54 protein-coding genes and 1 pseudogene (1 of these 55 only partly in view) are annotated in these 56,511 nt (G+C 63.2%); 16 read left to right on the plus strand and 39 right to left on the minus strand.

Translation table 11 applies throughout. The features are described from left to right. The 3 genes and pseudogenes from G6N73_RS16920 to G6N73_RS16930 all read right to left on the minus strand — a co-directional run. A pseudogene (locus G6N73_RS16920) lies at positions 1-195 on the minus strand (NAD(P) transhydrogenase subunit alpha); the annotation flags it as partial. Then, complete coding sequence (locus G6N73_RS16925; protein ID WP_165029627.1) at positions 195-1,538, minus strand: Re/Si-specific NAD(P)(+) transhydrogenase subunit alpha; 1,344 nt, start codon at positions 1,536-1,538, stop codon at positions 195-197. The gene G6N73_RS16925 and the pseudogene G6N73_RS16920, both read right to left, overlap by 1 nt. Positions 1,539-1,600: 62 nt before the next feature. Further along, entirely contained in the window at positions 1,601-1,849 is a 249-nt protein-coding gene (locus G6N73_RS16930; protein ID WP_165029629.1) for an aa3-type cytochrome c oxidase subunit IV, read from the minus strand. A 218-nt stretch (positions 1,850-2,067) separates the two neighbouring features. Between G6N73_RS16930 and G6N73_RS16935 the strand changes: the two genes are divergently transcribed. Further along, positions 2,068-2,790 carry a DUF2270 domain-containing protein gene (locus G6N73_RS16935; protein ID WP_165029631.1) on the plus strand — a complete coding sequence of 241 codons (723 nt, stop codon included), beginning with the start codon at positions 2,068-2,070 and terminating at the stop codon, positions 2,788-2,790. Positions 2,791-2,804: 14 nt separating this feature from the next. Here G6N73_RS16935 and G6N73_RS16940 read toward each other — a convergent pair whose 3' ends face one another. The 14 genes from G6N73_RS16940 to G6N73_RS17005 form a co-directional block, all read right to left on the minus strand. Continuing rightward, the gene (locus tag G6N73_RS16940) at positions 2,805-3,638 is read right to left on the minus strand and encodes an ABC transporter ATP-binding protein (protein ID WP_165029633.1); all 834 of its coding nucleotides are present in this window, start codon (positions 3,636-3,638) and stop codon (positions 2,805-2,807) included. A gap of 179 nt (positions 3,639-3,817) precedes the next feature. Further along, complete coding sequence (locus G6N73_RS16945; RefSeq protein ID WP_165029634.1) at positions 3,818-5,134, minus strand: ABC transporter substrate-binding protein; 1,317 nt, start codon at positions 5,132-5,134, stop codon at positions 3,818-3,820. 125 nt (positions 5,135-5,259) lie between these two features. Next, a complete protein-coding gene (locus G6N73_RS16950) occupies positions 5,260-6,336 on the minus strand; it encodes a branched-chain amino acid ABC transporter permease (protein ID WP_165029636.1) in 1,077 nt (358 codons plus the stop codon). Between the two features lie 87 nt (positions 6,337-6,423). After that, a complete protein-coding gene (locus tag G6N73_RS16955) occupies positions 6,424-7,383 on the minus strand; it encodes a branched-chain amino acid ABC transporter permease (RefSeq protein WP_206078906.1) in 960 nt (319 codons plus the stop codon). Next, positions 7,380-7,940 carry an NUDIX domain-containing protein gene (locus G6N73_RS16960; RefSeq protein ID WP_165029756.1) on the minus strand — a complete coding sequence of 187 codons (561 nt, stop codon included), beginning with the start codon at positions 7,938-7,940 and terminating at the stop codon, positions 7,380-7,382. The genes G6N73_RS16955 and G6N73_RS16960 overlap by 4 nt, the downstream gene beginning before the upstream one ends. A gap of 97 nt (positions 7,941-8,037) precedes the next feature. Beyond that, positions 8,038-8,187 carry a DUF3096 domain-containing protein gene (locus G6N73_RS16965; protein ID WP_165029638.1) on the minus strand — a complete coding sequence of 50 codons (150 nt, stop codon included), beginning with the start codon at positions 8,185-8,187 and terminating at the stop codon, positions 8,038-8,040. A gap of 12 nt (positions 8,188-8,199) precedes the next feature. Beyond that, the gene (locus tag G6N73_RS16970; RefSeq protein ID WP_246252141.1) at positions 8,200-8,955 is read right to left on the minus strand and encodes an ABC transporter ATP-binding protein; all 756 of its coding nucleotides are present in this window, start codon (positions 8,953-8,955) and stop codon (positions 8,200-8,202) included. Positions 8,956-9,023: 68 nt separating this feature from the next. After that, positions 9,024-11,012, minus strand: coding sequence for an AMP-binding protein (locus G6N73_RS16975; RefSeq protein ID WP_165029642.1), 1,989 nt, complete (start codon positions 11,010-11,012; stop codon positions 9,024-9,026). A gap of 352 nt (positions 11,013-11,364) precedes the next feature. Further along, a complete protein-coding gene (locus G6N73_RS16980; protein WP_165029644.1) occupies positions 11,365-12,039 on the minus strand; it encodes a Crp/Fnr family transcriptional regulator in 675 nt (224 codons plus the stop codon). 93 nt (positions 12,040-12,132) lie between these two features. After that, complete coding sequence (locus tag G6N73_RS16985; RefSeq protein WP_165029646.1) at positions 12,133-12,909, minus strand: N-acyl amino acid synthase FeeM domain-containing protein; 777 nt, start codon at positions 12,907-12,909, stop codon at positions 12,133-12,135. Positions 12,910-13,061: 152 nt separating this feature from the next. After that, positions 13,062-15,374 carry an EAL domain-containing protein gene (locus tag G6N73_RS16990; RefSeq protein ID WP_165029648.1) on the minus strand — a complete coding sequence of 771 codons (2,313 nt, stop codon included), beginning with the start codon at positions 15,372-15,374 and terminating at the stop codon, positions 13,062-13,064. A gap of 137 nt (positions 15,375-15,511) precedes the next feature. Continuing rightward, the gene (locus G6N73_RS16995) at positions 15,512-18,997 is read right to left on the minus strand and encodes an indolepyruvate ferredoxin oxidoreductase family protein (RefSeq protein WP_343044650.1); all 3,486 of its coding nucleotides are present in this window, start codon (positions 18,995-18,997) and stop codon (positions 15,512-15,514) included. A gap of 106 nt (positions 18,998-19,103) precedes the next feature. Next, positions 19,104-19,637, minus strand: a complete 534-nt coding sequence (locus G6N73_RS17000) for a hypothetical protein (protein WP_165029652.1) — start codon at positions 19,635-19,637, stop codon at positions 19,104-19,106. Then, positions 19,630-20,241, minus strand: coding sequence for a CGNR zinc finger domain-containing protein (locus G6N73_RS17005; RefSeq protein ID WP_165029654.1), 612 nt, complete (start codon positions 20,239-20,241; stop codon positions 19,630-19,632). The genes G6N73_RS17000 and G6N73_RS17005 overlap by 8 nt, the downstream gene beginning before the upstream one ends. Before the next feature lie 93 nt (positions 20,242-20,334). Between G6N73_RS17005 and G6N73_RS17010 the strand changes: the two genes are divergently transcribed. From G6N73_RS17010 to G6N73_RS17020, 3 genes are all read left to right on the plus strand, one after another. Continuing rightward, a complete protein-coding gene (locus G6N73_RS17010; protein WP_165029656.1) occupies positions 20,335-21,240 on the plus strand; it encodes a branched-chain amino acid ABC transporter permease in 906 nt (301 codons plus the stop codon). Between the two features lie 175 nt (positions 21,241-21,415). After that, positions 21,416-22,000, plus strand: a complete 585-nt coding sequence (locus tag G6N73_RS17015) for a TRAP transporter small permease subunit (protein WP_165029658.1) — start codon at positions 21,416-21,418, stop codon at positions 21,998-22,000. After that, a complete protein-coding gene (locus G6N73_RS17020; RefSeq protein WP_206078907.1) occupies positions 21,997-23,814 on the plus strand; it encodes a TRAP transporter large permease in 1,818 nt (605 codons plus the stop codon). The genes G6N73_RS17015 and G6N73_RS17020 overlap by 4 nt, the downstream gene beginning before the upstream one ends. A gap of 60 nt (positions 23,815-23,874) precedes the next feature. Here G6N73_RS17020 and G6N73_RS17025 read toward each other — a convergent pair whose 3' ends face one another. Next, positions 23,875-24,981 carry a TRAP transporter substrate-binding protein gene (locus G6N73_RS17025; RefSeq protein WP_165029660.1) on the minus strand — a complete coding sequence of 369 codons (1,107 nt, stop codon included), beginning with the start codon at positions 24,979-24,981 and terminating at the stop codon, positions 23,875-23,877. Between the two features lie 188 nt (positions 24,982-25,169). Beyond that, a complete protein-coding gene (locus G6N73_RS17030; RefSeq protein WP_165029662.1) occupies positions 25,170-26,279 on the minus strand; it encodes a TRAP transporter substrate-binding protein in 1,110 nt (369 codons plus the stop codon). A 270-nt stretch (positions 26,280-26,549) separates the two neighbouring features. Between G6N73_RS17030 and G6N73_RS17035 the strand changes: the two genes are divergently transcribed. After that, on the plus strand, positions 26,550-27,323 hold the full coding sequence (locus G6N73_RS17035) for a gamma-glutamyl-gamma-aminobutyrate hydrolase family protein (protein ID WP_165029664.1): 774 nt from the start codon (positions 26,550-26,552) through the stop codon (positions 27,321-27,323). A 13-nt stretch (positions 27,324-27,336) separates the two neighbouring features. On the opposite strand, the gene G6N73_RS17040 is transcribed toward G6N73_RS17035, so the two are convergent. The 6 genes from G6N73_RS17040 to G6N73_RS17065 form a co-directional block, all read right to left on the minus strand. Then, positions 27,337-27,753: a hypothetical protein gene (locus G6N73_RS17040; RefSeq protein WP_165029666.1), complete on the minus strand. Its 417-nt coding sequence runs from the start codon at positions 27,751-27,753 to the stop codon at positions 27,337-27,339. Positions 27,754-27,896: 143 nt separating this feature from the next. After that, complete coding sequence (locus G6N73_RS17045) at positions 27,897-28,874, minus strand: 2-hydroxyacid dehydrogenase (protein WP_165029668.1); 978 nt, start codon at positions 28,872-28,874, stop codon at positions 27,897-27,899. Positions 28,875-29,230: 356 nt separating this feature from the next. Next, on the minus strand, positions 29,231-30,286 hold the full coding sequence (locus tag G6N73_RS17050) for a LacI family DNA-binding transcriptional regulator (RefSeq protein WP_206078908.1): 1,056 nt from the start codon (positions 30,284-30,286) through the stop codon (positions 29,231-29,233). Positions 30,287-30,329: 43 nt separating this feature from the next. Continuing rightward, positions 30,330-31,271, minus strand: coding sequence for a DMT family transporter (locus tag G6N73_RS17055; RefSeq protein ID WP_206078909.1), 942 nt, complete (start codon positions 31,269-31,271; stop codon positions 30,330-30,332). Positions 31,272-31,365: 94 nt separating this feature from the next. Then, positions 31,366-31,836 carry a MarR family winged helix-turn-helix transcriptional regulator gene (locus G6N73_RS17060; protein WP_165029670.1) on the minus strand — a complete coding sequence of 157 codons (471 nt, stop codon included), beginning with the start codon at positions 31,834-31,836 and terminating at the stop codon, positions 31,366-31,368. Positions 31,837-32,028: 192 nt separating this feature from the next. Continuing rightward, entirely contained in the window at positions 32,029-32,763 is a 735-nt protein-coding gene (locus G6N73_RS17065; RefSeq protein ID WP_165029672.1) for an intradiol ring-cleavage dioxygenase, read from the minus strand. A gap of 175 nt (positions 32,764-32,938) precedes the next feature. On the opposite strand from G6N73_RS17065, the gene G6N73_RS17070 reads away from it, so the two are divergent. After that, positions 32,939-34,000 (plus strand): CobW family GTP-binding protein, encoded by a 1,062-nt coding sequence (locus G6N73_RS17070; protein WP_165029674.1) that lies wholly within the window; start codon positions 32,939-32,941, stop codon positions 33,998-34,000. Between the two features lie 51 nt (positions 34,001-34,051). Further along, on the plus strand, positions 34,052-35,026 hold the full coding sequence (locus G6N73_RS17075) for a WD40 repeat domain-containing protein (protein ID WP_165029676.1): 975 nt from the start codon (positions 34,052-34,054) through the stop codon (positions 35,024-35,026). 36 nt (positions 35,027-35,062) lie between these two features. On the opposite strand, the gene G6N73_RS17080 is transcribed toward G6N73_RS17075, so the two are convergent. Beyond that, complete coding sequence (locus G6N73_RS17080; RefSeq protein ID WP_165029678.1) at positions 35,063-35,512, minus strand: hypothetical protein; 450 nt, start codon at positions 35,510-35,512, stop codon at positions 35,063-35,065. A gap of 15 nt (positions 35,513-35,527) precedes the next feature. After that, the gene (locus tag G6N73_RS17085; protein ID WP_165029680.1) at positions 35,528-35,974 is read right to left on the minus strand and encodes a hypothetical protein; all 447 of its coding nucleotides are present in this window, start codon (positions 35,972-35,974) and stop codon (positions 35,528-35,530) included. A 203-nt stretch (positions 35,975-36,177) separates the two neighbouring features. Between G6N73_RS17085 and G6N73_RS17090 the strand changes: the two genes are divergently transcribed. Together G6N73_RS17090 and G6N73_RS17095 are read left to right on the plus strand one after the other, a co-directional pair. Continuing rightward, positions 36,178-37,563: a glutamine synthetase family protein gene (locus G6N73_RS17090; protein ID WP_165029682.1), complete on the plus strand. Its 1,386-nt coding sequence runs from the start codon at positions 36,178-36,180 to the stop codon at positions 37,561-37,563. Positions 37,564-37,699: 136 nt separating this feature from the next. Continuing rightward, positions 37,700-38,407, plus strand: a complete 708-nt coding sequence (locus G6N73_RS17095; protein WP_343044651.1) for a UdgX family uracil-DNA binding protein — start codon at positions 37,700-37,702, stop codon at positions 38,405-38,407. Between the two features lie 183 nt (positions 38,408-38,590). On the opposite strand, the gene G6N73_RS17100 is transcribed toward G6N73_RS17095, so the two are convergent. The 4 genes from G6N73_RS17100 to G6N73_RS17115 all read right to left on the minus strand — a co-directional run bounded on the left by G6N73_RS17100 (position 38,591) and on the right by G6N73_RS17115 (position 43,427). Continuing rightward, positions 38,591-39,853, minus strand: coding sequence for a glycerate kinase type-2 family protein (locus tag G6N73_RS17100; RefSeq protein ID WP_206078910.1), 1,263 nt, complete (start codon positions 39,851-39,853; stop codon positions 38,591-38,593). A gap of 238 nt (positions 39,854-40,091) precedes the next feature. After that, positions 40,092-40,592, minus strand: a complete 501-nt coding sequence (locus tag G6N73_RS17105) for a heme-degrading domain-containing protein (protein WP_165029686.1) — start codon at positions 40,590-40,592, stop codon at positions 40,092-40,094. Between the two features lie 257 nt (positions 40,593-40,849). Continuing rightward, the gene (gene guaD / locus G6N73_RS17110; RefSeq protein ID WP_165029688.1) at positions 40,850-42,163 is read right to left on the minus strand and encodes a guanine deaminase; all 1,314 of its coding nucleotides are present in this window, start codon (positions 42,161-42,163) and stop codon (positions 40,850-40,852) included. A gap of 46 nt (positions 42,164-42,209) precedes the next feature. Then, a complete protein-coding gene (locus G6N73_RS17115; RefSeq protein ID WP_165029690.1) occupies positions 42,210-43,427 on the minus strand; it encodes a urate hydroxylase PuuD in 1,218 nt (405 codons plus the stop codon). Positions 43,428-43,558: 131 nt separating this feature from the next. On the opposite strand from G6N73_RS17115, the gene G6N73_RS17120 reads away from it, so the two are divergent. Beyond that, entirely contained in the window at positions 43,559-44,479 is a 921-nt protein-coding gene (locus G6N73_RS17120; RefSeq protein ID WP_165029692.1) for a LysR family transcriptional regulator, read from the plus strand. Between the two features lie 10 nt (positions 44,480-44,489). Here G6N73_RS17120 and G6N73_RS17125 read toward each other — a convergent pair whose 3' ends face one another. The 6 genes from G6N73_RS17125 to uraH form a co-directional block, all read right to left on the minus strand. Continuing rightward, positions 44,490-44,726, minus strand: a complete 237-nt coding sequence (locus G6N73_RS17125; protein WP_246252139.1) for a CopG family antitoxin — start codon at positions 44,724-44,726, stop codon at positions 44,490-44,492. Continuing rightward, on the minus strand, positions 44,713-45,057 hold the full coding sequence (locus G6N73_RS17130; RefSeq protein WP_165029696.1) for a BrnT family toxin: 345 nt from the start codon (positions 45,055-45,057) through the stop codon (positions 44,713-44,715). Before G6N73_RS17130 ends, G6N73_RS17125 begins: the two co-directional genes overlap by 14 nt. Before the next feature lies 1 nt (position 45,058). Continuing rightward, positions 45,059-46,024, minus strand: a complete 966-nt coding sequence (gene xdhC / locus G6N73_RS17135; RefSeq protein WP_165029698.1) for a xanthine dehydrogenase accessory protein XdhC — start codon at positions 46,022-46,024, stop codon at positions 45,059-45,061. Continuing rightward, positions 46,021-48,369, minus strand: coding sequence for a xanthine dehydrogenase molybdopterin binding subunit (gene xdhB / locus G6N73_RS17140; protein ID WP_165029700.1), 2,349 nt, complete (start codon positions 48,367-48,369; stop codon positions 46,021-46,023). Before xdhB ends, xdhC begins: the two co-directional genes overlap by 4 nt. Positions 48,370-48,581: 212 nt before the next feature. Next, positions 48,582-50,063, minus strand: coding sequence for a xanthine dehydrogenase small subunit (xdhA, locus tag G6N73_RS17150; protein WP_165029702.1), 1,482 nt, complete (start codon positions 50,061-50,063; stop codon positions 48,582-48,584). A gap of 3 nt (positions 50,064-50,066) precedes the next feature. After that, the gene (gene uraH, locus G6N73_RS17155; RefSeq protein WP_165029704.1) at positions 50,067-50,432 is read right to left on the minus strand and encodes a hydroxyisourate hydrolase; all 366 of its coding nucleotides are present in this window, start codon (positions 50,430-50,432) and stop codon (positions 50,067-50,069) included. Between the two features lie 183 nt (positions 50,433-50,615). Between uraH and puuE the strand changes: the two genes are divergently transcribed. From puuE to G6N73_RS17180, 5 genes are read left to right on the plus strand one after another with little or no spacing between them, the layout of a single operon-like run. Then, positions 50,616-52,049, plus strand: coding sequence for an allantoinase PuuE (puuE, locus tag G6N73_RS17160; RefSeq protein WP_165029707.1), 1,434 nt, complete (start codon positions 50,616-50,618; stop codon positions 52,047-52,049). Between the two features lie 17 nt (positions 52,050-52,066). Beyond that, positions 52,067-52,759, plus strand: a complete 693-nt coding sequence (locus G6N73_RS17165) for a glutathione S-transferase family protein (protein WP_165029710.1) — start codon at positions 52,067-52,069, stop codon at positions 52,757-52,759. A gap of 10 nt (positions 52,760-52,769) precedes the next feature. Next, entirely contained in the window at positions 52,770-53,618 is an 849-nt protein-coding gene (locus G6N73_RS17170) for a bifunctional allantoicase/(S)-ureidoglycine aminohydrolase (protein WP_165029712.1), read from the plus strand. A 10-nt stretch (positions 53,619-53,628) separates the two neighbouring features. Then, on the plus strand, positions 53,629-54,132 hold the full coding sequence (locus tag G6N73_RS17175) for an ureidoglycolate lyase (protein ID WP_165029714.1): 504 nt from the start codon (positions 53,629-53,631) through the stop codon (positions 54,130-54,132). Continuing rightward, complete coding sequence (locus G6N73_RS17180; RefSeq protein WP_165029716.1) at positions 54,129-54,722, plus strand: nucleoside deaminase; 594 nt, start codon at positions 54,129-54,131, stop codon at positions 54,720-54,722. The genes G6N73_RS17175 and G6N73_RS17180 overlap by 4 nt, the downstream gene beginning before the upstream one ends. A 14-nt stretch (positions 54,723-54,736) precedes the next feature. Here the strand turns inward: G6N73_RS17180 and G6N73_RS17185 are convergent, their stop codons facing one another. Both G6N73_RS17185 and G6N73_RS17190 read right to left on the minus strand, forming a co-directional pair. Further along, positions 54,737-55,045: a BrnA antitoxin family protein gene (locus G6N73_RS17185; RefSeq protein WP_165029718.1), complete on the minus strand. Its 309-nt coding sequence runs from the start codon at positions 55,043-55,045 to the stop codon at positions 54,737-54,739. After that, complete coding sequence (locus tag G6N73_RS17190) at positions 55,032-55,286, minus strand: BrnT family toxin (protein ID WP_165029768.1); 255 nt, start codon at positions 55,284-55,286, stop codon at positions 55,032-55,034. The genes G6N73_RS17185 and G6N73_RS17190 overlap by 14 nt, the downstream gene beginning before the upstream one ends. A 206-nt stretch (positions 55,287-55,492) precedes the next feature. On the opposite strand from G6N73_RS17190, the gene G6N73_RS17195 reads away from it, so the two are divergent. After that, positions 55,493-56,511 carry the 5' portion of a CocE/NonD family hydrolase gene (locus G6N73_RS17195; RefSeq protein WP_165029720.1) on the plus strand. 988 nt of this gene lie beyond the right edge of the window, so 1,019 of the gene's 2,007 nt are visible here — the first part of the coding sequence; its start codon is at positions 55,493-55,495; its stop codon lies off the right edge, out of view.

Here is a 56,511-nt window from a genome sequence, read left to right on the forward strand (position 1 = left end):
GTAGTAGCCGACGAAGATGGCGAGCACGAAGATCGCGAAGCGGAACACGAAGGGATCGATCACGCCGCCGGAGACGACATGGGCGGCGGCTGCGGCCGCATCACCCGCCGCCTCGGTGCTTTCAAGCGCCGCGCGCGCGGTGGCGACGGCCTGCTCGAGCTGGTCGAGCGCCTGTTCGAGAGCGGTCTTTTCCATCACGCGTCTCCCCTGTTCTTGCCGGGCACGATCGGCTTGGGCTTAGCCACCGCCGGTTTCCTGGGCGCCGTCGGCTTCTTCGCGACAGCCTTTTTCGGCGCGACATCGAGGCCGGACTCGGCGCCCTTGGCAGCCTTCTTGACCGCAGGGTCGTCGCCGCGATTCTGGCCGGGAACGATAGGCTTGGATGCGGCCGGCGCCGCAGCTTCCTTGCCAGCGAAGTTCGGATGCACGACCTTGCCACCATCCGTCAGCATGGTCGCCTTGACCAGTTCGTCGTCGCGATTGATCGCGAGCTGCTTCGTGCCCTTGTCGACCATGGTTTCAAGGAAGGCGAACAGGTTGCGCGCATAAAGCAGCGAGGCGGACGCCGCGACGCGGCCGGGCACGTTCAGATGTCCGACGATCTTGACGCTGTTGTCGAGCGTGATCACCGCGCCGGGGACAGCGCCTTCGACATTGCCGCCGCGCTCGACCGCGAGATCGACGATGACCGAGCCGGGCTTCATCGATTGCACCATGGCGGCCGAGACCAGCTTCGGCGCCGGCCGGCCGGGAATGAGCGCGGTGGTGATGACGATGTCCTGCTTGGCGATGTGCTCGGCTGTCAGCGCCGCCTGCTTGGCCTGGTATTCCTTCGACATTTCCTTGGCGTAGCCGCCAGCAGTTTCGGCTGCCTTGAACTCCTCGTCCTCGACCGCCAGGAACTTCGCGCCGAGCGAGGCGACCTGCTCCTTGACGGCGGGGCGCACGTCGGTGGCGGTGACGATCGCGCCCATGCGGCGTGCCGTGGCGATCGCCTGCAGCCCGGCGACGCCGACGCCCATGACGAAGACCTTCGCCGCCGGCACCGTGCCGGCCGCGGTCATCATCATCGGCAATGCGCGGTCATACTCGGCCGCGCCGTCGATGACGGCCTGATAGCCGGCGAGATTGGCCTGCGAGGAAAGCACGTCCATGACCTGCGCGCGGGTGATGCGCGGCATGAACTCCATCGAGAAGGCGGTCACGCCGGCCTTGGCAATTGCAGCGACCGCCGCGTCGTTGCCGTAGGGATCCATGATGGCGATAACGGCCGCGCCCGATTTGTAGCTTTTCAGCTCGGCTTCGCTCGGGCGGCGCACCTTGAGCACCACGTCCGCCTTCGCCGCGTCCGACGCCTTGCCGATCGCGGCTCCCGCCTTGGCGAACTCCTCGTCGGTGATGCGCGAAGCCAAGCCGGCGCCCGCCTCGACGATCACATCGAGGCCAAGCCCGCAAATCCGCTTCACCGTATCCGGCGAAGCCGCGACCCGCGGCTCGTTCGAATCCACTTCCTTCGGAACGAAGACAATCTGCCCCACCGCGTGTCCCTCTTCGGCTGGATTTCAATCGGACGCGGAGAACCCGCGGCCGGGAAGGATCGTCAGGCGACGTGCCTCGGCGCGCGGCGGATCAGATAGATGCCTATGGCGCAGATGATCAGGAAAAGGAACAAGGCGGAAAAGAAGCCGGCATTGGTGAAGAAGCCGAACGCCATCGCCACAAGCAGCGCCAGGCAGACGAGCGAACCGTATTTGGCGAGCAGCAGAAATCCCAGATAGGTTTTCTCGTGCTCGGAATAGTCCATGTCGGCGCCCATTTCGAGCGGGCCGTTCGGCGCGTGGTCAGCCATCAATAAACCCCTTGAAAATCCTGTCCTGCGCACATAGCGAAAACGGCGCGCAAGGGCAATGCCGCGATTGCCGTTCTGGATGCGACAAGAGATCAGCAAAAACGTGGTAGGTGCGACGCCTACCACGTCCAAACTCCCGTAATGAATCGATTTTGGCGGAGCGTTTCCGCCCGAACGCGCGTTAAATAGGTGCGGAGGTTTCTGGTTGGGAGGCAGACATGGACGAGACCCGCGAACCACCGAGCGTGGACAACATCGCAAGATGGGAGGCGCCACCATTTCCCGCGAGTTCCAGCGAATACATCACCGTGCTGGCGCATTACCATCGCGCAGAAATGGGCCGGATGGCGGGCTGGCGCGACCGCATCGACCGCACCACCAATTGGGCGATCACCGGCGTGGCGGCGATGCTCTCGCTGTCGCTGTCGTCGCCCACCTCGCATCACGGCGTGCTTCTGTTCGCCATGGTTCTGGTGCAGTTGCTGCTCCTGATAGAAGCGCGGCGCTACCGCTTCTTCGACGTTTATCGAGGCCGGGTGCGCCGGCTGGAAAAGCACTATTTCGCCCAGATCCTCGCGCCATTGCCGGATCCAAGCGCGGGCTGGGCAGAACTCCTTGGCCAGGATTTGCGCCGGCCGCGATTCCTGATCCCGCTACACGTGGCGATGTCGCGGCGGCTGAAGCGAAATTACATGTGGATGTTTCTTATCCTTCTGCTCGCATGGGTGCTCAAGATCTCGACGCCCAAGCTGCAGGAGGAAGGGACCGCGCGCGAACTGGCCTGGTCTTTCAACGAGGTCATCGGCAGCGCAGCATTCGGGCCGATATCCGGCTGGGTCATCCTGCTCGGCGTGGCGGCCTTCTATTGCTGGCTTGCCTATACCGCGCTCAGGCCCGATGTGGAGACCGTCGAAGCGACCTACGGAGAAGTTCACGTTTGAGGGGTTGAGCCGCCTCAAGCCAGCCAACGCTTGCGCCGCTTGTAGTGCTTCACGTCCTTGAACGATTTGCGGCCCTCGCCGGCTACGCCGAGATAAAATTCCTTCACATCCTCGTTTTCGCGCAGCGCCGAGGCCTCGCCGTCAAGCACGATGCGGCCCGATTCGAGGATGTAGCCGTATTTGGCGAAGCGCAGCGCCACGTTGGTGTTCTGCTCGGCAAGCAGGAAGGACACGCCCTGCCCCTCGTTCAGCTTCTTCACGATCTCGAAGATTTCTTCCACGAGCTGCGGCGCCAGGCCCATGGAGGGCTCGTCGAGCAGGATCATCTTGGGACGGCTCATCAGCGCCCGGCCGATCGCCGTCATCTGCTGCTCGCCGCCCGACGTGTACCCGGCGAGGCTGGAACGGCGCACCTTCAGGCGCGGGAAATATTCGTAGACGAGGTCGAGGTCGGCACGGATCGCGGCCTTGCCGTCGCGGCGCGTGAATGCGCCGGTCATCAGATTGTCTTCGACGGTGAGATGGCCGAAGCAGTGGCGTCCTTCCATCACCTGGATGCAGCCGCGCCTGACCAGATCGTTGGGCGACAGCGCCTGGACTTCATTGCCCTCGAACACGATCGAGCCCTTGGTGACTTCGCCGCGCTCGGCGTGGAGCAGATTGGAGATCGCCTTCAGCGTCGTCGTCTTGCCCGCGCCATTGGCCCCGAGCAGCGCGGTGATGCCGCCCTGCGGCACGGTCAGCGAAACGCCCTTCAGGACGAGGATGACGTGATCGTAGATCACCTCGATATTGTTGACCGAGAGGATCGGGGTGGCGGGGTCGATGGCAGGTTCGGTGCCGTGCATCTTGTTGCTTCCCTGATGGATAGACGCCGCATCGCGGCAGCGATCCTTCTCCCCGTTTACGGGGAGAAGATGCCGGCAGGCAGATGAGGGGCGGCGTTAACTTTGCAAATGTTGTCGCTGCCCCTCATCCGGCCCTTCGGGCCACCTTCTCCCGTGAACGGGGAGAAGGGAGAAAAGTGCTACATCTTGCACTCTTCGCTGACCGGCCACGGCGCGTTGGCGGCGGCGTAGTCCTTGGCCGCGGTTTCAACCAGCGGGTCGATCGCCGCGCGGTCGGCAGTCAGCAGTTCCGACACCTTGTTGAACTTCGTGCCGTCCCATTCGATCATCCACGCCCCGGAATGGCCGGTGTGGTCGGCGCAGCTCGTCGAGAAGGGCGGGATCATGCCCTCAAGGCCGAGTTCGGCGATGCGCGCCTCGTCGAATTTGAGGTTTTCCAGGCCCCAGCGCAGCTGCTCGGCGTTGACGACCTTAGTGTCGAAATGCTCCTGCGCGACCTTCACGCCCTCGGCGAGCATCGCCGAGATCAGGACGCCGCGCTGGTAGAACACCCAGTCGAACTCGCCGCCGGCCTGGTCGATCATCGACTTGCCGGTATCGACGATATGCTTCTTGATGTCCTGCATGGCCGGCGCTTGCGAATTGGGCAGGCTCCACGAGATCGCCCGATAGCCCTTGGCGGCCTCGCCCGAGACCTTCATGTCGCCGTCATGGCCGGACCACCAGATGCCGACGAACTGGTTCATCGGATATTTGGTCTTGACCGCTTCGGTGATGGCGCCGGCGTTCATCGCGCCCCAGCCCCACATCAGCACGAAATCGGGCCGCTCGCGCCGAATCTGCAGCCATTGGGCCGACTGGTTCTGCATCTCCTTCAGACCGACCGGGATCGGCAGGAGAGTGAAGCCGTGCTTCTCGGCGGCCTGCTCGAACAGCGGGATCGGCTCCTTGCCGTAGGGATGGTCGAGATGCAGAAGCGCGATCTTCTTGCCGCTGAGGCTGGCGAGATCGCCTCCCGAGATCGCCTGCAGGACCATGTTGGCGCCGTCCCAATAGGAGGCCGGCGGGTTGAACGCCCACTGGAAGGTCTTGCCGTCCTGCATGGCCGAGAAGCCGTAGCCCGGCGCGAGAATCGGGATCTTGTCGACATTGGATTTCGGCAGCACCTGGAGTGTGATGCCGGTCGACCAGGGCTGGGTGACGATGCCTGTCGCCTTGGTCTTTTCGTAGCACTCGACGCCCTTTTCGGTGTTGTAGCCGGTCTCGCATTCCTCATAGCCGAGCGTCACGCCGTTCACGCCGCCGTCGCGTTCGTTGAGCATCATCATGTAATCGCGCTGGCCGTTCATCAGCGGGATGCCGGTGGACGCGAACGGACCCGTCCGGTAGCTGAGGTTGGGCAGGCTGACGCTGTCCTGGGCAATGGCCGGGGCGGCGAGCACCGTACCCGCGGCGAGCGCCGCGCAAAGCAGGGTGGTCTTCAGCAGTCTTTTCATTTCATTTCCTCCACTTGTTCGTTTCTCCGTTACGGATCGGGCGAACCAACCCCGTATTCCCTGGCCGATCTTGATCGACCATGACCTTTTCCGAAAACCGGGTACCACTTTTCGGGATCATGGTCCTAATGCGGGAACGGCCACATGATCAGTTTCTCCCTGATGATTTCCCAGAAGCGAGCCAACCCGTGCGGCTCCACGATCAGGAACATTATGATCAGCCCGCCGATGATCATGGTGTTGAGATGTTCCGCCATCGATGAACTGATCGGAATGCCGAAGGTGGCCGGCAGCGTGCCGATGATGACCGGCAGCGCCACGATCAGGATCGCGCCGAGATAATTGCCGAGGATCGAGCCGAGCCCGCCGATGATGGCGATGAACAGCACGCGGAACGACAGCGGAATGTCGAACAGGTTCGGCTCGGCCGCACCCCGCCACAGGAACACGAACAGCGCGCCCGAAATGCCGACGATATAGGACGACACGGCGAAGGCCGACAGCTTGGCCTTCATGAGATTGATGCCGACAAGTTCTGCGGCGATGTCCATATCGCGCACCGACTTCCAGATGCGGCCGATGCGGCCGCGCGTGATGTTGATGGCGAAGCAGGTTACTAGGGCGACTACGCAGAGCACGAAATAATATTGCACGATGGCCCGGGCGTTGGGGCCGGCGACCGCGACGCCGAACATTTCTATCGTCGGCACCTGGATCGCGCCGGAGGCATTGTAATTGTAGAGCCATGCCCACTTCTCGAACAGCCACACCAGGAAGAACTGGGCGGCGAGCGTCGCGATCGCGAGATAGAAGCCTTTGATGCGCAGCGACGGCAGGCCGAAGGCAACGCCGACGGCGGCCGAGAAGAAGCCGGACAGGCCGATGGCGATGAGGATATTGAGCTCCGGGAAAATGGTGAGGAGCTTGTAACAGGCATAGGCGCCGACGCCCATGAACGCGCCGGTGCCGAGCGAGAGCTGCCCAGCATAGCCGGTCAGTATGTTGAGCCCGAGTGCCGCGAGCGCATAGATCAGCACCGGCGTCAGCAGCGCCTTGAATGCGAACTCGTTGGCCGTCATCGGAAACACGACGAAGGCGAGCACCAGGATAAAACCGAGCAGCCACGCATCCTGCTTGACCGGGAACAGCGCGTGATCGGCCTCGTAGCTGGTTTTGAACTGGCCTGCGGTGCGGTAGAGCATGGTTATGACCTCCCGCCATTGAAAATGCCTGCGGCGATGCTGCTACGGGGGGTGGGAAGGAACGCGGCGGTCATTGTCATCATCACCTCACACCCGCTCGATGATCTTTTCGCCGAACAGGCCCTGCGGCCGGAACAGAAGCACGATCAGCGCGAAGACGAAAGCGAACCAGGTTTCGGTGTTGCCGCCGAGCAGCGGCTGGCCCCAGTAGATCTCGAACAGCTTTTCCAGAATGCCGATGGCGAGGCCGCCGATGATCGCGCCTGGCACCGATTCAAGACCGCCCAGCATCAAGACCGGCAGCGCCTTGAAGGCGATCACCTCCAGCGCGAAGGAGACACCCGCGCGGGCTCCCCAGACGATGCCGGTGGCGAGCGCGATGACGCCGGCGATGAACCAGACCAGCACCCAGATCGTCGACAGTGAGATGCCGACCGATAGCGCCGCCTGGTGGTCATCGCCGAGCGCGCGAATGGCGCGGCCCATCTTCGACTTGTTGAGGAAGAGGATAAGCCCCGCGACCAGAAGCACCGCACCGACGACGGCGGTCAGATCCTTCTGCTCGATCGAAACGAAGCCGCCAAACGGTTCGAAAGTGAAGCTGCCGGTCGGGATGAACAACTGCTCGGTGATCATCACCTTGTTTTCGCCGCCGAAGATGATCTCGCCGAAGCCGATCAGGAACAGCGTAATGCCGATCGTGGCCATGAACAGGATGATGTCCGGCTGGTTGACCAGCGGGCGCAGCACCACGCGCTCGATGGCCACGGCGAGCAGGAACATGACGACCAGCGTCAAAGGCAGAGCGAGCAGCGCCGGCACACCCTTTTCATAGAGGCCGACCAGCGTGAGCGCAGCGAACACCACCATGATGCCTTGCGCGAAATTGAAGATGCGCGAGGACTTGTAGATGAGCACGAAGCCGAGCGCGATCAGCGCATAGAGCACGCCGGCGACCAGCCCCTCCCACAGCACCTGGATCAGAAAATCAGGCGCGCCGAACATGTCCTGGAACGGTTTGACGAAAATGCCTTCGACCAGGTTCATAGGATACCCCGCAGGCGAACGTGATAAAGCAGCAGAATAGTCTTGGCGTCGCGGATTTCGCCGCTCGCCACCATCGCGAGCGCGCGCTCGAAGCCGATTTCCAGGACCTCGATGTTTTCGTTTTCGCCGTCGGCGCCACCGCCATTGGTCGGACGGTCAGAGGGATTGTACTCGGCCATGAAGAAATGCAGCCGCTCGGTAACCGAACCGGGACTCATGAAGATGTCGAAGACGGGCTCGACATCGCCGATGCGATAGCCGGTTTCCTCGGCCACTTCGCGGCGGATCGCATCGCCCGGACTGTCGTCGTCGAGCAGGCCGGCCGGCGCCTCGATCATCTGACCGCTCGTAATGCCGTTCAGGAAAGCAGGGAGCCGGAACTGCCGCGTCAGCACGACGCTGCGGCGCGCGCGGTTGTAAAGCAGGATCGTCGCCCCGTTGCCGCGATCGTAGGCCTCGCGGGTCTGCCGCTGCCAGGAGCCGTCAGCAAGGCGGAGATCGAAATCGTAGCGGCTCAGATGATACCAGTTGGCCGACAACGGCGTCACTTCATGCATGCGAACGCCGCTCTGTTCCGGCGGCGGAAAGCTCGACGCGGCTGTCGGTTTCGGTCGCTGGCTCACCTTGATTCTCCCCCCGCCACTTCCATGCGCTTCAGCCAGCCAGTTGCGGGAACAGCCCGAGCAGGCCGACGATGATCAGATAGATGGCGACGATGTAATTCAGAAGCCGCGGTACGATCAGGATCAAGACCCCGGCAATCAGGGCGATCAGCGGCGACAGCGGCAGGGTTCCGATATCCATGTCGATTTCCTTTCAATGCGCGACGCCGAGATAGGCGTCAATCACGTCCTGGTTGGATTTCACGGCATCGGGCGTGCCGTCGGCGATCTTTTTGCCATAGTCGAGAACGACGACGCGATCGGAAAGGTCCATGACCACGCCCATATCGTGCTCGATCAGCGCGATCGTCGTGCCGCGCTGCCGGTTCACGTCTATGATGAACCGGCTCATATCCTCCTTCTCCTCGAGGTTCATGCCGGCCATCGGCTCGTCAAGCAGAAGCAGCGACGGCTCCATGGCGAGCGCGCGGCCAAGCTCCACGCGCTTCTGCAGCCCGTAGGGCAGCTTGCCGACGGGAGTGCGGCGGATGTGCTGGATTTCGAGAAAGTCGATGATCTCCTCGACTTTTTCGCGGTGCTCGATCTCTTCGCGGAGCGCCGGGCCGTGCCACAGCATCTGCCAGAACAGCGTGCGGTGCATCATAACCGAACGGCCGGCCATGATGTTGTCGAGCGTCGACATCCCCTTGAACAGAGCGACGTTCTGGAAGGTGCGGGCTATGCCCTGGCGGACGGCGTGATGCGGCTTCATCGCCCGCCGCTCCTGGCCCCTGAAGACGATGGTGCCCTCCTGCGGCGTGTAGAAGCCGTTGATGACGTTGAGCATCGACGTCTTGCCGGCGCCGTTGGGGCCGATGATGGCGCGGATCTCGCCCTTCTTCACGTCGAAGGAGATGTCGGTGATCGCCTTCACCCCGCCGAACCGCAGCGAGACGTTCTTCACCTCCATGAGCAACTCGCCCGGCGCCAGTCCGTCATCCGGCGCCGCGACGATCTCCACCGCATCCGGGTGCACGTTCACTCCACCGCCTCCCTGGCCGCTCGCTGCGCGACCGGATAGGTCTTCGCATCCACGATCTTCACCGTGGCGCGGACCACGCCCTTGCGTCCGTCCTCATAGGTCATCTCGGTTTCTACGTATTTTTCGGTCGAACCGTCATATAGCGCCTCGATCAGCGGGGCATAGCGTTCGGCGACGAAGGCGCGGCGGACCTTCAGCGTGCGCGTCAGTTCGCCGTCGTCGGCGTCGAGCTCCTTGTGCAGCACCAGGAACCGCTTGATCTGCGCGCCCGCCATGACCGGCTCCTTCGACAGGCGCAGATTGGTTTCATCGACATTCCTGGCGATCATCTCGTAGACGCGGGGATGGCCGGCCAGTTCCTGGTAGGAGGCATAGGCGATGTTGTTGCGTTCCGCCCAGTTGCCGACCGCCTGCAGGTCGATATTGATGAACGCTGCTGCGAAATCGCGGCCGTGCCCGAACGCCACCGCCTCCTTGATGTTGGGAAAGAATTTCAGCGTGTTCTCGATGTATTTCGGCGCAAACAGCGCGCCTGAGGTGAGCTTGCCGACATCCTTGGCCCGGTCGATGATCTTGAGCTGTCTGTCGGTGTCGAAGAAGCCGGCGTCGCCGGTTTTGACGTAGCCGTCCTCCGTCAGTGTTTCGGCTGTGGTGTCTTCCTGCTTGAAATAGCCGGCGAACATGCCGGGCGAGCGGAACAGCACCTCGCCTGTGTCGGAGATGCGGATGTCGACATTGGGCGCGGCCGGCCCGACCGTGTCGGCCCGCACCTCGCCATCCTTCTGCACGGTGACATAGAGGAAGGCTTCGGTCTGCCCGTAAAGCTGCTTCAGATTGATGCCCAGCGAACGGAAGAAGGAAAACAGATCCTGCCCTATGGCCTCACCCGCCGTATAGGCGACGCGGATGTTGGAAAGCCCGAGCACATTGCGCAGCGGCGCGTAGATCAGAATTTTTCCAAGCGCATATGAGATGCGGCCGGACAGCGGCACCGGCCGGCCCTCCAGGATAGCCTCGCCATACCGCCTCGCTACGCCGATGAAATGCTCGAACAGCTTGCGCTTCACCCATCCCGCGTCTTCCATACGGATGGTGACGCTGGTGAGCAGCCCCTCAAAAATGCGCGGCGGCGCGAAATAGAAGGTCGGCCCGATCTCGCGCAGGTCCTGCGCGACGGTCTCGGCGCTTTCCGGGCAGTTCATGCAAAGCCCCGAGACGTAGCCTTGCGCGTAGTTCAGATAGTGGTCGCCGACCCAGGCAAGCGGCAGATAGGCGAGCACGCTGTCATTCTCGGAAAGCCGGTCGAATTCGGCGGTGTCTCGCGCGGCATTGACCGCGCCGGCGGCCGTGATCATGACGCCCTTGGAGCGCCCGGTGGTGCCGGACGTATAGAGCATCACGGAGATGTCGTCACCGCTCGCCTCGCGGATGCCCTGCTCCCAGCGCTCGGCAAGCCCAGGGTCGGCGGCAAGCAGCGCCTCGCCCCTTTTCTGGATGGCGGTAAAGGCGGTGAGCCCGGAGTGGTCGTAGCCGTCGAGGCCGCGCGGCTCGTCATAGATGATCTCGCGAAGCATGGGGATGCGGTCGGAGAAGGACTGGATCTTGTCCACCTGTTCCTGATCCTGGACCACGGCGAAGCGCACCCCGGCATGATTGAGGACGTAAGCCATCTCCTCGGCCACCGCGTCGGCATAGACCGGCACCGGCACGGCGCCCAGCGACTGCGCGGCGGCGAAGGTCCAGTAGAGGCGCGGACGGTTGGCGCCGACGACGGCGATCTTGTCGCCATGGCCGAGGCCGAGCGCCTGGAGCCCCAGCGCCAATGCGCGGATTTGCGCGAGCTGCTCCGCCCAGGTCCAGCTCTGCCAGATGCCGTAATCCTTGTGGCGCATGGCAGGGCGATCGCCGAACCGCTGCGCATTGAGCTGCAGGTATTTCGGAAACGTGTCGAGGGCGCCCGCATGGGCGGCCACCGTCGCTACCATGGCAATGCTTCTCCCGGCCCGATGTCAGCAGTGAGCGCGCCCATGATGTCAGCGCCGGGCTTCGGCGCAAATGCGTCATTAGGCCAATTGCCGCCCGGAGCATCCAGCAGCGGCCGCATGCGCGGCCATTCCGACCCGGCTCGACGCCAAGGTTTCGCCACTCCATTTCCTCCCGTTGTCGCGCCGGGTCCCATCCCGCCGCGGCGCCTGTCCGTGAATCCGGCAGGCTTTGAACTTAAGCTATTATGGAAATGCATGGCGGACAACGCGCCCCTTGACAGACAGGGCCGCAGATTGTCTTTTGAATGCGCGGCACATGCGCCGCTATTCCCTCAAAATTCTGCAACGCTCTTCAAGCGCCGTAGTTCGCCAGGCGCTCGACGTCGAACACGTTGATACGGCCGTGCTCCACACGCAGCAGCCCTTCCTCCTCAAGCGCGCGCAGACTTCTGTTGACCACCTGTCGTGATACCCCGGCAAGAAGCGCGAGTTCATCCTGCGTGATCTCGATGTGATCGCGCATATCCGGGTAGAGCACGGGATTGAAGAACCATGACAGGTTGCGGGCAACCCGCGCCTTGGGATCGAGGATCCGGTCATACTCGGTCGTGGCGATGAACTGCCCCAGGCGCTCGTTGAGCTGGCGAACGAGGAAGCGATTGAAAGCGGCGCTGTTCTCGCAGAGCCAGAAGAAAGTCGCCTTGTTGAGCATCGCCAGCCGGGTGTCGCGAATCGCGACGAGGTCGTATTTGCGCGGCTCGTCCTTCAGCACGGAGCCTTCGCCGAACCACCCGCCGGGACCCACGCCTGCGAACGTCATGGCCTTGCCGTCGCGCGAGATCGCACTGATCTTGACCAGACCGCTGACGACGCCGGTCCAGTAGTCGAGCCTGTCGCCGCGGTGGCAGACATAGCCGCCCTTGGCGAAGGTCTTTTCGCTGATGCCGCGGCTTGCCCGCTCGATTTCATTGTCGGCGAGTTCGGCGGCCCAGATCGCCGCGCGGACAAGGTCGCTTCTGCTGTTCATCTAGCCTCGGCGAAAGTACGGCCCCGGCCGCCCTTCGTGCCAAGTTTATGAACGCTCGGCTCCGGCAAGGCAATGCGCCCCGCCTCGCCGGGATCAGGCGGCGTCGCGAAAATATTTCGCCGTCGGCAGGATGGTCAGCGGCGCGAGTTCGCCGCGGAGAGGTTTGCCGAACATCAAACGCTGCTCCATCGCCGTCGATTTGAAGAAGGGAAAGCGTAAGAAGGAGCGCTCGCGAATGGCGCTGACGTCTGCGCGGTAGAGAACGACCGGATAGTTCAAGCCGGGATAGTTGCGCAGTTCGCCGATCTGCTCGGAGCAGTAGATGCGCTTGTAGAAGCCGGCATGCTCTTCTCGGATGGTGGACAGGCAGTAGGGCGCCCCGAAGTGGAAGCAAGCCATTCCGGCGAGCCGCAGCGTGAGATAGGGAATCTGCGGATAGACGCGCGACCAGTCGGGGTCGGCTGCAAAGCGGCTCGGATCCACGAAAGTAAGGCCGCCGGCCATCATCGGGCGCAAGATGTCGCCATAGACCGTCGTCGACGGCGATTGCGGCGTAGCCAGCGACGCATGATGGATGCGCAAGGTGCTGACGAGAGCCCCGTCGACATAGATACCGAATTTGTAGCAGTTCGGCGCTTCGTCGAGATCGTCATGGACGATGTGGGCGGGATTTTCCGGGACCATATCGCTCAGACGGTACGACTTGTAGCGAAGGCGGTAGATGTCCTCGAGGTCTTCGCCCTTATCGCAGCGGCGATACTCCGTGCGTTCCAGCAGCGCCAGAATATTCCTGGCGAAACTCGATACTTCAGACGTGTCGGCGCTATCCGCCCCGGCGCTCTTGCCGGACGCCATCTGCTGCACAACCATAGATACCCCTCGTACTGCGCCGTGACGCAAACGTACGCCAAGGTCGGCATATGTAAAGTTGAAAATACCGCAGGAGCTGTTTACCGAAGGTTAAGGTTAACCTCGTGAGGTTGCCCGACTGGCAAAAAAGTTTCGCCGGATTTTCCGGGAACTCAGCCCGCAGCGCCGCGTTCGGCGGATTTGATGTCCTTGGCGAAGGGCCAGATCGTGTTCGACATCGTCTCGATGCCGGAGGCCGAAAGGGCCGATCCGAACAGGAAGCCCTGCACCAGATCGGGTTTCACGGAGAGCGCCAGAATCTTCAACTGTTCGAAGGTTTCAACACCCTCGACCGTGATGATGAGCCCGAGCGGGCGCGAGAGATTGACGATGCCCTTCAACAGCTCGAGGGAACGCGGATTCTGGCCCATATCGACCAGGAAACTGCGGTCGATCTTGATCTTGTCGAGCGGCAGCTTGTGCAGATAGCTCAGGCTCGAATAGCCGGTGCCGAAATCGTCGAGCGCGATCCGCACGCCGAGCCCCTTCAACTCCTCGATGTACCGCCCGGTCAGCGACTTGTCGTCGAGCAGCGCCGTTTCCGTCACCTCGATCTCCAGCCGATGGGCGGCGAGTCCCGACTGGGCGAGCGCGTCGCGCACCTTGTCGACAACGTTGCGGTGACGGAAATCCTTGGCCGAAAGGTTGACCGAAACGCTGATCTGTTCGGGCCAGCGGGCGCATTCGGCGCAGGCGGCCTGGAGCACGAAGCTGCTGATCTCGGAGATGATGCCCATTTCCTCGGCGAGCGGAATAAAGATGGCCGGCGAGATGGAGCCGAGTTCCGGATGGTCCCAGCGGCACAGCGCCTCGCAACTCGCGATGCGCATCGTGTCCATGGCCACGATCGGCTGGTAGACGACGCGCAGGCCCTTGGCCTCGACAGTGCTGCGTAGATCCGCCTTCATGATCTGGCGGTCGCGGAACGCTGCGTCCATCGCCGATTCGAAGAGCTGCCAGTCGTTCTTGCCGAGTTCCTTGGCCTTGTAGAGCGCCAGGTCGGCCTTCACGATCATCGCATCGACTTCGGTGTCCCTGACGCGGCAGAGCACCGCGCCGCCGCTGGCCTGGATGCGCAGCACATGGCCGGCAATGTCGACATCGCCCTGCAGGCCGGCGAAAATGCCGTCCAGCATCTCGGCAAGATGGCTGTCGTCGTCGAGGCGGTCGAAATAGATCATGAACTCATCGCCTCCGAAGCGGCCGACGCGGACGCCTTCGTCGGCGAAGGCGGCTAGCCGTTCGGCGACTGCGTAGATCAGCCCGTCGCCGACCGGGTGGCCGAGCGTATCGTTGACGCTTTTGAAATCGTCGAGGTCGAGAACCGCCAGGCCGCAGAGACGGTCCCGGTCACCGGCCTGCATAAACTCGCCGACGAGTTCATGAAAATAGGCGCGGTTCGGCAGGCCTGTCAGATTGTCGTAGCGCGCCATCGAGCGAATCTTTTCTTCCGCCTCGACCCGCTGCGACACATCCTCGAAGGTGATGACGCCGAGATCCTGGCTGCCTTCCCGCGCCGAAAATTCGTAATGCTGGCCGTTGGAGAACGAGACCAGCACCTTGCGGTCGCGCCCCTCGCGCAGCGCGCGCGTGAGCTGCGCCTCGATGTAGCGGCAGTCCTTCAGCGCCAGCATGCCGCCGGCCACGCCGCGCATGAGCAGCGAATGGATCGAGCGCCCGAGCAGCGCGTCGGGCGATTTCAGCGACATCAGGTGAGCGGCTTCCGCGTTGGCGACCACGACCTTGCCGTTGGGGCCAAGCATGACCAGGCCGTGCGACATTGTGTTGAGCGCCCGGTTGAACCGCTGGGCGAGCCGGTTCGCCTTCTTCTCCTCCGAAATCGCAGTGAACAACACGTCACGAACCGTGTCGGCAAAGCGCTTGATAGCGAAGAGAAACGGCGCCGACAGCAAGCCAAGGATGATGTGATAGGGGTCGCCGCGCAGGATGAAGCCGAGCGAGATCGGCCATGTCAACGCCATGATGAAGATCATCACCATGCGCGGCGAGCCATAATTGCGGCCGGCGATGGAGGTGGCGGACGCGAGCGTGACTGCGACCGAGGCGATCTCGGCGAAACCGTCATACGCCAGGTAGATGCCGAGGAAACAGAACGTTCCAAGCATGAACCCATGCATGGAACCGTAGAGGATATAGTCGTTTTCGCGGTGACGGGCCTCCTGCCTGTCTTTCGGCGGCGGCGCGTTGCGGTACTTGCGCATGTTGCGCATGCGCAGGATCGCCACGGCGATCATGCCAAACGCCAGTAGGAGATAGAGCGGGTTCGCGGTCTTCCAATAGACTAGGATCACGAGCAGGGTTTGCGCCGCGAATCCGATCGTCAACGTCAGCCCGTCGCGGAACAACGTCTCCACGAACGGAATATAGACGTCGACGGGAATCTCGTTTTTTCGTCTCGTGGGCACGCTGGAATCCCGCTTTCGGGAGCCAAGCTTTGCCACAATCGCCTTAAAAAAGGCTTATACAGCGTATCGGCGCAATCTTTACGTCAAGGTAAGACTTGTACAATTGGCGGATACTTGGCCGCACGGAGAAAGCGGCTCTATTCGGCCGCTTCCAGCTCCGGTTTTGCCTCTGCGCTTTCAAGGCGCGCCACAAGCCGGGTCCGCTCGCCCGCAGCCTTTTCCACACTGGCCTGCTTGACGTGGCCGTAGCCGCGAATGAGAGCCGGGACTGACGCCAAGGCAGCCGCTGCCCCCATCTTCGCCGGCGTCAGGATGCGAGCGATGCGATCGACATCGGCCTCGTATCGCGCCAGCAGATCGCGCTCCATCCGCCGCTCGGCGGTGTAGCCGAACACATCGAGCGCCGATCCGCGCAGGCCCTTCAGCGACGAAAGCAGGCGGAACGCCTTCATCATCCACGGCCCGAAACTTGATTTCCTTGGCCTTCCGTCCGCGCCGCGCCGGCCCATGATCGGAGGTGCGAGGTGGAATTCCAGCCTGTCATAGTCCTGGAACTGCGCGGCCAGCTGGCGTTGGAACGAGCCGTCGGTGTAGAGACGGGCGACTTCGTACTCGTCTTTGATCGCCATCAGCTTGAAGAGGTTTTTCGCCACGGCCTCGGCGACCGCAGTGGAGCCCGGCACGGCCGCCTGCTCGGCCTTGCGGACGGCCGTGACGCGATCGGCGTAGCGCTTCGCATAGGCGGCGTTCTGGTAGGCGGTCAGGAATTCCACGCGGCGCGCGACGATCTCGTCGAGCGACTGCGCGATACCGGGCTCCCTTGGCTGGCCCGACTGGGCGATTATCGCCTTGACGAAATCCGGCCGGTGCGCGGCGCGCCGCCCCCAACGGAACGCCGCAATGTTCATGGCGACCGCCTCGCCGTTGAGTTCGATGGCGCGCTCGATCGCCTCGGCCGACAGCGGCAGGCCGCCATGCTGGTAGGCGAAGCCCAGCATAAACATGTTTGCCCCGAGCGAGTTGCCGAACAGCGCCGAGGCAGTGCGCGTGGCGTCGAAGAAGTGCGCCTTGTGTTCGCCTGCAGCCTCGCGAATGGCCTTCTTCAGCCGCTCGACGGGCAGGGAAAAATCGGCCGAGCGCGCGAAATCGCCAGGCATGATCTCGGCGGTATTGGCGACGAAGATCGTGTGGCCCTCGCGCACCGCCGCCAGCACCTTCTTGTTGCCTGAGACGACGAGGTCGCAGCCAAGAACGAGGTCCGCCTTGCCCGCAGAGACGCGGATTGCGTGTATGTCCTCCGGGGTCCTTGCGATCCGGACGTGGGAGAACACCGCCCCGCCCTTCTGAGCCAGGCCCGCCATGTCGATCATGCCGCAGCCCTTGCCCTCCAGGTGCGCGGCCATGCCGAGGACGGCGCCGATCGTGACGACGCCTGTGCCGCCGACACCGTCGATGATGGACGACCAGCCGTCACGGTCGAGCGCGAACTGTTCAGGTTCCGGCACGCCCTCGAGCGGATCGGATTTCCCGGCCATGCCTTCGGCCTTGCGGACCTTCGCGCCGTGCACGGTGACGAAGGACGGACAGAAACCGTTGACGCAGGAGAAATCCTTGTTGCAGCTCGACTGGTCGATGCGGCGCTTACGCCCGAACTCGGTTTCGACCGGCTGGATCGACACGCAGTTCGACTGGACGCCGCAATCGCCGCAGCCTTCGCAGACGAGCTCGTTGATGATGACGCGCTTGTCGGGGTCCGGAAAGGTTCCGCGCTTCCTGCGGCGGCGCTTTTCTGCCGCGCAGGTCTGGTCGTAAAGCAGAACGGACACGCCCTTCACCTCGCGCAGCCGGCGCTGCACCAGGTCGAGCTCGTCGCGGTGGTGGATGGTGGAGCCGGCCGGAAACACTATACCGGCGGCGGCATACTTGCCCGGTTCGTCGGTGACGACAGCGATGCGCTCGACGCCCTCGGCGCGCACCTGGCTTGCGATCATATCGACGGTGAGGTTGCCTTCGTGCGGCTGGCCGCCGGTCATGGCGACGGCGTCGTTGTAGAGGATCTTGTAGGTGATGTTCGCGCCCGAGGCGAGCGCGAAGCGCAATGCCAACGAGCCCGAATGGTTATAGGTGCCATCGCCGAGATTCTGGAAAATATGCTCGCGCGTCGAGAACGGCGCCTGGCCGACCCATTGCGCTCCCTCCCCGCCCATGGCGGTGAAGCCGATCGTGGAGCGGTCCATCCACAGCGCCATGAAGTGACAGCCGATGCCGGCGGCGGCGATCGAGCCTTCCGGCACCTTGGTGGAGGAATTGTGCGGGCAGCCGGAGCAGAAGAACGGCGTTCGCGCACCGATATCCTTCGTGTCCGCCAGCATCGCCTGGAACTGCTTGAGCCGGGCGACCCGCGCTGAAATCTCCTCCGACGGGCCGATCGTTTTGACGATCCGCTCGCCGAGCGCGATCGCGATGTCATTCGGATCGAGCGAGCCCTTGGCCGGGAACAGCCAGCCGCCGCGCTCGTCCTTCTTGCCGATTATCACCGGCTGCGTGGCGGTATTGTAGAGGCTTTCGCGCAGCTGGACCTCGATCAGAGAGCGCTTCTCCTCGACGACGATCACCGTCTCCAGGCCGCGCACAAAATCCGCGATGTGCTCGAAGTCGAGCGGCCAAGGGCAGCCGACCTTGAACAGCCGCACGCCGAGCTGGTTGGCGCGGGCCTCGTCGACGCCAATGTCCTCGAGCGCCTGGCGTACGTCGAGATAGCTCTTGCCGATCGTGATGATGCCGATCTTCGGATTGCGGCCGCCCGAATAGACGATCCGGTTGAGGTCGTTGGCCTTGATGAAGGCCGCCGCCGCTGCGCGCTTGTGTTCGTGCAGGCGCGCTTCCTGGCCGAGTTGGTCGAGCTCGTGGCGGATGTTCAAGCCGCCGGGCGGCATGTCGAACTCCGGAATGACGATGTTCAGCCGATCAAGCGAGGCATCCACCGAAGCCGTCGATTCGATGTTGTCCTTGACGCATTTGATCGCCGCCCACGTGCCGGCGAAGCGCGACATGGCGTAGCCGTAGAGGCCGTAGTCGATCAGTTCCTGCACACCCGCCGGATTGAGGATAGGGATCATCGTATCGACGAACAGGAATTCGGTGGCGTGCGCGTTGGTGGAGGATTCCGCCATGTGGTCGTCGCCCATCAGGGCGAGCACGCCGCCACGCTTCGACGATCCGGCGAGATTGCCATGGCGGAAGACGTCGCCGGAGCGATCGACGCCCGGTCCCTTGCCGTACCAGACCGAAAACACGCCGTCATATTTGCCTTCGCCCAGCAGTTCGGTCTGCTGCGTGCCCCAGCAGGCAGTGGCGGCAAGTTCCTCGTTCAGCCCCGGCTGGAAAACGATATTGGCGTCGGCAAGCTGCCGCTTGGCTTTCCAGAGCTGGAGGTCGAGACCGCCGAGCGGCGAGCCGCGATAGCCCGAGACGAAGCCGGCGGTACTCAGCCCCGCGCGGCGATCGCGCTCGCGCTGCATGAGGAGCATGCGCACGACCGCCTGCGCCCCCGACAGGAAGATGCGCTCCTTGGAAAGGTCGAACTTGTCGTCAAGCGCAACGTCGTGAAGCGTCATCTGCAATTCCTTCGACGTGGCAGCTCAAATCCGGCCGTCCGCGCCAGGCAAGTTTTGGCCGGAGTGTTTCGCTCATTGCCGAGAAGGTCAAACGAAATCGGGCGGGTCCGTCTCAAGCCGGAGGCGGGCATGGCTCGCCGTCGCCGCCGGACAGCTTGCCATCGGGATGGCCGACAAGATCGGGATTTGGTGTATAAGCCGGACCGACGACGAGCGGCAAATCCGGCAGCACGGACTGATCTTCAGATGAGGTCATGGTCGTCTCAATGGTCTGCATGACACGGCCGTCCGCCCCCTCGATGCGGATCGAAACCTTGTAGGGCCGATCCTTGACGACGCAGCGCAACGGCGGGCTTTCGATCGTCGTCTTTTCGAGCTTCGGCCAGATCTTCTGGCGTACGACGATCGGGGCGCCTCCTGCCGGGTCCTCAAAGCTGGCGACCGCAGTCTCGCCTTCGCGCATCGGCTGGAGCGGCCGTAGATTGACGAGATAGGTCGCGGTCGCGACCCGATAGTTGAAGACGAAAAGCTTGCCGGCGATTTCGAAATACTCGCCCTCCCCGCCGGTGTCGCGGCAGGCGCCCAGCGCCAGCATGGCGAAGAGAAGCGGCGCGAGCGTTAGACTGGCGCGTTTGACGTTACGCATGTTCGTGTTCCTCGGTGGCGGGCTTGCGGCGGCGGTAATGGCGCCTGGCTTTCTGGCGGTTTCCGCAAACCGCCATGTCGCACCACAGGCGGCTGCCGTTGCGGCTGCGGTCGAGAAACAGCCAGTTGCAGTTCCTGCAAATTCTAAGCCTGCGCAGGCTGTCCTGCGTCATCAGCGAAAGCGCCGAGACGGCCAGCGCCGCCTCCAGGGCGATCGGTGTCGCCGGGTCGCCGAACGGCTTTCCCGGCGCAGCGACAGATGAATGATCGCCGCGCAGCCCGGCGGCGCAGGCTTCCAGGAAATCAGGCAAAGCCGTGGTCGCGACCAAACCTTCGGACGCAACGCCTCGAAACAGCCGATCCGTGGTCTCGCGAATGGCGATCACTGTGGGCGCGATTCTGTGCGGATCGGCGACGGCCAGCGCACGGCCGCCAAGCTCCTCGGCGCGGAAGTCGCTGGCTGCTTCGGCGAAGCGGGCAATTTCTACCGGGTCGTCGAAACGGTCGAATGTTCGCGCCACATCGTCGCGCAGCACGACCGTGTTGGCCGCGTCAAGCGCCAGTGCGCCACCGGAGAACCGATGCTGTGTCCAGGTAACCGCCATGCGGCAAATCTAACTGGCAAATCACATTTGACAAGTTAGATTCTGCAGCGCAGTTTCGGCTCCGCCACGGAGGTCCGCGGCGGACGGACGCGCATGCTCTACTTCCTGCAGCAATTGCTCAATGGACTGCATATCGGCGCGATCTACGCGCTGCTGGCCTTCGGTTATGCGGTGAGCAACGGCGTGCTTCACCGCACCAACCTTGCGCATGGCGCCCTGTTTGCGTTTGCCGGGCAGACCATGATCCTTGTCGCGGTATTTGGCTGGCAGGTTCTGTGGCTAACGCTGCCGGCCACCCTGGCGCTCGGCATCGCCGCCGCGTTCGCCTATTCGGCGCTGACCGCCTGGATATTGTCGCGCGGCGTGTTCCAGAAGCTCGCCGGACGCTCTCCCAACACCATCGTCGCGGCGACGCTCGGCGTGTCGCTGGTGCTGCTGGAGCTTGGCCGTATCGCCGCCGAGACCCGCGACTTCTGGCTGCCGCCGCTTCTGGCTGGCCCGGTAATCTTTGCGGCGAACGACGGGTTCCAGGTGACGCTGACGGCGATGCAGATCGTCAACTGCGGCATCGCCCTCGCGGCGATTGTAGCGGCAAGCGCTATGCTGGCGCGCTCCCGCTTTGGGCGCGAATGGCGCGCCGTCACCGACGATCCCGCGGCGGCGGCGCTTTGCGGAGTTGACACCGGCCTGGTCTTCCACCGCTCGATACTGTTCGGGGCGATGGCGGCGGCGCTGGCAGGCATTCTGGCGGGGCTCTATTTCGGCAACATCAGCTTCGACACCGGCCTGGTCTTCGGGCTGAAGGTCCTGTTCGTGACCGCCGTCGGCGGCTACCTCGCGCCGGCGCGCGCCGCGCTCGGCGCGATGACGTTCGGCATCGCCGAATCGCTATGGTCGGGCTATTTTCCGATCGAATGGCGCGACGCCTGGATGTTCCTGTTCCTGGTCGCGCTGCTGGTGCTTCGGCCGGCCCGGCAGGAGCCCGGAACATCCGCGTAGTCTCACTCGCCGCAGCCGGCGCTGCATTCCCCATTTGGCACAATGACCTTGGGTACCTGCACCATCGCGTGTTGACGCGCCGCCAAACACTCGGCATATCCGATGGCATCGCGGCGCGCGAAAAAAATCCGGGGAAACGCTAAAGGCTCGCCTCGTACAAATCTGGGAGGATCGCATGGCAGGGCTGCTCGCTCTATCGAGAGCCATTGACCGTATGAACGAGTTCATCGGGAAATGGGTTTCCTGGCTGATATTGCTGGCCGTGCTGGTCAGCGCGGCGAACGCCGTCATCCGCAAGACGCTCAACATGTCGTCGAACGCGTGGCTCGAGCTCCAGTGGTACCTGTTCGGCGCCGCCTTCCTGCTCGCCGCCGCCTACACTTTGAGGCAGAACGAGCACATCCGCATCGACATCGTGTACGGCATGTTTTCCAGGCGCGTTCAGCACTGGATCGACCTCTTCGGGCACGTTTTCTTCCTGATGCCCTTCGTCCTTTTGATGATCTACTACTTCGTGCCTTACGTATCGCTCTCTTACCGCAGCGGCGAAGTTTCGACCAACGCCGGAGGCCTCATCATCTGGCCGGCGAAATCCTTGCTGCTGATCGGTTTCTCTCTGCTAGCGCTGCAGGGGATTTCGGAGATCATCAAGAAGATCGCCATCATGCGCGGCGACATGGATGATCCGACGCCCTTCATCTCGGCCCATGAACACGCTGAACTGGAAGCCAAGGCGCTGGCCGAGGAGATCCGCTCATGATCCATTTCATTGCGGAGAACATGGCGCCGATCATGTTCTTCTCGCTTATCGTCTTCATGCTTTTGGGCTATCCCGTCGCCTTCTCGCTCGCCGCCAACGGCCTGCTGTTCTTCTTCATCGGCGTCGAACTGGCGCCCTATTCGAGCAACGAGATCACGCTGTCGTGGCCGCTGCTTTATGCGCTTCCCGAGCGGTTCTGGGGCATCATGTCCAACGACACGCTGCTCGCCATCCCGTTCTTCACCTTCATGGGCATCGTGCTCGAGCGGTCGGGCATGGCCGAGGACCTGCTCGACACGATCGGCCAACTGTTCGGCCCGATCCGCGGCGGTCTCGCCTATGCCGTCATCCTGGTCGGCGCGCTGCTTGCCGCAACGACCGGCGTCGTCGCCGCCTCGGTCATCGCCATGGGCCTGATCTCGCTGCCGATCATGCTGCGCTACGGCTACGACAGGCGCGCCGCCACAGGCGTCATCGCCGCTTCGGGCACGCTGGCCCAGATCATCCCGCCCTCGCTGGTGCTGATCGTGCTTGCAGACCAGCTCGGCCGCTCGGTCGGCGACATGTATGCGGGCGCGCTTATCCCCGGCCTGGTGCTGACCTCGCTCTACCTCGGTTATGTGCTTCTCATGACGTTCGTCCGTAGGAACTCGATGCCGGCTTTGCCGCTCGAGGCGCGGACGCTCGGCCATGGCGTCGTATCGCTGCTGGTTGCGCTCATATCAGCGGTCGCGGTCGCCTATGCAGCCTCGATCTATCTCGCGTCTTCCGCCGGCGCCAACGCCGGCATCTGGGGCGCGACGATCGGCTTTGCGGCAATCTATGCCGTAGCCATCGCCGACAGGGCGCTCAAATTCAATATGATGTCTCGGCTGGCGCAGCAGGTGGTCATCGTGCTGATCCCGCCGCTGGCGCTGATCTTCCTGGTTTTGGGAACCATCTTCCTTGGCATCGCGACGCCAACGGAAGGCGGCGCGATGGGCGCGGTCGGCGCGTTGACCATGGCTGCCGCTAAAGGACGGCTGAGCCTCGATGTCGTGCGCCAGGCACTAGCTTCGACGACCCGGCTTTCATCTTTCGTGCTGTTCATTCTGATCGGCGCTCGCGTCTTCTCGCTGACATTCTACGGCGTCAACGGCCATCTCTGGGTCGAGCACCTGCTGACCTCATTGCCCGGCGGCGAGATGGGCTTCCTGATCGTCGTGAATATTCTCGTATTCTTCCTGGCCTTCTTCCTCGACTTCTTCGAACTGGCCTTCATCATCGTGCCGCTTCTGGCGCCTGCGGCCAGCGCGCTCGGTATCGACCTGATCTGGTTCGGCGTGCTCCTGGGCGTTAACATGCAGACGAGCTTCATGCATCCGCCCTTCGGTTTCGCGCTGTTTTACCTCCGCTCAGTCGCCGCCCGCGAGCCTTACCTCGACAGGGTGACCGGGAAGACGATTCAGCCCATTACGACCGGGCAGATCTACTGGGGCGCGGTTCCCTTCGTCTGCATCCAGGTGATCATGATCGGCCTGGTCATCGGCTTCCCGCAAATGGTCATGCACTACAAGGGCCCGGTCATCGACCCGAGCGACGTCGAAATCGTGGTGCCGGGCTTTGGCGGCGGGCAGCAGCAGGGGTTGCCGGGCCTGGGCCTGCCGCCGCTCGGCGCGCCGGCTCCCGCCAATGGCGGCGGCGCTCCAGCGCAGCCGGCCCAGCCCGCGCCCCCCGCCACCGATCTGTCGCAGCCGCCCAGTTTCGGTAACTCGGCGCCGGCGCAGCCGGCCCCGCCCGCCACAGACCTGTCGCAGCCGCCGAAATTCAATTGAGCGCTGCCGAAAACAGAAAGGCCCCGGGATCTCTCCCGGGGCCTTTTGCAGGCGGATGGCTCAGATATTGCCTGAGCGCTGCTGGATCATCATGAAGGTGTCGAACGTGTATTCCGACACCTGCGCCCACAGATAGGCATCCTTGCGGAACGCCATCTGGCTGTCGTAGATTTTCTTGAACGCGGCGTTCGAGGCGTTGATATCCTTGTAAGTGGAGTTGGCCGCTTCGAAACAGGCGGCGAGCACATCCTGGCTGAACGGCCGCAATTGCGCGCCGCCGGCCACCAGCCTTTTCAACGCCTCGGGGTTCTTGTGGTCGTAGCTCGCCATCATGTCGCAATTCGCGGCCTGACAGGCAGAGGTCAGAGCCGCCTGATAGCTTTTAGGCAATTCGTTCCACTTGGCCTGGTTGATCAGCGTGTGCAGCACGGGGCCGCCTTCCCACCAACCCGGATAGTAGTAGTATTTGGCGACCTTGTAGAAGCCGAGCTTCTCGTCGTCATAAGGGCCGACCCATTCGGCGGCGTCGATCGTGCCTTTTTCCAACGACGGGTAGATGTCGCCACCCGCGATCTGCTGCGGCACGACTCCCAACTTCTCGACGACCTTGCCGGCGAAGCCGCCGATGCGCATCTTCAGACCCTTGAGGTCCTCGACGGTGTTGATCTCCTTGCGATACCAACCGCCCATCTGCGCCCCGGTATTGCCGCAGGCCAGCCCGTAAAGGCCTTGCGTCGCGTAGAATTCGTTGAGCAGGTCGTTGCCGCCGCCGTAGTACATCCAGGCGTTCATCTGACGCACATTCATGCCGAAGGGAACGGCGGTCGCCAGCGCGAACGTAGGATCCTTGCCCCAGTAATAGTACGAGGCGGTGTGGGCGCATTCGACCGTTCCCGCCGCCGCCGCATCCATCGCCTGCAATCCGGGCACCAGTTCGCCAGCCGCGAAAACCTGGATGTCGAAATTGCCGTCGGTCGATTCGCGGACGTACTTCGCCATAGTCTCGGCCGCGCCGAAGATGGTGTCGAGCGCCTTCGGAAACGACGAGGTGCAGCGCCATGTGACCTTTGGCGCGGTCTGCGCGATGGCAGGCGCGGCCAGCGTTGTGGCGGCTGCCGCGCCGGCGCCGGCGAACCCGGCCCTTCTGATGAAACTACGACGATCCATTCCATTTCCTCCCAGATTGATGATGCGCCGGATCGGTCTTTGCCGAGCGCCCGGGCAGCACAATCAATGCACGGCGCGACCATTTAGTCCAGCGGGAGGGCTCCGCTGTTCCATGCATAAATCGCGCCATGAAAAAAGCCCCGGAACCTTGCGGCTCCGGGGCTTTTCTCAGGCAAGCAACTGGCGTTTCAAATCTTGCCGGCGCGCTGCTGGATCATCATGAAGGTATCGTAATTGTATTCGGCTACCTGCGCCCACAGGAAATGCTCCTTGCGGAACGCCGTCAGCGAATCCCAGATCTTCTTGAAGCCGGCATTCGATGCCGTGATCTCGGCATAGACCTCGTTAGAGGCGTTGAAGCAGGCTTCAAGGATTTCCGGGCTGAACGGGCGAAGCTGTGCGCCGTTGGCGACCAGCGTCTTGACCGCCGTCGGGTTCAGGAAGTCGTATTTCTGCAGCATGTTCGCGTCGGTAGCCTGTGCGGCGGTGCGGATCAGCGACTGATAGTTTGCCGGCAGCGCCTCGAACTTTTCCTTGTTGAACATCAAGTGGACGGTCGGCCCGCCTTCCCACCAGCCGGGATAGTAGTAGTATGGCGCGACCTTCTGGAAGCCGAGCTTTTCGTCGTCGTAGGGACCGACCCATTCGGCGGCGTCGATCGTGCCTTTTTCCAGGGCGGGATAAACGTCGCCGCCTGCAAGTTGCTGCGGCACGACGCCGAGCTTCTCGACGATCTTGCCGGCAAAGCCGCCGATGCGCATCTTAAGACCCTGAAGATCGGCAACGGTGTTGATTTCCTTGCGGAACCAGCCACCCATCTGGACGCCGGTATTGCCGCCGGGGAACCCGACCAGGCCTTGCGTGGCAAAGAACTCGTTGACGAGATCGTTGCCGCCGCCATGGTAGAGCCAGGCATTCTGGCCGCGGGCATTGAGCGCGAAGGGCACGGCCGAGGCGAGCGCCCATGTGGGATCCTTGCCCCAGTAGTAATATGCCACCGTGTGGCAGGCCTCGACCGTGCCGGCCGCGGTTGCATCCGCAGCCTGCAGGCCTGGAACAATTTCGCCAGCGGCAAAGGGCTGAATGGTGAAATTGCCATCGGTCGCTTCCGAGATCATCTTGGAAAAGACGTCCGCACCGCCATAGATTGTGTCGAGCGACTTCGGGAAGGACGAGGTGAGCCGCCAGGTAACCTTGGGATTGCTCTGGGCGACGGCCGGAGCAGCAAGCGTCGTTGCCGCCGCCGCTGCGCCGACGCCGGCGACGCCGGCCTTTGTGATGAATGAACGTCGATCCATGAATTATCCTCCACGCTTGGATCAGTACAGAACGCCGTCCAGCAGACTGGAGTCTGAATTGGGATTTCGGCGAAGGCCGCACAATACACACAGGCGGAGTCGAGTCCAGCACGCGGACGGCTTCCCGCAGGTCAAACGGCGCTGGCCCAAAACTATTGTCTAACAGTGCTTGTCGAGACCGCACGGCGCAGCGCAATCTCCCATGGAAAACCCCCGGCAGATCGCCTATTTTGCAAGCATAATGCCATTAATGCCGTAACGGAATCCGCAATGCAACAGCCGCTCGTCGCCGTCTCGACCGATGTCCGTCAATTCGAGAACTACACATGGCATGCGGCGCCCCAGCAATATCTGGAGGCGGCGATCGCAGGTGCGGGTGTCTTTCCCGTGCTCGTGCCATCCTTCGGCGATCGGCTCGATTTCGACCGGCTGTTGCTGTCGGTCGACGGCATCATGGTCACCGGCTCCAAATCCAACGTCCACCCGAGCCTCTATGGCGGCGAGGCCAGCGAGGCGAACGGCCCCTACGATCCGGCGCGCGACGCGACCACGCTGCCGCTGATCCGCAAGGCGATCGAGCACGGCGTGCCGCTGCTCGCCATCTGCCGCGGCATCCAAGAGTTGAACGTGGCGCTGGGCGGCACGCTGGCCACCGAAATCCAGGAGCGCGAGGGCTCACTCGATCATCGCGCGCCGGTGAGCGACAGCCAGGATGAACGCTTCGCCATCCGGCAGAATGTGTCGATCAAGCCGGGCAGCTGCCTCGCAGGTGTTTTCGGAGCCGGCGATATCATGGTCAATTCGGTCCACCGCCAGGGGATCGGCCGGCTCGGCTCGAGGCTGCAGGTCGAAGCTGTAGCGGCCGACGGCACCGTAGAAGCCGTATCGGTCAAGGATTCGCGCGGCTTCGCCGTCGGCGTGCAATGGCATCCCGAATACTGGGTGAATTCGGACAGCGCCTCGGCAAAGATATTCCGCGCATTTGGCGATGCAGTGCGACTGCACGCGGCAGCGAAAGCCGGCGTCAGGACCGCCGCCGAATAAGCTAATCGTAAACTCAGTCCGCCTCGTCAAGCGAGATGAGCGGCGTCGACGGCTCGAACGATTCATAAGCTACGCCGTCGCCGACCGAGAAGCTGACGATTGCATCGACGCCGTTCTCGGTGAACGCGACCGAGCCGTCCTCATGTTCCTGCCAGAATTTCGCGCGCTCGATGCCGGGAAGAAGTGTCGCGCAGGCGGGCTCGATTTCGAGTTCCGACCGGTCCTCGGCAACCCGATCGCCGCGCGTAACCGCACAGGAAACGTTTGCGCTCGAACGCAGACGGAACATATCGCCGTCCGACGCCTGAGTTCGCGGCATGGCGATAGAAGATGCGGCAATGGCCTGGCGGTCGCCGTCCGGCCCGGAGGAAAGCACGCCGGCTGCCACGAGCAGTCCGGCGGCTACGACAGTCGAAATCGCTAAATTCATATCAAGAGGCCCCTCACATCGGCGCAGTGCCCGGATTAAAGTGCTGAAGCGCCCTTATGTCCCGACGGCGGCGCTCCAATGATTCGCAAACATGAATCGCCGAGCGTTTAACCTTCGTTAACAAATGCGGCAAAGCCGCGGCGTCACGCCGACTTGGCGACGCCCGCCGTCTCCGGTACCGGCGTCAGCGGCTTTCCCTCGGAAAACCAGGCGACGAGATTATCCACGACCAGATCCGCCATGGCGTTGCGCGTGTGGACAGAAGCCGAGCCGACATGCGGCAGAAGCGTCGCGTTGGGCAGGTCGATGAGCGCCTGCGGAACGCGCGGTTCGTCGGCAAAGACATCGAGGCCCGCCGCCCGGATCACGCCGCCGGAAAGCGCCGCGATCAGCGCCTCCTCGTCGACCGTGCTGCCGCGGCCGATATTAACGAACACGCCGTCCGGCCCGAGCGCCCTCAGGACCTCGGCATTGACCGCCTTTTCGGTCGAAGCCGTGCCGGGCGCGACGGATATCAGCGTATCAACGGCGGCTGCAAGGCCTGCCAGGGTCGGATGGTATTCGTAGGAAAGCCCCTCGACGCGGCGCCGGTTGTGATAGGCGATCGACAGGCCGAACGCCTCCAGCCGCTTTGCAATGGCCATGCCGATGCGGCCCATGCCGAAAATGCCGGCATGCCGCCCGCGCAGCGTCGCCTTGGTCAAGGGATAAGGCCCCTCCTTGACCCAGCGGCCCTGCCGCAGCCAGTTTTCGGCGCGCGCCAATTCGCGCACCGTGTTGATGAGCAGGCCGAGCGCTGTATCGGCCACTTCCTCGGTCAGCACATCGGGCGTATTGGTCACCATCACGCCCTTGGCGGCGGCGTGGCGGGCGTCGACCGCGTCGTAGCCGACGCCGAAACTGGCAATGATTTCGAGATTGGGCAGGGCGTCGATGAAGGCTGCGTCGATCGCCGTCATCGCGGCGACGCCGCGCACCGTGCCTGCCAGTCCGTCGGAGATGAGCGACTTATCGGCCCTGTCCAGGCGGACCATTTTGAAAGCCTTGTCGACACGCGCCAAGGCGCGCTCGTGCAGCCGGCCTGGAACGAGGATGGTCACGGCGGAGCGGTCGCTGGTCATGTCGGATTTCTTTCAGGAAGCCTTCGAGGGACGATGGCCCTGCGGCCGAGGACGTACGCCAGACCGGCGTCGCCGTGATTTGCCAGAACAGCAAATTCCGACCGCAGGGGCGCCGAGCGCGAGAGCGCCTGCTGGCCGATCACCACTCGAGCACGAAAAAACTTTAGCATAGGAGCGCGCCGCCGGGCAATTACGGATGCGGAATGTTGCCTTAGGGTGTGTTGAGATTCAGGTCAGGCCGAGGCGAAAATGGTGGATTTCGAGAACCGGAACACAGCGTACGTTCAGGTACGCGAGTACCGGAAGCGGAGAAAGCTGCCATTTGCAGGCCGGCCTCACCTGAATATCGACACGCCCTAGCCGCGCTCCCGCGGCTTGCCCGTCGACTGGCGCACATGAAGTTCGGGCCGGATCAATTCCTGCGATGGCCGCACGGCCTGGCCGTTCAGCTTGTCGAGCAACGCGCTGGCCGCACGGCGGCCGACTTCGCGCTGGCCGTTCCACACTGTGGTCAGCGCCGGCGTGGCGATAGCCGCCTCCTCGAGATCGTCGTAGCCGGTGACCGAAATGTCGACGCCCGGCACCAGCCCGGCGCGCGCTATGCCGTTCATCAGCCCGATCGCCACCAGATCGTTCCAGCAGACCGCCGCCGTCGGCTTGTCCTTCAGCGCAAGGAACTGGCCGGCCGCCTCGAAGCCGGCCTGCTTGGTGCGCGGACCGGGAATGCGCCAGGAAGGCTTGACCTCCAGCCCGGCATTTTCCATCGCCGTCACATATCCCTGGAAACGGTCGCGGCCGGTCGAGGTCTGGTCGGTGCCGCCGATCATCGAGATGCGGCGATGGCCGAGCGAAATCAGATGGTTGGTGGCGAGCCCGGTGCCATAAGCGTCGTCGCCACGAAACACCGGCACTTCCGCGCCTTCAACAGTACGGGCGATCAGCACCGCCGGCAGGCCGTTCTCCTCGGCCATCAGAATGTCTTCCGGCGGCGTGCCGATAGCCGGCGACATGATGACGCCATCGGCGCCAAGCTGCAGCAGCGTATCGATGAAGGTGCGCTGCTTTTCGAGCTGATCGTAATGGTTGGACAGGATGAAGGTTTGCCGGCTGCGGTCGAGCTCGCTTTCGATCGAGCGCAGGATCTCGGCGAAGAACGGGTTCATGATGTCGTGGACGACGACACCGACGATGCCCGAGCGCGAGGTGCGCAGGCTGGCCGCCCGGCGATTGTAGATATAGCCGATGGCGCGCGCATGTTCCTTGATGCGTTCGCGCGTCATGCCGGCAACGAGCGGACTGTCGCGCAGGGCGAGCGACACGGTGGCGGTCGAGACGCCGAGCGCGTCGGCAATCGTCGAAAGCTTGATCTTTTGCGCCAGTTCGCCCTCCCCGGCTGCGCCTTCAGCCAGCATTTAAACTGTTTAAATTTGGCTTACGGCACGGCCCGATGCGGAGTCAAAGCTTTTTTGCCAGCTCGGCATTTTCCGTATTGGGCGCGGTACGGCTGGCGAGGCGCAGCCTGTGCTCGCGATGGACGATATAGAGGCCGCTCGCCACGATGATGGCGGCGCCGCCGAGCGTCCAGCTGTCGGGCAGCTGTCCGAAAACCAGGTAGCCGAGACCGATCATCCAGACCATCTGCAGGTAGGGATAAGGCGCCAGCGCCGTCGCCGTTGCCTGCCGGTAGGCCTTGATCAGCAGCCAGTGGCCGAAACCGCCGAAGAAGCCGAGCGAAATCAGGATGACCCAGTGGAAGGGTTCCGCCGGCAGCGACGCCGTGTAGGGCACCACTGGCGCCATCAGGACGACCGGCGCCAGCGCGGAATAGAAGATCAGGCTTTCGGCGGTCTCCGACGCGGCCATGTGCCTGGTCATGATCACGTAAGAGCAATAGCAGAGCGTCGAGCAGATGGCGTAGACATGGCCGATCTCGAATACGCCGACGCCCGGACGCGTGATGACGAGAACCCCGACGAAGCCGGCGATGACCGCCATCCAGCGACGCCAGCCTGCCCATTCCCCGAGCAGCGGCCCGGCCAGCGCCGTGATTACCATCGGCGCGAAGAAATAGATCGACATGGTCTCGGCGAGTTGCAGCGATCTCAGCGCCGCGAAGTTGAAAATGGTCGAGCCAAACAGGAACAGGCCGCGCAGGATCTGGCGCGGCAGGCTCCCGACCTTGAACATCGCCGGGTTGTTCCAGGAGCGGAACAGGATCAGCACCAGCACGACATGGACGGCGAAGCGCATCCACGAGACGAACGGCGCCGCCATGCCCGACAGAACCAGATATTTCGCGCTGGTGTCGAGGAAGGAAAACAGCAGGCCCGCGCCGAATACGAGCAGGATCGCCGACACTGGCGTGGCGGCTTCGGGTCTGTTTTCAGGTGCGTTCAATGTCGGCAGTCGGCTGAGAGTGTATGTTCAGAAGGCTTTTGGGCGCGCGGACTGTCCTGCACAACCCCAAAACGTCTGGTCCAGCGGACGGAGTTCAGTCTTCGAGCTCGACGTCCTCGTCGACCTCGGCCGCCACCGCGCCATTGAGATTGGCTTCGATGCGGGACAAGAGCTTCGACAGCGCCTTCTGCTCCTTTTTGTCGAGCCCGCGAAATGCCTGCTTCTCGGTCTTGCGCACCGATTTCTCGATGCCGCGGATCGTTTCCCGGCCGGCTTCCGTCAGGAAGATATGCGCCTGCCTAGCATCGGAATCGGAAGCGCGCTTTTCGAGGAAGCCCTGCACCTGCAGCCGGTTTATGGTCTTGGTGATGGTGGGCGGGCGCACGCCGAGCCGTGTCGCCAGCTGGCCCGGCGTCTGGCCGTCCTGCTGGTCGAGCGCCAGCATGATCTGGTCTTGCCCGGCATAGAACCCTTGAGACAGGAGCCGCGCCGCAAGCGCTGTCCGCGACAGGCGCGCCGCCGAATGCAGCCGGCTCATCGTTGCGCTTTTATCCGCCTTGGCCATTTGACACCCCTAGGCTTCGCACCGCCTCCGACAGGATAGTCGCGGCGGCCTCGTTGACAATCGCGATCTGACGGCTGGGCCGGCATTTCCGGACCTTTGCCGGCAAGCAAACCCATCGCCGACCGTGCTAATGCCAGAGCTGTATTTCAGTTAGATGACAAAGGAAAATTTTCGACGGAAAATCGGGCGATCTCACGCTCCCGCGTTGACCGCGATGATCATCAGCGCCTCGTAAGCCGATTGCGTTTCGCGCAGCGCCGCCTGCGACAACGGCCCCGCCCGCCTGGCGATCCCGTCCTGGCTGTTCCACACGTCGCGCTTTTCGGGACGCTCGTTGTAGGGCGCGACATTGGAGAACAGGTGCTCGCTGAGATCGTCGGGAAAGAATATCTGCCCGGTCATCACCGAGCTTTCGTCGGGAAAAACCTTGAAGTGAATATGCGTGGTGCGTCCGCGATACCAGCCGGGATAGATGGTCTTGAAGGAGACGAGCCCCTGTTCGTCCGTATGTTGGACACCGCGCAGGAATTTCTCGCCCGTCGTGTCGATGTCGCGGCCGTCGCCCTGCCCCGGATAGCCGGAGTAGTGGCCCCTGGCATCGCAATGCCAGACATCGACGCGCGCCTTCGAAAGCGGCCGGCAGTTCTCATCGACCACCTGCAGGCGCAACATCAGTTCCACGCCTTCGCGGCCTTCGGTGATGTCCTGCCGTTCTAGCTCGGGGTCGAAATAGAACGGCCCCTCGGTGGTCTCCGGCGTGATCGCGCACAGGCCTGCGCCCGGCATCAGCAGCGAAGCGCCCGCAAACGGAGAATCGCTTGCCGCCAGCGCTTCGGCGGGCAGGAACGCACCGCCGCCGGCGGTCACGGCGATCAGGCCCAAGGCCCGCCGGCGGGTGAGTTGGATGGTCTGCGGCTCAGCTTTCATGGAACGCACCCTTGCTGCAAAGCGATCGCCCAAAAAATCGAATCTAACGCCGGACCCGAACCTGTCCCAATGAATTTTCTGTAATGCGCCGGCCGGAAATCTGGCCTCGATTGCGACGTGCAAAACCGGTTTCGCCGTCCTATATGGGAGCGACCAATCCCTATCGAGGACCATCATGAGCGACGCACAGACGCAGATTCCCGTTACGGTGCTCACCGGCTATCTCGGCTCCGGCAAGACGACGCTGCTGAACCGCATCCTTTCGGAAAACCACGGCAAGCGCTACGCCGTCATTGTCAACGAATTCGGCGAGATCGGCATCGACAACGATTTGATCGTGGAATCCGACGAGGAAATCTACGAGATGAACAATGGCTGCGTGTGCTGCACGGTGCGCGGCGACCTTATCCGCGTGGTCGAGGGCCTGATGCGGCGGCCTGGACGCTTCGACGCCATCATCGTCGAGACCACCGGCCTCGCCGACCCGGTGCCGGTTGCGCAGACCTTCTTCATGGACGAGGACGTGCGCTCCAAGACCAGCCTTGACGCGGTCGTTGCCCTGGTCGACGCCAAGCACCTTCCGCTCCGGCTGAAGGACAGCCGCGAGGCCGAGGACCAGATCGCCTTCGCCGACGTAGTGGTGCTGAACAAGACCGATCTTGTGACTCCGGAGGAACTGCGCGATGTCGAAGCGGCGGTCCGCGCCATCAATCCGGCCGCGAAGATCCATCGCACGACGCGCGCCGGCGTGAAGCTGGACGAAGTGCTCGACCGCGGCGCCTTCGACCTGAAGCGGGCGCTCGAAAACGATCCGCATTTTCTCGATGGCGACTACGATCATGAACATGATCATGATCACGACCATCATGACCACGATCACGGGCACCATCATCATCATCACGACGGCCACGACCACGGCGCGGTCTCGCCGATCCACGACGTGACCGTCCAGTCGGTCTCGCTGCGCGGCGGAGAGATGGATTCGAAGAAATTCTTCCCCTGGATCGAGAAGGTCACGCAGATGGAAGGCCCGAACATCCTGAGGCTGAAGGGCATCATCGCGTTCAAGGACGACCCGGAGCGCTATGTCGTCCAAGGCGTCCACATGATCGTCGAAGGCGACCACCAGCGTGCCTGGAAGGACGGCGAGAAGCACGAGAGCCGGCTGGTGTTCATCGGCCGCGAACTCGACGCCGAACGGCTGAAGAAGAGCTTCGACGCGTGTCAGGCAGCTTGAGGGCTTTCGGCAATGTCCTCGCTCTCCCCATCCTGCAGCGACGCCTGATCCATGCCCACAGTCGCACCGCTCGATCTTTCCGGCCATTGCATTGCCGCCGCCTTCCTGAAAGGTGTGCCGCATTTCGCGCTCGCCGACGGAACCATCCATCGCCTCGACCACGGCCACAAGACATCGCAGGCCAATGACGGGCTGCTCTGCGCCACGCTCGACCTGGCCGACGCGAAGCTGATCACCGGCGGCGAGGACGGCAAGGTTTTCGCCACCGGCCCGGACGGCGAGGCGGCGGTCGTCGCCGAGGCCGGCCGGAAATGGATCACCAGCGTCGCCGCCGGCCCGCAAGGCGCAATCGCCTTCGCTACCGGCAAGATCGCGACCGTTCGGTTTGCCGACGGGCGGGCGAAGGAATTCGTGCATTCACGCTCGGTCGAGGGCCTGGCCTTCGCGCCCAAAGGCATGCGCTTCGGTGTCGCCCGCTACAATGGCGCGACGCTGCATTTTCCTGCGACCGAGGGCAAGCCGGTCGAGCTCGAATGGGCCGGCGCCCATACCGGCATCACCTTCTCGCCCGACGGCAACTTCGTCGTCACCACCATGCAGGAAAACGCGCTGCACGGCTGGAAGCTCACCGACGGCAAGCACATGCGCATGAGCGGCTATCCGGCGAAGGTCAAAAGCCTGTCCTGGAGCGCAAGGGGCAAATGGCTGGCGAGTTCGGGCGCGCCCGCGGCGATCGTCTGGCCTTTTTCGGGCAAGGATGGCCCGATGGGCAAGGCGCCGCTGGAACTCGGCACGCGCGGCAACTCGATGGTCACCTCGGTCGCCTGCCATCCGAGCGAGGAGATCGTGGCCATCGGCTACCACGACGGCATGATTATCGCCGCGCGCTTCGCCGATGCCAAGGAAGTGCTGCTGCGCCGCCCCGGCAAGGGCGCGATCACCTCGATGATGTGGGATGATGACGAACGCCGCATCGCTTTCGGCAGCGAAGCCGGCGATTGCGGCGTGATCGACATCACCGGCTGACGAAGGAGCTGAATAAACGGTGACAGAACGTCGGCTTCACCGGTCGTTCTTCATGAATACCTCTAAAGCTCCTGCCCGGCACGCATGGAAAACTCCAATAAACGCCGCTTCACGGGCGGACACGTTGGTCTTTCCCCAATAGGAAGCGTTCGTCTTTTGATTGGAAGACGGAAAAGAAGGCAGCGTGTCTCCCACGCAGCGCAGGACATGGGCTCTCACAGCTGCCACGCCACACTCCGCGCCACGCTTGTTAAGCCCTTCATGCCGCAATTCTCTGATCCTTTTATCAGCTCCGGTTAGCAGGAATTGTCTCTCTGCTTGAGAAACGCCTCTAGCCATGAGAAGGCGTTGCAACGCGTTGCGCTCCGCTGCAACTGCGGCCGGGGGGCATGCCGCTTCAGCATCGACGGTCATACAAGCGAGTAGTAAGAACCCGAAGGCCGGTAGAAATTTGTGGGAAATGCGCGAATTGGAGATTTGTTGCATTGCGCTAACCAAGGCTCACTCGACCCCGCAGGAAATCTTACCGGTATGGGTGACCGTGCTGCCCTGCCCGTTGTTGCCGCCGGCATCGTACGCCGTGAAGGAATAGGTGCCGCTGTATTCGATGTCGTCCCCGGCCGCCATTGTCAGGATGATGATTTCGACCGATCCGAAGATGTCCGTATCGCGCTCGCGATAGAGCACCATGTTCAGGTTCTCGCCGTGAGACCAATACTGCGGCAGATTCCCACCGTCGAACGTGGTCTTGCGAAGATCGTCGCCGATCGTCGCGTTATCGACTTCCGACGAAGCGCGGAAATCGAAAACCGGAAACCCCATTCCGCGGGTCACTCCGCTCTGGATGCTGATCTTGACCGGTCCGCCTACATTGTCGCACCAGAGCCCGCCGGATGCGTGGGCCGGCGCGGCTGCAGCCAGCGCGGCGGCCAGAATGATGAAGCGCACGTGATCCCCCCATTTTGCGCATGGATGAACAATAGACAGCCGGCCGAAGCGAGGAGTCAACGGCTGTAGGGGCGGTTCAAGCCAGCGCTGGTTTCACCCGCCACCGCCAAGCACCAGGTCGACCGGCTCATCGCAGCATTCGGCGATATTGCCGCCGAACTCGCGGCATGAGACAAGCCCCTTTCCGGCAACAGGGCAGCATCATGAAGTCCCCATCAGGTTCGACCGCCGAAGAAGCGGCGGCGTTTCTAAACCAGCACCCCGAGATCGAAGCGTTCGATATCGTGGTGACGGACGCCAATGGCGTCGGCCGGGGCAAGATCATCCGCCGCCACGAGCTTGCCGCCATTTACGAGAGCGGCCGGCACATGCCGATCTCCATCCTCGGCCTCGACATCACCGGCGAGGATGTCCACGAGACAGGCCTGATCTGGGATTCCGGCGACGGCGATTTGCGCGCATGGCCTATCCCCGGCACGCTGAAGCCGCTCCATGGCACCAGCCCCGCGCGCGGTCAGGTGCTGATGTCGATGTACCATCTCGACGGTTCGCCGATGACCTCCGACCCGCGCCATGCCCTGGCGCGGCAGGTCCGGAAGCTGGCGGAAAAGGGCCTGCATCCGGCAGGCGCCTTCGAGCTCGAATTTTTCCTGCTCGCCAATGAGCGCGACGCGGAAGGCCGCGTGCAGCCGGCGGGCGCGGTGCTCGACGGCCGCAAGAGCGGCAAGACCGAGGTCTATTCGGTCGATCATCTGCACGGCATGGAGCCGCTGTTTTCCGACATCTACGCCGCGGCGAAGGTGCAGGGGATTCCGGCCGAGACCGTGATTTCCGAATATGCGCCGGGGCAGTACGAACTGACGCTGCACTACCGCAAGGACATCATGCAGGTCGCCGACGACCTCGTCATGCTGAAGCGTCTGGTGCGGGCTGCGGCGCGCAGGCACGGCGTCACCGCCTGCTTCATGGCCAAGCCGATCGAGAAATATGCCGGCTCCGGCATGCACCTCCACGTCTCCATGCTGGACGATTCCGGCCGCAACATCTTTTCAGAGGCAGAAGAAGGAAAATGGGCGCCGGCGCTGCTCCATTCGCTCGGGGGCCTTGCGGCGACGATGCCGGAAGCCATGCTGGTGTTTGCGCCGCACGCCAATTCATGGCGGCGTTTCGTGGCGCAGTCCTACGCCCCGATCGCGCCGACCTGGGGCGTCAACAACCGCTCGGTGGCGCTGCGCGTGCCTGCCGGCGACGTAAAGAACCGCCGCATCGAGCACCGCCCGGCCGGCGTCGACACCAACCCCTACCTGGTTGCTGCGACCGTGCTCGCCGGCATTTCAAAGGGGCTGGATGAAAAGCTCGATCCCGGCCCGGAGACGACCGGCAACGGCTACGAGAACGCACCGAAACTGCCCGGTGCGCCGGGTGACTGGCGCTCGGCGATCGAGGCCGCGGAGGCTTCCGAATTCCTGAAGGAAGCGCTCGGGCCGGATCTCCACCGTACCTTCACGGCAATCAAGCACGCCGAGTATCTGCGCGTGGCCCGTACGGTGAGCGAGCTGGATTATCACCTCTACCTGCACGAGGTTTAAGCGGAATAAGGGGATAGTTTACTTTTTACCCCTTGCGCGAGATCGACGCGGCCACTGCCTTTCGGGGGTAAGAAAGTAAACTGTCCCCGGCGTTCCGCATTCCGGAACCTCCTCCTGCCCCGCTCATTCCTGCAATGTGCGAGGTGAAGAGATGATTGCGAGAATTTCTGCCGAGCCAGCTGCGCGCCACGCGAAGGCGGAGGTCAGGCACTGGCCGGAACCCAAGCCGACGGATGAGGGCGAAGGCGGCGACACGACCTCGATCGACGAGTTGCGTGAGGTAGCCGAGGCCTGCCGCCGCTGCGCGCTGTGGCGCGATGCGACACAAACGGTGTTCGGCGAAGGCCGGCAGCAGGCAAGGGTGGTTTTCGTCGGCGAGCAGCCCGGCGACCAGGAAGACCTCGCCGGCAAACCGTTCGTCGGCCCGGCGGGCAGGGTTTTCGACCAGATTCTTGCGGAGGCCGATCTCGACCGCACGATCACCTACGTCACCAATGCGGTAAAACATTTCAAGTTCGAGCAGCGCGGCAAGAGGCGCATCCATTCCAAGCCGAATGCTGGAGAAATCCGGGCCTGCCGCTGGTGGCTGGACAATGAGCTGCGGCTGATTCAGCCCGATCTTGTGGTGGCGCTCGGCGCGACGGCGGCGCAGTCGCTGCTCGGCAAGGCAGTCCCGATAACCAAGATGCGCGGCGACCTTGTGCAGCGCGAGGACGGCCTCCGCATCTACGTGACAATCCACCCGTCATTCATCCTGCGCATTCGCGAGCGGGCCGACAAGGAGGCCGAGCGCGCGCGGTTTTTGGACGACATGAAGGCGGTGAAGAAACTGATGGCGGCGTAAACGAAGAGGTGCGTCCTTCGAGGCTCACCCGCTCGCACCTCAGGATGAGGAGGTTGTTTGCGCTTCATAATCGGGTGTGTTCACATAATAATTTCGGGAGGGGCGGGAAGTTCGGGGGCCGAGCACCCGCCTCCCTCATCCTGAGGTGCGAGCGCAGCGAGCCTCGAAGGACGCACCCGGCCCTCACCTCACCAGAATCGCCCTCAGATCATTCACATTCGTCCCCGTCGGCCCCGGCACAAACAAATCGCCAACCGCGTTGAACGCCGTCCAGGCGTTGTTGCCGGCGAGCATGGCCTTGGCGTCGACGCCGGCCGCACGCATGCGCGCGACGCTCGAACCGTCGGCAAAGGCGCCGGCATTGTCTTCCGAGCCGTCGATGCCATCTGTATCGGCGGCCAGCGCCTGGACGCCGGCGACACCGTCGATGCCGAGCGCGAAGGCCAGCAAAAATTCGCTGTTACGGCCGCCCTTGCCTTTCGCCCGCAGCGTCACGGTGGTCTCGCCGCCCGACAGGATCATCACCGGCTTCCTGAACGGTCGGTCGCGGGTAGCGATCTCGCGCGTGATCGCCGCATGCACGGAGCCCACGTCGCGCGCCTCGCCTTCGATCGAATCCGACAGGATGACAGCCTCCACGCCTTGCTTCTTTGCCTCCGCAGCGGCGGCTTCCAGCGAGACGGCGGCCGAGGCGATGACGCGCACCTTGTTGCGCGAAAAACGCGGATCGTGCGGCCGCGGCGCGTCGGCGGCTTCCGAGTTGAGATGCGCCATCACCGCTGCCGGCAGCTTCATGCCGTAGGTGTTTATCAGGCTCAGCGCAGTCTCACGGTTGCCGATATCCGGGATGGTCGGACCCGAAGCAACAAGGGCCGGGTCGTCACCGGGAATGTCGGACACGACGAGCGAAACCACGCGCGCCGGCGAGGCGGCGGCGGCGAGGCGACCGCCCTTGATCGTGGAGACATGCTTGCGGATGGTGTTCATCGCGAAAATGGGCGCGCCGGAGGCGAGCAGCGCCTCATTGACGGCGATCTCGTCCGCCAGCGTCAGCCCTTCGGGCGGCGACGGCAGCAGCGCCGACCCGCCGCCGGAAATCAGCGCAATGACCAGATCGTCTGCGGTCAGGCCAGAAACCTTTTCGAGCAGCCGCCGCGACGCTTCAAGACCTGCGGCGTCCGGTACCGGATGCGCCGCCTCGATGATCTCGATGCGCTCGCATCTGGCTGCGTAGCCGTAGCGCGTGATGACTACTCCTTCCAGCGGCCCGTCCCAGACTTTCTCGAACGCCGCCGCCATCTGTGCAGAGCCCTTGCCCGCGCCGACGACGATGGTGCGGCCCTTCGGCTTTTCCGGCAGATGTTTGCGGATTGTCAGTTCCGGATCCGCGGCCGCAACGGCCGCGTTGAAGACGGCGGTGAGGAGAGATTTGGGATCGATGGTCAAGAGCGTGTCCCCATGGTCCAGCACCCTGTGGCTAGGCTCGGAGTCCTACGTTGCCCCCCTCTGGCCTGCCGGCCATCTCCCCCACAAGTGGGGAGATTGGCTGCCATCCACGCCGGCGCCCTCTCTGCCACGTTGACGGTTGGCGAAACACGGGCGGCCGGCTGATCTCCCCCCTTGTGGGGGAGATGGCCGGCAGGCCAGAGGGGGGCAACGTAGAGCACCATCATGTAAACGGAACTCAACTTGCAGCCGCGAGCGCCAACTCGCGCCGATCCCGCCCCAGACAATCGCACAGAGCGTCGATGATGATGCCGTGGTCCTGCCTCTGCGGCAGGCCCGAAACCGCGATGACGCCAATGACGCCGGCGCCTTTGACGCGGATAGGGAAACCGCCGCCGGCCAGCACGTACTCGGACGCCGAAAGCCCGTAGCGCTCTGCGAACAGGGCGCTTTCGCCACCCTGCTCGAGCATCATCCGATAGGTGCTCTTGAGGAACATCTTGACGACGTTGCGCTTCCTTCGCGCCCAGTCGGCATTGGAGCCCGTCGAGCCCGGCAGCGCGCAATAGAAAAGCGCCCGGTCCCAAAGCCTGATGTCGACGATGATCGGCCAGTTTTCGGCCAAGGCTCGTGTACGCAGCGCCGAGCCGATCTCGAACGCCGTCGCCTCGTCGAAGGCGTCAAACACCAGTTCGGTTTCCTGAACCTTGATCTTCTCAATATCGCCGGCAACGCTCATGACGCTCCTCCGAAAGCTCCGCTTTGACCGATCGTTATCCTTGGGTCAAGCATGGCGCGGCCGCAAGATTGCTCTTACGGTGCGTCCTTCGAGGCTCGCTACGCTCGCACCTCAGGATGAGGGAGATTGGCGCATCCCTCCTTCATCCTGAAGACCAGTGCGGGCGTCTCCGGATGAAAAGACTGTAGGCCACCCAACCTTCTTCATCCTGAGGTGCGAGCGCAGCGAGCCTCGAGGGACGCACTATTCATTTGTTCCTACGCCACTATAACGCTCTTGGCCGGCTTGCCCGCGACATAGACCTCGCGCACGGCGCGGTCGTCGCCGAGCGTCTGCAGCAGGAAAAGCTCCTCGGCCAGCGTTTCGACTGTCTCCATGCGAAGCCGCATGCCTGGCGTCGCGCGGCTGTCCAGCACGACTATGTCCGCATCGGTCCCGACATCGAGCGTGCCGACCTTGTCGGCGATCGACAGCGCCTCGGCATTGCCGCGCGTCATCTGCCAGAACGAGGCGAACGGATTGAGCTTCTCGCCGTTCAGCGCAACGACCTTGTAGCCCTCGTCCATGGTGCGCAGCATCGAATAGTTGGTGCCACCGCCGACATCCGTTGCCGTTGCTATCCGCAGGGGCTTCTCCCGCCGGCGGTAGCGCTGATAGTCGAACAGGCCGGAGCCCAGGAAAAGGTTGGAGGTCGGGCAGAAAACCGCCACCGAACCCGAATCCGACAGCGCGTCGGCTTCGCGCTCCGACAGATGGATGCAGTGGCCGAACAGGCTTTGCTTCCCGAGCAGCCCGTAGCGTTCATAGATGTCGGTGTAGTCCTTCGACCACGGATAGAGTTCCTGCGTGAACGCGATCTCGGCATGGTTTTCCGAGAGATGCGTCTGCATATGCAGGTCCGGGTGCTCCCGCATCAGCGCGCTGGCCATCTCAAGCTGCTCGGGCGAGGATGTGATCGCGAAGCGCGGCGTGATCGCGTAGTGCTGCCGGCCCTTGCCGTGCCATTCCGCTATCAGCGCCTTCGAGTCGTCATAGCCCGACTGCGGCGTGTCGAGCACGCCTTCCGGCGCGTTGCGGTCCATCATCACCTTGCCGGCGATGTTGAGCATATTTCGAGCGTGGCTCTCCTCGAAAAACGCCTCCGCCGATTGCTTGTGCACCGAGCAGTAGGCAGCGACGGTAGTGGTGCCGTGCCGCACCGTCTCGTCCAGGAACAGGCGCGCGATGTGCCGGCCATGCTGCGCATTGCGGAACTTCGTCTCCTCGGGAAACGTGTACTTGTTCAGCCAGTCGAGCAGTTCCGCACCGTAGGACGCGATGACCTGCATCTGCGGAAAATGCGCATGCGCGTCGATGAAGCCGGGCAGAACGAGATGCGGCCGGTGATCGATTTTTTCCGCGCCCTCGCCGGCCTGGCTTGCGACATCCGCATAGGCCCCGGCAGCTATGATCTTGCCGCCGCGCAGCAGCAGCCCGCCATCTTCTTCGTAGCGATAGGCGGCGTGGTCGTCGGTGGAATCGGGCCAGCGCAGGAAGGTGAGCGTGCGTCCGCGAAGCAGAAGATCGGTCATGCGGAAAGCCTTGCTCGGATATGCGCAAATCTCATTGGAAAGGTGTTCACTCCCCCGCTCCTTCGAACCAGGCCGCAAGCAGCGCCCGCTCCTCGATGGTCATGGCGGTGACGTTGCCTGGCGGCATGGCGTGGCTGCGTCCGGCCTGCAGATAGATTTCCCGGGCATGCTCGGCAATCGTGGCGTCGGTTTCGAGGATCACGCCCTTCGGCGCCTGATAGATGCCTTCATAGGACGGCTCCGTCGCATGACACATCGAGCAGCGGCCGAGCACGGTGTCGCGCACCGCCGGAAAATGCGTGGACGCGACAAATATCTCGCTGGCAGCTGCCTGCTTCGGCTCGCCAGTCAGGATCTTCGGCACGGTCGAGAGCCACATGATGACGATGAACAGCACCGCGGCCGCCAGCCAGGTCCAGGTCGGGTTGCCCTTGCGCGCATGCCGCGTGTTGAAGAAGTGCCGGATCAGCACGCCGATGATGAACACCAGCGAGGCGATCACCCAGTTGAACTGCGTTCCGAACGCCAGCGGATAATGGTTCGACAGCATCAGGAACAGAACGGGCAGCGTCAGGTAGTTGTTGTGCAGCGAGCGCGTCTTGGCGATCTTGCCGTATCTTGGATCGGGCTTCCTCCCGGCGATCAGGTCGGCGACGACGATCTTCTGGTTCGGGATGATGACGAGGAAGACATTGGCCGACATGATGGTTGCGGTGACGGCGCCGAGATGCAGGAAGGCGGCGCGGCCGGTGAAGAGTTGCGTGTAGCCCCAGGCCATGAACACCACCACCGCATAGAGCACCAGCATCAGCAGCGTGTCGCTCTTGGCGAGCGGCGACTTGCACAGAAGATCGTAGACGACCCAGCCAAGCCCGAGCGACGCGATCGATATGCCGATCGCCACCGGCGCGGAGACGTCGAGCACGTCGCGGTCGATCAGGAACAGGTCGGCGCCGGCGTAGTAGACCACGGCCATCAGCGCGAAGCCGCTCATCCAGGTGGCGTAAGATTCCCATTTGAACCAGGTCAAGTGCTCGGGCATCTCGGCTGGCGCGACCAGATATTTCTGGATGTGGTAGAAGCCGCCGCCATGGACCTGCCACTCCTCGCCATGCGCGCCTTTTGGCAGGCCGGGACGCTGGCGCAGGCCGAGGTCGAGCGCCACGAAGTAGAAGGACGAACCGATCCAGGCGATGCCGGTGATGACGTGCAGCCAGCGCACGGCGAAACTCAGCCAATCCCAGAAAATCGCGAAATCGGTCATGCCCATCCTTCCTGCCTGTCCGCGACTTTACGGCCTGCGATGCAAACGGAAAGAGGGCAGGTGTGCGATGACTTTCAAAAAAAACTGGAAAATAGTAGCGTCGCCTCCGAAACTCAGTGGAAGCCGGCAAATTGGCCTATCTCGACAACATCGCTGTCTTCGTCCGCGTCGTCGAATTGGGCAATCTGTCGGCGGCGGGCCGCGACATGCGCATTTCGCCCGCCGTGGCTTCCAACCGCATCAAGGAACTGGAGAAGCATCTCGGTGTGCGCCTGTTCAACCGCACCACGCGCCAATTGATGCCGACCGAGCAGGGCACGGTCTTCTATTCCGGCGCCAAGCAGGTGCTGGAAGCGATCGCCGAGGCCGAGGCCGCCGTCAGCGCGCTTTCCGGCCAGCCACGCGGCACGATCAAGGTGACCGCGCCGCTCGGCCTCGGGCGGCGGCTGATCGCGTCCGGCATTCCGGATTTCCGCGACAAATATCCCGACATCGAGGTGCGGCTCCGGCTTTCCGACCACAATGTCGACATTCTCAAGGAAGGCATCGATGTCGCCTTCCGGCTCGGCCTGATCGAGGATTCGAGCCTCAGAATGCGTGGCATCATGGAATGCGAGCGCGTGCTGGTGGCCGCGCCGAAATATCTCGAGGCGCGGGGCGAGCCGACTGAACCGCAGCAACTGGTCGACGACAGGCATGATTGCCTGATGTTGCGCTTTCCCGGCATGCGCGAATATTTCTGGACGCTGAAGACGCGATCGGGCCCGGCCAAATTCGAGGTGCACGGGCCGTTCGATTCCGACGACGGCGATGTCCTGACCGGCTGGGCTCTGGCCGGCCGCGGCATCATCAACAAGCCGCGCTTCGAGGTTGAGCCCTTCATCCGCGACCGCCGGCTGAAGATAATCCTCGCCGACACGCCGCCGACCCCGGTGCAGTTCGCCGCCGTCTATCCGCACAAGAAGCTGCAGGATCCGAAGGTGCGCCTGCTGCTCGATTTCATGGCCGAGCGCTGCCAGCGTCTGATCCGGGATATTCTGGCGGGGAGGTAAGGCGGATGCGCTACGAAGCTTTCAAATTCTGCAGCCCGCGCTCCAGCAATTCCCGCATGAACCGCTGATAGGGGATTCCGCGCTTCCTGGCCTCTGCCTTCAGCGTTGCCAACTGGCCTTCCGGAAGCCGCATATTGACCCGTGCGGTCTTGTTCTCGAACTCGAACCGGTAAGGCTTGAACTGGGAAAAATCGAGATCGGACAGATCCTGTTCAAGGAAAGCCTCGGCTTCCTCATCGGTTGTCATGACTGGAACTTTCCGTTTCATAGCCCAGGGCCTCCTTTCCATGCATGTAGCGGGCGGTGAACGGCCTGACGAGCAGCCGGTCATCGACCTGCCTCAAGGTGAAGCCGACGAAGAGAGGTCGTCCGTTCGCATGCCGTGCAACCGCGATGTAGCGCCTCTCGTCGGCGGAGTGCTTGAAGTCGGGTGCGATACGTACATCGCCTTGGAACACCGCTTCTATTTCAGGTTTGGTGAAACCATGGCTGCCGCATTTCGGCCAGTTGCCATCGTCCCACTGGAATCCCGAAAAGTTCGTCCATAATGGATGTAGAGATGTGTGTACAAATGTCAACTCACCCCGGCTGCGCCAGCGCCGTCATGATCTCCGCCGCGGCCAGCGCAGCGATCACTGCCGGGCGCTTGTCCTTCACTTGATCGCCGCCGATCGGCGAGACGAGGCGGGCAAAATCGGCCTCGCTGCCGCCAACTGTCTTCAGATACCAGCTCTTGAACGTCGCCTTCTTGGTCTTGGAGCCGATCATCCCGACATAGGCGGCGTCCTCACATTTAAGCGCCTCGGCGACGATCAGGAAATCGAGCGCATGGTCGTGGGTGAGAACGACAAAGGCGGAACCGGCCGGCGCGTCGCGGACCATTTCTTCAGGTACCGGGGTCAACCGCGTCTCGACGCTTTCCGGTATGCCCTCCAGCGCATCCGCACGCGTTTCGACCACGATCACGCGCACCGGCAGCAGTGCGAAGGCCGAGGCCAGCGCATGGCCGACATGGCCGCCGCCGAAGACATAGACATGGGGGAGCCTGGCGTCCTCGGCCTCGGCTTCTTCAAGGAGCATGGACCGAACCGCCTCGTCTGCAAGTTTGAGCGACACCTCGACCCGCCCGCCGCAGCATTGGCCGATTTCGGGTCCAAGCGGGATGTCGAGGGTGAGCGCAGCGCCCAACCCTCCCCCTTGCGGGGAGGGTGTCGGCGTAGCCGACGGGTGGGGGTGGAGATGAAGTGCACCGCCCTCTGCTGGATTTCTTTTGGAATCCTGCCTGGCGGAACCACCCCCACCCGGCCCTTCGGGCAACCCTCCCCGCAAGGGGGAGGGTTGGGCCGCCAGCATCTCCCTCGCTCTGTCGATCGCCATGAATTCGAGCTGCCCGCCGCCGATCGTGCCGAAAATCCTCTCCGGCGAAACCAGCATCCAGGCGCCTTTTTCGCGCGGGGTCGAGCCTTTGGCCTCGGCCACCTCGACAAGCGCCGCTAATGGCGACGCGTCGAGGAAAGCCCGCAGGCCTTTGGCCGTGCCGCTCATTTTCGCGCCGCTTCGGCCCTCAGCCGCTCGACTGCCATCAGCACGCGCTCGGGTGTCGCCGGCGTGTCGAGGCGCGGGCAGATCCTGTGGTCGGCGACGCTCGCCACCGCGTCCGACAGCGCATGCAGCACCGACATCGCCAGCATCAGGGGCGGCTCGCCGACCGCCTTGGAACGATGGATCGTCGGCTCGCTGTTTTCCGGCCAGTCGGCAAGCCGCACGTTGAAAATCTTCGGCCGGTCCGACGCAAGCGGTATCTTGTAAGTCGACGGCGCATGGGTGCGCAGCCGGCCCTTCTCGTCCCAGACAAGTTCCTCGGTCGTCAGCCAGCCCATGCCCTGGATAAAACCGCCTTCAATCTGGCCAAGGTCGATCGCCCTGTTCAGCGACCGTCCCGTCTCGTGCAGTATGTCGGTGCGCTCCACGACATATTCGCCGGTCAGCGTGTCGATCGACACCTCCGACACCGACGCGCCGTAAGCGAAATAATAGAACGGGTGGCCCTGCCCCTTATCGCGGTTCCAGTGAATTTTCGGCGTCTTGTAGAAGCCGGCGGCCGAAAGCTGGATGCGAGCCATATAGGCCTGCTTGACCAGGTCTGCGAAGGCGATCTGCTGGTTGCCGATGCGCACGCGGTTGGGCAGGAACTCGATCTGGTCGAGCGGCACCGCGTATTTCTCAGCCGCGAAATCGGCGAGCCGGTTGCGGATCGTGCGCGCGGCGTTTCGCGCCGCCATGCCGTTGAGGTCGGAACCGGACGACGCCGCCGTCGCCGAGGTGTTGGGCACCTTGCCGGTCGTCGTCGCGGTGATCTTCACCTGGTCGATGTCGATCTGGAACTCTTCCGCCACCACCTGCGCGACCTTGACGTAGAGCCCCTGCCCCATCTCGGTGCCGCCATGGTTCAGGTGCACCGAACCGTCGGTATAGACATGCACCAGCGCGCCAGCCTGATTGAAATGCGTGGCGGTAAACGAGATGCCGAATTTCACCGGCGTCAGCGCCAGCCCGCGTTTTATCACCCGGCTGTTGGCGTTGAACGCATCGATCGTGCGCCGCCGCCGCGCATAATCTGAGCTCTCCTCAAGTTCGGCGACGATCCGCTGGATGATGTTGTCCTCCACCGTCTGGTGATAGGGCGTGACGTTGCGGTCGCTTGTCCCGTAGAAATTGAGCTTGCGGATTTCGAGCGGGTCTTTCCCTGTCGCGAACGCCACCTCGTCAATGACGCGCTCGGCGCCGACCATGCCCTGCGGCCCGCCGAAGCCGCGAAATGCCGTGTTGGAAACCGTGTTGGTGTAGAGCGGGGCCGACACCGCCTTCACCGCCGGATAGAAATAGGCGTTGTCGCAATGGAACAGCGCCCGGTCCGTCACCGGCCCCGAAAGGTCCGACGAAAACCCGCAGCGCGCCGCGTAGGAAAAATCGACGCCACGGATTTTTCCGTCGTCGTCGAAGCCGACTTCATAGTCGATGAGGAAATCATGACGCTTGCCCGTGGCGGTCATGTCGTCGTCGCGGTCGGGCCTGATCTTCACCGCCCGGCCAAGCCGCTTGGCCGCGATCGCAGCGATCGCCGCAAACTGGTTGGACTGCGTCTCCTTGCCGCCGAAGCCGCCGCCCATGCGGCGGATTTCGACCGTCACCGCATGCGACGGCACGCCGAGCGCATGGCTGACCATATGCTGCACCTCGCTCGGATGCTGCGTCGAGGAATAGACAGTGACGTCGTCGTCCTCCCCCGGCACGGCCATAGCGATATGGCCCTCGAGATAAAAGTGGTCCTGCCCGCCGACCCGCATTTGGCCCTTCAGTCTGCGCGGCGCTTTGGCGATCGCCCCGGCGGCATCGCCGCGCGACAGCGTCAGCGGCGGCGTCACGAGTTTTGCACCCTGACGACCGGCGTCGGCTACATCGATGATCGCCGGCAATTCGTCATATTCGATCTTCGCCAGCCGGCAGGCGCGCCGCGCCTCTTCCCGCGTCCCGGCGATCACGGCAAAGATCGGCTGGCCATGAAACTGCACCTCGCCGTCGGCCAGCACCGGTTCGTCATGCCGGCCGGTCGGCGAAATGTCGTTCTCGCCCGGCACATCGCTCGCTGTCAGCACGTCGACCACGCCGGATGCTGAGCGAACCCCCATCAGGTCGATCGAGCGGATCGTTCCATGCGCCACCGTCGACAGCCCGAGGCAGCCATGCAGCGTGCCGGCCGGCTCCGGCATGTCGTCGATGTAGATCGCCGAGCCGTCGACATGCTTATGCGCCGAATCGTGGCGCTGGTCGGACGCGACGCCGCCTGTGATTTTTTCGGCCTTGAGGTTCACTATCTGGTGTTTGGTCATTGGCTAAACCTGGCAAGGCCGCGATCCTTCGCGCCCCCCTCTGTCCTGCCGGACATCTCCCCCCTCAAGGGGGGAGATCGGCTGACCGCACCGCGTTCGCCAATCCCTGAAGATAAGGCGCCGAGGGTGGGACTGCCAATCTCCCCCCTTGAGGGGGAGATGGCCGGCAGGCCAGAGGGGGGTCGGTCCAGTATCCGGAATGAACATGCCCATCACGCCGCCTCATGCCTTGAGACCTGTACCGGCACCGTCGCCCCGGTCGTCTCCAGATAAAACCGCCGCAGCAAATTCTTCGCCACCAGCATCCGGTACTCCGCCGAAGCGCGCATGTCGGTCAGCGGCGTGAAATCCTCGTCATAGGCCTCGACCGCCTCCTCCACCGTCGTTTCGCTCCACGCCTTGCCAATCAGCGCCGCCTCGACCGCTTTCGCCCGCTTCGGCGTCGCCGCCATGCCGCCATAGGCGATGCGGACGTCCGCAACCGTGCCGTCGCCGGCCAGCCTCAGGTGGAATGCGCCGAGCACCGCGGTGATATCCTCGTCGCACCGCTTGGTGATCTTGTGGACCGCGAAATGCGCGCCTTCGGCCGGTACCGGCACGTCCACCGCCTCGACGAACTCGCGCGGCCGCCGGTCTTGCTTGCCATAGGCGATGAAGAAATCCTCCAGCGGGATTGTCCGCCGCTCATTGCCCTTGCGCAGCGTCAGTGTCGCGCCGAGTGCGATGAACGGCGGCGGCGTGTCGCCGATCGGCGAGCCATTGGCGATGTTGCCGCCGATGGTGCCCATGTTGCGTACCTGGTCTCCACCGATGCGGTCGAACAGTGGCCCGAGCGCCGGGATGCGCTCGGACAGCGTCGAGAAAGCTTCGGTGTAGGTGACGCCCGCGCCGATCGAAATCATGCCGTCGCGCTCAGAAATCCGCCGCAGCTCATCCAGACCGCCGATGAATACCGCCGGCGAAATCTCGCGCATGAATTTCGTCACCCAGAGCCCGACATCGGTCGAGCCGGCAATGAGGGTCGCCTTCGGCTCGGCTTCGAGCACACCGGCGAAATCGTCCACATTCGCCGGCACGACCAGCCTTCCCTTGCCCTCGCCGATCTCGACCCGCGCGCCGTCCTTTAGCGCCGTGAGCTTTTTCGCGACCGCCGCGCGCTCCATTGCCAGTGGGTCTTTCGCCGCCTTGCCGTAGCTCGATATCGCGCGCGCTGCTCGCACGATCGCCTCATAGCCAGTGCAGCGGCAGAGATTGCCCTGCAGCGCCTTCTCTATTTGCGCGTCCGACGGCGCGGCGTTCCGCATCCACAGCGCATAGAGCGACATCACGAAGCCCGGCGTGCAGAAGCCGCATTGCGAACCATGGAAATCGACCATCGCCTGCTGCACCGGGTGCAGCTTGCCGCCCTCGCCGCGCAGGTGCTCGATGGTGACGACATGGCAGCCGTCGACCGAGCCGAGGAAACGGATGCAGGCATTGACGCTTTCATAAGCAAGCTCGCCACCTGCGAGCCGCCCGACGAGCACGGTGCAGGCGCCGCAGTCGCCCTCGGCGCAGCCTTCCTTGCTGCCGCGCAACGAACGCCGCAGCCGCAGAAAATCGAGCAGCATCTCGTCCGGCGCGACTTTGGACAGCGCCACCGCCTCGCCGTTCAGCAGGAAGCGGATTTCGTTGCGGATCTTCACTGCGGCCATCCTTCAGCTCCCCCTATAGGTCGAGTAGCCGTAGGGCGAGACAAGCAGCGGCACATGGTAGTGCCTGTGCTCGGCCATGCCAAACCGGATAGGGACGATGTCCAAGAAGGCCGGTTCGGACAGCGCAATCCCCTGCGCCCTCAGATAGTCGCCTGCCGCAAACACAAGCTCGTATTCGCCGGTCGCAAACTCCGGGCCGGCCAGGAGCGGCGCGTCACAGCGGCCGTCGCTGTTGGTGGAGACGGTCTTGAGCAGCGTGCGCTCCTCGCCCTCGATGCGGAACAGCGAAATGGACAGGCCCGCCGCCGGCTTTCCCGAAGCGGTGTCGAGCACATGGGTGGTCAGGCGCCCGCCTTCAGTTCCCGACATTCTGCCTCCCTCAAGACCGTTCAAGTGTTAAGCGGTCGATTGTGCGGCGATTAAATGCCATGCATAAGTCCGGGTGAAGCGGAACGCCACAAAAAGACTTTCAAAATTTTTCGGGGGAATGCCGGCCGATCCCGTCGACTATCTTGGATTGGCAGATCCAACAGGACTTGCGGCGAGGGATTGATGCGTTACCAGCGAGACATGCGCGGCTATGGGCAGAACCCGCCGGACCCGAAATGGCCGGGCGGCGCGCATATTGCGGTGCAGTTCGTGGTCAATTACGAGGAAGGCGGCGAGAACTGCATCCTCCACGGCGACGCCGCCTCAGAAGCCTTTCTGTCCGAGATCGTCGGCGCGGCGCCTTGGGCCGGGATGCGCCACTGGAACATGGAATCGATCTATGAATACGGCGCCCGCGCCGGCTTCTGGCGCCTGCACCGCATGTTCACCGAGGCCGAGATTCCGGTGACCGTCTATGGCGTCGCCACTGCCCTTGCCCGCTCGCCCGACCAGGTAACGGCCATGCAGGAGGCCGGCTGGGAAATCGCCTCGCACGGGCTGCGATGGATCGACTACCGCGACCATAAGATGGAGTACGAGCGCCGCGACCTGGAGGAGGCGATCCGGCTGCATGCGGAAGTCACCGGCGAGCGCCCGACGGGGCTTTATCTCGGCCGCACCTCGATCAATTCGGTGCGGCTCGCCGCGGCCGAGGGCGGCTTCGACTATGTGTCCGACACCTATGACGACGAGCTGCCCTACTGGCTCGATCACGACGGCCACGGCGGCGCGATCCCGCCGCAACTCATCATCCCCTACACGCTCGACGCCAACGACATGCGCTTCGCCACGCCGCAGGGCTTTAATTCCGGCGATCAGTTCTTCGTCTATCTGAAAGATTCCTTCGACACGCTCTACGAGGAGGGCAAAGCGGGCCGGCCGCGCATGATGAATATCGGGCTGCACTGCCGGCTCGTCGGCCGGCCCGGCCGTGCGGCGGCGCTGAAGCGCTTCATCGACTATGTGAAGGGTCACGACAAAATCTGGCTGACGCGGCGCATCGACATCGCCCGCCACTGGCGCGAGCACCACCCGTACCAGGCGCTGGCGCTGCGTCCTTCCCGCATGGATCGGGAAGACTTCGTCGAAAAATTCGGCGGCGTCTTCGAGCACTCGCCCTGGGTCGCCGAGCGCGCCTTCGAACTGGAGCTTGGCCCCGCGCATGACAGCGCCGGCGGCCTGCACAATGCGCTCTGCCGCGTCTTTCGGTCGGCGAGCGAGAGCGAGCGGCTCGGTGTGCTGAAAGCGCACCCCGATCTTGCCGGCAAGCTAGCGGCCGCAAAAAGACTAACCGCCGAATCAACGAGGGAGCAGGCTTCCGCCGGGCTGGACGCGCTCACCGACAAGGAGCGCGAGCTGTTCTCGAAGCTCAACGCGGCCTACGTCACCACCTTCGGCTTCCCCTTCATCATCGCCGTCAAAGGAAGGACCAAGGACGAGATACTGGCCGCTTTCGAAACCCGCATCGGCAACGATCGCGGCGTCGAATTCGCCACTGCATGCACGGAGGTGGAGCGCATCGCGCTTCTGCGCCTTGCCGACATCCTGCCTGATTGAACAAGACGAGCCACCCAATGTACGATCTCTATATCGGCAACAAAAATTACTCCTCCTGGTCGCTCAGGCCCTGGGTCCTGATGAAGACGCTCGGGATTTTGTTCTCCGAACACCTGATCCCCTTTCACGATCACGACGCATGGTCCGAGTATCGCCTATTGTCCCCCAATGGGATGGTTCCCCTGCTTGGGGACGGAAATATCTTGGTCTGGGATTCCCTTTCCATCGCCGAGTATCTGGCGGAGCGCCATGAGGGCGTCTGGCCCAGCGACCCCGCAGCGCGGGCCTTCGCCCGCTCAGCCGCCGCCGAGATGCACTCCGGCTTTCCCGCCCTGCGCAATATCTGCGGCATGAATATCGGCGTTCGAGTCAAACTTCACCAACAGCCGGACGCGCTGAAGGCCAATATCGCTCGCCTTTCCGTGCTCTGGAATGACGGAATCAGCCGCTTCGGCGGTCCTTTCCTCGCCGGCCCGTATTTTTCCGCCGCTGATGCTTTCTTCTGCCCCGTCGCTTTTCGCGTCCAGACCTACGGCCTGGAACTGGACGCCACCTCCGCCGCCTACGTGGCGCGGTTGCTGGGCTTGCCTGCCATGCGGGAGTGGTATGCCGGCGGCCTGGCGGAGACGTTCCGCGACTGGCCGCACGAGCACGAGATTGATGCGGTCGGCACAGTCACCGAAGACCTGCGCGCGCCGGCGAGCAATTAAGGAAACGAACATGACCGGCCGCACCTATTACGCGCCCCATGGCGGCCTGCCGCCGCAGACGGATCTGCTCACCGGCCGCGCCGTCTTCACCGCGGCCTACGCAGTCATTCCGAAAGGCGTGATGAGCGATATCGTGACCAGCTGCCTGCCATTCTGGGAGGAAACCAGGGCGTGGGTGCTGTCCCGGCCTTTGTCAGGTTTTGCGGAGACGTTTTCGCAATACATCATGGAGGTCGGCCCGGGCGGCGGCAGCGACCGGCCCGAACCGGACAGCGGCGCCGAAGCGGCGCTCTTCGTCGTGGAGGGCGAACTGACGGTCACCGTTGAAGGCCGCAAACAGTCGATGCGGCCTGGCGGCTTTGCATTCATCCCGCCGGCGAGCCGGTGGAGCGTTCGCAACGAAGGCTCAGTACCGGTCCGTTTCCACTGGATCCGCAAGGCCTACGACTTCGTCGACGGTATCGAAATTCCAGAAGCCTTCTTCGCCGATGAGGCCGCGATCGCGCCTACCCCGATGCCGGGCACCGACGGCAAATGGGCGACAACGCGCTTCGTCGACCCGGCCGACATGCGCCACGACATGCATGTCACAGTCGTCACCTTCGAGCCGGGCGCGGTGATCCCCTTCGCCGAAACGCATGTGATGGAGCACGGCCTATATGTGCTGGAGGGCAAGGCGGTCTACCGTCTCAACCAGGACTGGGTCGAGGTCGAGGCCGGCGACTACATGTGGCTGCGGGCCTTCTGTCCGCAGGCCTGCTACGCTGGCGGCCCCGGCAAGTTCCGCTATCTCCTCTACAAGGACGTCAACCGGCACATGAAGCTCGGCGCGCCGGGCGCCGCGAAACACTTCGGATAGGGATGTTCCCGTGAAAAAGATCCTTGCAGAGACGTTGACCCGCGAGGCCTTCGCCGAGTTCGGCGACGTGCTCGATATGGAAGGCGACAACCACTACCCGATCAATGGCGGCAAGGCCGAGCGCTACCACGACCTCGCCAGGGTGGAGGCCGAGGGACCGAATGCCCGCGTGCTGATCTCTATTGTTAAGAGCGCGCCCTACGTGTTTCCGCTGCGGCTAACCATGGTCGAGCGCCACCCCTTCGGCAGCCAGGCCTTCATGCCGCTCGCTCCCCGGCCGTTCGTCGTGGTGGTCTGCCATGACGGCGAAAACGGCCCCGGCGCGCCGCACGCCTTCGTCACCGAGCCTGGACAGGGCGTCAACTATCCGCGCAACACCTGGCATGGCGTGCTCACCCCGATCGACGAGCCGCAAGAGTTCCTGGTGGTCGACCGCGGCGGCGACGGCTCCAATCTCGAGGAGTTCTTCTTCGATGAGCCCTGGGAAATCCACTTGCCCGGAATGACGCTTTGAACGACGACGCCCTCATCGACCGCCTGCTCGACGTGATCGAGCACGACATCGTGCCCAAGACGGCCGAAGGCGTATCGCACGGCAACAAGCTTTTCGGCGCAGCTATCTTGCGGAAGAACGATCGCTCGCTGGTGCTCGCCGAGACCAACAACGAGATCGAAAACCCGCTCTGGCACGGCGAAATCCACGCGCTGAAACGCTTTTATGAGATGCCGCGCGAGAAGCGGCCGGACACCAGGGACTGCATCTTCCTGGCGACCCACGAGCCCTGCTCGCTCTGCCTCTCGGCGATCACCTGGACCGGTTTCGACAATTTCTTCTACCTGTTCAGCCACGAGGATTCGCGCGACAGCTTCGCCATCCCACACGATTTGAAAATCCTGAAAGAGGTCTTCACACTCGATCCGGGCGGCTACAATGCCGAGAACGCCTACTGGAAGAGCTATTCAATCCGCAAGCTGGTGCGCATTTTGCCCGAAGCCGACCGGGCTAGGCTGGAAGCGCGGATCACAAAAATCTACGCTCGCTACGACGCGCTTTCGGCCGAATACCAGGACAGGAAGATTGAGAACGACATTCCGCTGAATTGAAGGTTCCGACGCGATTAACCGAGCTTGGCGTTCTTCAAGACGTCATTGATCCGTGCCTGCCAGCCTTTGCCGGTCGCCTTGTACTTGGCGATGACATCCTGATCGAGACGGATAGAAACCACTTGCTTGGGCTTTTCCAGTTTTGGACGTCCGCGTGCCCGTTCAATCTTCTTGTACAGGTCGGGAAACACGTCCTTGAAAGGCCGCGCCTGTGCGAGTTCCCCGTCCGTGACGTCGGAGTCATCCGGGTCGGCAGCTATCTGCTTCTGAATTTCCGCTTCTTCCTCATCGGTAAGGGGGCGGATGCGGTTAGGATTGCCCATGTGCTTTCCTTTCCTTACGGCTGGCGCGGCGCATCGAAACCACCGAGATCGCTTCTAGCCCGAGCGGCTTGAAAATCACGGTGAGAACCATTCCACCGAATTCGCCGATCGCCTTAAGCCGCCCGACCTTGGCGGGGACGACTGTCGAAGCTGCGAAAAACTCAATGTCGAGATCGGCAAAGTCGAGCCCGCGATTTCTTAGGTTAGCAGTTCGCTTCGGCTCATCCCAGACGATCTTCAGGCAAGACTCCCGCGGCAGCGTTCTGCTGAACGATAAAAGTAATACAAAAAATCAGATCAGAATGCAAGTCCTCTAGCTGCGAGCGGGACTGCCGGAGTTGGGCCGCGATTGCTCCTCCGGACGCAAATGCGATGGGGCAGGACGCTAATCCGCATTGAACTTAAAGCCGTCTCCATGCCTGATACTGCCCGTCAGGAGTTTTTGGCATGAAGACCATCACGACCTTCCCCCGCAAAGTCATCGAATTTCCAGACATGGGCATCGTCATGCCGGATGGCTGCCGGCTGTCGGCCCGGGTATGGATGCCGGAGGACGCGGTGGAAAATCCGGTACCGGCGATCCTCGAACATCTGCCCTACCGCAAGCGCGACGGCACGACGGCGCGGGACAGTCTCACCCATCCCTATTTCGCCGGCCATGGCTATGCCTGCATACGCGTCGACATGCGCGGCAATGGCGACTCCGAAGGCCTGATGGAGGATGAGTACACCGAGCAGGAATTGCAGGATGCCTGCGATGTAATCGCCTGGGCTGCTTCGCAACCCTGGTGTTCGGGTACGGCCGGCATGATGGGCATCTCCTGGGGCGGGTTCAACGCGCTCCAGGTCGCCGCCAAGCAGCCGCCGGCGCTGAAGGCGATCATCACGCTTTGCTCCACCGACGACCGCTACGCCGACGACATCCACTACAAGGGCGGGCTGCTGCTCAACGAAAACCAGGGCTGGGGCGCGACCATGCTTGCCTATTCGTCGCGGCCGCCGGATCCCGTACTGGTCGGCGACAAATGGCGCGAGATGTGGCTTGAGCGGCTGGAAAACGAACCTTTCCTGCCCGCCGTATGGCTGAGACATCAGAACCGCGACGCCTACTGGAAGCGCGGCTCGGTCTGCAAGGATTTTTCGGCGATCAAGGCCGCCACGCTTGCCGTTGGCGGCTGGGGCGATGCCTACAAGAACGCCGTGTCCCGGCTCGTCGAAGGCATTTCCGCGCCGGCCAAGGGCATAATCGGGCCGTGGATTCACAAATACCCGCATTTCGCCGTGCCAAATCCGGCCATCGGCTTCCTGCAGGAGGCGCTGCGTTGGTGGGACCGCTGGCTGAAGGGCATTGAGACGGGCGTCGAGAACGACCCGGCGATGCGGCTTTACCTGATGGATTCAGCCCCGCCACGCGACTGGTACGAGGAGCGGCCGGGACGCTGGATCGCCGAGCAAAGCTGGCCTTC

It is taken from the genome of Allomesorhizobium camelthorni (assembly GCF_011045125.1).
Classification (GTDB): Bacteria; Pseudomonadota; Alphaproteobacteria; order Rhizobiales; family Rhizobiaceae; genus Allomesorhizobium; species Allomesorhizobium camelthorni.

Bases quoted from the DNA above. Each gene is read 5' to 3' on its own strand.
- G6N73_RS16930 (WP_165029629.1), bottom strand. From the start codon at position 1,849: ATGGCTGACCACGCGCCGAACGGCCCGCTCGAAATGGGCGCCGACATG.
- G6N73_RS16935 (WP_165029631.1), top strand. From the start codon at position 2,068: ATGGACGAGACCCGCGAACCACCGAGCGTGGACAACATCGCAAGATGG.
- G6N73_RS16940 (WP_165029633.1), bottom strand. From the start codon at position 3,638: ATGCACGGCACCGAACCTGCCATCGACCCCGCCACCCCGATCCTCTCG.
- G6N73_RS16945 (WP_165029634.1), bottom strand. From the start codon at position 5,134: ATGAAAAGACTGCTGAAGACCACCCTGCTTTGCGCGGCGCTCGCCGCG.
- G6N73_RS16950 (WP_165029636.1), bottom strand. From the start codon at position 6,336: ATGCTCTACCGCACCGCAGGCCAGTTCAAAACCAGCTACGAGGCCGAT.
- G6N73_RS16955 (WP_206078906.1), bottom strand. From the start codon at position 7,383: ATGAACCTGGTCGAAGGCATTTTCGTCAAACCGTTCCAGGACATGTTC.
- G6N73_RS16960 (WP_165029756.1), bottom strand. From the start codon at position 7,940: ATGCATGAAGTGACGCCGTTGTCGGCCAACTGGTATCATCTGAGCCGC.
- G6N73_RS16965 (WP_165029638.1), bottom strand. From the start codon at position 8,187: ATGGATATCGGAACCCTGCCGCTGTCGCCGCTGATCGCCCTGATTGCC.
- G6N73_RS16970 (WP_246252141.1), bottom strand. From the start codon at position 8,955: ATGGAGGTGAAGAACGTCTCGCTGCGGTTCGGCGGGGTGAAGGCGATC.
- G6N73_RS16975 (WP_165029642.1), bottom strand. From the start codon at position 11,012: ATGGTAGCGACGGTGGCCGCCCATGCGGGCGCCCTCGACACGTTTCCG.
- G6N73_RS16980 (WP_165029644.1), bottom strand. From the start codon at position 12,039: ATGAACAGCAGAAGCGACCTTGTCCGCGCGGCGATCTGGGCCGCCGAA.
- G6N73_RS16985 (WP_165029646.1), bottom strand. From the start codon at position 12,909: ATGGTTGTGCAGCAGATGGCGTCCGGCAAGAGCGCCGGGGCGGATAGC.
- G6N73_RS17000 (WP_165029652.1), bottom strand. From the start codon at position 19,637: ATGCGTAACGTCAAACGCGCCAGTCTAACGCTCGCGCCGCTTCTCTTC.
- G6N73_RS17005 (WP_165029654.1), bottom strand. From the start codon at position 20,241: ATGGCGGTTACCTGGACACAGCATCGGTTCTCCGGTGGCGCACTGGCG.
- G6N73_RS17010 (WP_165029656.1), top strand. From the start codon at position 20,335: ATGCTCTACTTCCTGCAGCAATTGCTCAATGGACTGCATATCGGCGCG.
- G6N73_RS17015 (WP_165029658.1), top strand. From the start codon at position 21,416: ATGGCAGGGCTGCTCGCTCTATCGAGAGCCATTGACCGTATGAACGAG.
- G6N73_RS17020 (WP_206078907.1), top strand. From the start codon at position 21,997: ATGATCCATTTCATTGCGGAGAACATGGCGCCGATCATGTTCTTCTCG.
- G6N73_RS17025 (WP_165029660.1), bottom strand. From the start codon at position 24,981: ATGGATCGTCGTAGTTTCATCAGAAGGGCCGGGTTCGCCGGCGCCGGC.
- G6N73_RS17030 (WP_165029662.1), bottom strand. From the start codon at position 26,279: ATGGATCGACGTTCATTCATCACAAAGGCCGGCGTCGCCGGCGTCGGC.
- G6N73_RS17035 (WP_165029664.1), top strand. From the start codon at position 26,550: ATGCAACAGCCGCTCGTCGCCGTCTCGACCGATGTCCGTCAATTCGAG.
- G6N73_RS17040 (WP_165029666.1), bottom strand. From the start codon at position 27,753: ATGAATTTAGCGATTTCGACTGTCGTAGCCGCCGGACTGCTCGTGGCA.
- G6N73_RS17045 (WP_165029668.1), bottom strand. From the start codon at position 28,874: ATGACCAGCGACCGCTCCGCCGTGACCATCCTCGTTCCAGGCCGGCTG.
- G6N73_RS17050 (WP_206078908.1), bottom strand. From the start codon at position 30,286: ATGCTGGCTGAAGGCGCAGCCGGGGAGGGCGAACTGGCGCAAAAGATC.
- G6N73_RS17060 (WP_165029670.1), bottom strand. From the start codon at position 31,836: ATGGCCAAGGCGGATAAAAGCGCAACGATGAGCCGGCTGCATTCGGCG.
- G6N73_RS17065 (WP_165029672.1), bottom strand. From the start codon at position 32,763: ATGAAAGCTGAGCCGCAGACCATCCAACTCACCCGCCGGCGGGCCTTG.
- G6N73_RS17070 (WP_165029674.1), top strand. From the start codon at position 32,939: ATGAGCGACGCACAGACGCAGATTCCCGTTACGGTGCTCACCGGCTAT.
- G6N73_RS17075 (WP_165029676.1), top strand. From the start codon at position 34,052: ATGCCCACAGTCGCACCGCTCGATCTTTCCGGCCATTGCATTGCCGCC.
- G6N73_RS17080 (WP_165029678.1), bottom strand. From the start codon at position 35,512: ATGCAACAAATCTCCAATTCGCGCATTTCCCACAAATTTCTACCGGCC.
- G6N73_RS17090 (WP_165029682.1), top strand. From the start codon at position 36,178: ATGAAGTCCCCATCAGGTTCGACCGCCGAAGAAGCGGCGGCGTTTCTA.
- G6N73_RS17105 (WP_165029686.1), bottom strand. From the start codon at position 40,592: ATGAGCGTTGCCGGCGATATTGAGAAGATCAAGGTTCAGGAAACCGAA.
- guaD (WP_165029688.1), bottom strand. From the start codon at position 42,163: ATGACCGATCTTCTGCTTCGCGGACGCACGCTCACCTTCCTGCGCTGG.
- G6N73_RS17115 (WP_165029690.1), bottom strand. From the start codon at position 43,427: ATGACCGATTTCGCGATTTTCTGGGATTGGCTGAGTTTCGCCGTGCGC.
- G6N73_RS17125 (WP_246252139.1), bottom strand. From the start codon at position 44,726: ATGACAACCGATGAGGAAGCCGAGGCTTTCCTTGAACAGGATCTGTCC.
- xdhC (WP_165029698.1), bottom strand. From the start codon at position 46,024: ATGAGCGGCACGGCCAAAGGCCTGCGGGCTTTCCTCGACGCGTCGCCA.
- xdhB (WP_165029700.1), bottom strand. From the start codon at position 48,369: ATGACCAAACACCAGATAGTGAACCTCAAGGCCGAAAAAATCACAGGC.
- xdhA (WP_165029702.1), bottom strand. From the start codon at position 50,063: ATGGCCGCAGTGAAGATCCGCAACGAAATCCGCTTCCTGCTGAACGGC.
- uraH (WP_165029704.1), bottom strand. From the start codon at position 50,432: ATGTCGGGAACTGAAGGCGGGCGCCTGACCACCCATGTGCTCGACACC.
- puuE (WP_165029707.1), top strand. From the start codon at position 50,616: ATGCGTTACCAGCGAGACATGCGCGGCTATGGGCAGAACCCGCCGGAC.
- G6N73_RS17165 (WP_165029710.1), top strand. From the start codon at position 52,067: ATGTACGATCTCTATATCGGCAACAAAAATTACTCCTCCTGGTCGCTC.
- G6N73_RS17170 (WP_165029712.1), top strand. From the start codon at position 52,770: ATGACCGGCCGCACCTATTACGCGCCCCATGGCGGCCTGCCGCCGCAG.
- G6N73_RS17185 (WP_165029718.1), bottom strand. From the start codon at position 55,045: ATGGGCAATCCTAACCGCATCCGCCCCCTTACCGATGAGGAAGAAGCG.